A 54,944-nucleotide genomic window follows, 5' to 3' on the forward strand; every position below is an offset into this window, starting at 1 on the left:
CGCTCACGGTCGAGAACGAGGGCACGTGGGCCGTCCAGGGCGGCTCGGTCGAGTTGGAAGAGGCGAACACCCAGCGCGACGCGACGTTGGCGGTGGCTGAGGGCGCGCGGCTGCAGTTCAACCGCCCGCTCACCGTCGAGGGCACGCTCAGCGCTGCGCCGACGGGCCGCCTGGCGCTCAACGCGGCGCTGACGGCGGGGCCGGGCGCCACGCTCGCGGTGGCGGGCACGGGCTTCGAGTGGCTGAGTGGCTATCTGGAGGAGGGGCGGCTCGTCAACCGGGAGTTGATCCGGTTCACGGGCGCGAACGCCAGCCGGGGGGCGCGGGGCGAGACCGCCGTGCTGCGCAACACGGGCACCGTCAACTGGGAAGGCTCCGGCATCCTGTATGTGTACGACGGCGCCCGCTTCGAGAACGCGAGCGCCTTCGACGTGAGCGGGACGGGCAGCCTGCGGGGTTTCTCCGGCATCGGCACCTTCTCGACCGAGCCCACCGCCACGCTCACCAAGACCGGCGATGCCCTCTGGGAGCTCTACGGCCCGCTCACGGTCGAGAACGAGGGCACGTGGGCCGTCCAGGGCGGCTCGGTCGAGTTGGAAGAGGCGAACACCCAGCGCAACGCGCGCCTCGACGTGGCGTCGGACGCCACGCTGCAGTTCAACCGACCGATGACGGTTCTGGGCACCCTCACCAGCGCGCCAGCCGGACGCCTGGTGCTCAACAGCCACCTGCTCACCGACCGCACCGCGGAACTCGCCGTGGCGGGGGCAGGCCTCGACTGGCGCTCGGGCTATATCACCGAGGGCACCATCGTCAACCGCAACCTGATCCGACTCACCGGCACCGCTAACAACCGTGGCGTGCGTGGTGCCGATGCGCGCCTCCGCAACGCGGGCACGATGACGTGGCGCGGCGATGGCCTTTTCTACGTCTACGACGGCGCACGCTTCGAGAACGAGGCTACTCTCGACATCGTTGGGAATGGCGGCCTGCGCGGCTTCTCCGGCTTGGGCACCTTCGTCAACACTCCAACCGGGACCTTCACCCGCCAAGGCGATGGTGTCTTCTTCTTCGGGTCCGACGTGGAGCGCAACCGCGGCTTCGAACCATTCGACGCGACGCTGGACGGTGCGGTGGAACTCGGCGGTGAGATCGACGCCATCGGCCTAGCCCTCACCAGCCGGGCAGCCATTGACATCACAGGCCCTGGCGGCGAGGTCGGGGCGCTCACCTGGACGGGCGACTTCACGTTGGACGACGGCGCCAGGCTTCGCTTCGACCTCGTCAACGCAATGGCGAGCGACGACCTCTTCGTGCTGCCCAACACCCGCGGGCAGGCCCTCGGCACGGCCCAACTCGACGGCACACTGGAAGTCGTGCTGCGCGATGGCTACATCCCCGATGTCGGCACGTCGTTCGACCTCATCACGGCGGAGGCCATCACAGGCGGCTTCACCGACCTCTCGTCGCTGACGATCGAGAGCGCCGATTTGTCGCTCTATCCATCGATCACCGACGAGGTGTTTAGCGTCACGGCTGCGCGAGGCATCCCAACAATCTCGGGGAGCCTAGCCGCATCGCCTTCGCAGGTACGCGGGGGAACCCTCGTCCCGATCACGCTCTCCGGTGCGGGCTTCGCTCCCGACCTGAGCGTCGCTCTCACGTGCGTCGAGTGCGCGGACCCAGACACCTACGGTACGCTTCCGGGGCAGATCGACACCATCACCCCAACCGCGATCGGCTTGGGCCTGGACCTGACGCCAGGCGACATCTACGGCACTTACGAGATCCGCGTATCCGACCCGCGCGGCGGCGAAGCCACGACGACGCTGGTCATTCTCCCGCCCGACCTCACGCTCTCCGTCGAGGTTCGGCGTGCCGACGCCAGCGAGCTCGGCAACCGCGCCGGCACGTTCGTCGTCCGGTCGAACCGGCAGACGCTCGCGCCGGTCACCGTCCCGTTCGCGCTGGGTGGCTCTGCGCAACGGCTGGCTGACTACGTGACGACCGAGCTGGGCGACGCCCTCACACTGCCGCTCGGCGTGACCGAGTTGCAAGTCGGCATCATCCCCGTCAACGACGACCTCGCCGAGCCGAGCGAGACCGTCACATTCACGCTCCTCGACACGCCCGACTATGCCCTCGGCAGTCCGGCGACCGGCACTGTGACCATCGAAGACGGCCCGCCCCGCGGTGACTTCGCGGCCTTCTCCGTGAACCCCCGCCGTGGAGGCGACGCGGGCCTGCTGACGCTGACAGTGGTAGGCCAGAACTTCACGGACGGGGCGACGGTGTCCCTCAGCGGCAACGGCCCCACGCTGGAGAGCCTGGAAACGCAAGTGGGCGAGGACGCCACGACCCTACAGGCGGTGTTCGACCTCAGCGATGCCCCCATCGGCGCGCGTGATGTGGTCGTGGTCAACGGCGATGGCGGCGCGGAGACCCTGCCACGCGCCTTCAACGTGGAGCAGAGCGTGGGGGCCGACGTCTGGGTGACGCTGGTCGGTCCCGAGGCCGTCCGGCGCGGGCGCCCAGGCACCTTCTCGCTCGTCTACGGCAACGACGGCAACGTAGACGCCGTCGGAGGCATCTTTACTGTGATGGGCATCCCGCTGGGAGCGGACGTCACGTTCGATGACTCGTTCGCGCTTCCGCCTCTCCCTGGTCAAGACGAGACGGAGCAAACGCCCGTCGTCCAAGACGAGAACGAGCAGTACATCGTGCTCGGGGCCGTCGGCCTTGCGCCAGGTGAGGCGCGTACGTCGACCTTTACCATCACCACCTCGGCCGACTATACCCTCCAGCTCTTCGCCTTCTCCGACGCGGACGCCCGCGCAGGTGCCACCGGCCGCACGCCGCTCCGCTCATCCGAGCGAGCCCAGCGGACCGCCTCGCCAGCGTCTCGCAGCAACGACATACCAGGGCTGGTCGCCGCTGAGGCCTACCTCGCCTCGACGGCAGCCTCCAACAACTTCGTGACCCGGGCGGCGGAGTTTGTCTTCACCGGGGGCCGCGACGGCGCGTGCGTCGGGGCGGCTGTCGACAACTTCGAGAACCTCTCCGCCCTCACGTTCGGCACCGACTCGCCGCTCTTCGGCTGGGGCGTGGAGGTGGTGACCAAGAACGGCACGGGCGTCGGGCATACGACGGTGCTCCTCACCTCGCCCGACGGCAACTACTACGTCGCCGACAACTACACCGGCATTCCGACGATCCTCCCCATGGAGCGGTCCGGGGACAACTACTTCCCGGCCCCAGAGAACGCCCTCGTCCCGGTCAACGCCCCCTATCTGATCGCTGACGGTGTGGTGAACATATCGAGCGCGTTCGGCGGCGACCAGTTCTACACGCTCTTCGACGAGCGCTACCAGACGAGCCTGCGCCCGAAGCCCGATGAGCAGCAGCCCGTCACCACGGTCAACTCGTTCGACCCCAACGACAAGATCGGGCCCGGCGGCGCAGGCGAGGCACGCTACATCGCCAGCACCGAGCCGATGCCCTACCTCGTCCGGTTTGAGAACCTGGACACGGCCACGGCTCCCGCTGCCGAGGTCATCGTGGTGGACACGCTCGACCTCGAGGTGTTCGACCCCGCATCGCTGACGCTCGGCCCGGTCACCTTCGGCGAGCGCATCGTGCCGGTCCCGCCCGGTTTGCAGGACTACGCGACCACCGTCGACCTGCGCCCAGAGCAGGACCTCCTCGTGCTCATCGCGCTCACCCTCGAACCGATGTCGGGCATCCTCACGGCTCGCTTCACCTCGCTCGACCCTGATACGGGCGAATTGCCCGAGGATCCCTTCGCGGGCTTCCTGCCCCCCAACGTGACGCCGCCGGAGGGCGAGGGCAGCATTTCCTTCGTCGTCGCGCCCCGCGATGGGACCGGGAGTGGCACCGTCCTCCGCAACGAGGCACGCATCTTCTTCGACCTCAACGAGCCCATCGACACCCCGCCGTGGATCAACACCGTGGACCTCACCGCGCCTACGAGCGGCGTCGTAGCCTTGCAAGAAACCCTGAGCGACTCGGTGTTCACGGTCACGTGGGCCGGCAGCGACGCCAATGCTGGGGTCAGCGGCTTCGACGTGTACGTTTCCCAGGAGGAAGGTCCCTTCGAGCCCTGGCTCCTCAACTACGCGGAGACCTCCGCTACGTTTGTGGGACGCAACGGTGGAAGCTATGCGTTCTACAGCATTGCGTCGGACTTCGCGGGCAACGTCGAGCCGCCGAAGACGGACGCCGAGGCGACGACCACGGTCGTTGTCAGCACCGAGGACGATGCGGGCCTCCCGGAGCGCGTCACGCTGACGCAGCCCTACCCCAACCCAGCCTCCTCAGCCATGACGGTGCCCTTTGGGCTGCCGACCGCTGGCGCGGCGGAGATCGAGGTGTTTGACCTGCTGGGGCGCCGCGTCGCGCAGCTTGCCACGGGCGACCAAGCCGCCGGCTGGCACACGCTGCGGTGGGACGTGAGCCGTCTCGCGTCGGGCGTCTACGTGCTCCGCCTCCGCGCCGATGGCGTGGCTGAGACGCGCCGGGTGACCGTCGTGAGATAGCGTCGGTTCAGTCCAGCTGCAGGCGTCGATTCGTGTGACAAATCGGGCAGGTGAATGCTATAGACGGTGGTGCTGGCAACATTCCTGGACAGGGGCGATAGACCAAACCGCTCGCTCTCTTCACGCTCTCTCCACCGACCATGCTCCACCGCCCCACACGCGCGGCGGCGGGCTGGGTGCTCCTCGTAGCGCTCGCCCTCCTCGTCTGCGTCCCGGCCTCCGAGGCCCAAACCCGCACGCTCAACCTCCGCCTCGAAGGCGGCGTCCCCCTCGGGGACTTCCAGGACAGCGTCGAAGATATCGGCTTCGGCCTCGCCGGGCAGTTGCTCTTTCAGCCCGCAGGCGTCCCGCTTGCGCTCGGCTTTGAGGGCAGCTTCCTCACCTACGGCCGCCAGATCAACCCCGTGCCGGTCGACTTCGGCGGCAGCGGCGTCTCGGTGGCCGACCAGATCACGCACAACAACATCGCGAGCCTCGGCCTCGTGCTGCGCATCCAGCCCAACGGCGGCGCGGTGCAGCCCTACATCGAAGGCTTCGGCGGCTTCAACTACCTCCACACCCGCGTCTCGCTCGACCAGGCGGTGGTTGCCAACAACAACAACGGATTCGGCGGCGACCCGGTGGTCGTGACGCGCAATTCCGGCAACACGGTCGTGGACGACTTCGCGTTCACCTACGGCGGCGGCGGCGGCCTCCTGCTCCGCGTCTTCAACGGCCTCGACAACGGTCAGCACGTCACGGCCTACGTCGACTTCGGCGCGCGCTACCTCCTCGGCGAGGAGGCCGACTACCTCGTGGAGGTGGACGACGCCGACGCGACCAACACACCGCAGAACCCGGTCCGCACGACGGTGGACGTGATCCGACCCTACTTCGGCCTCTCGTTCCGCTTCTAGCTGCTTCGGGCTTGGTTGCTCGGTTCGGCTCTGACCCTCCCGCCGAACCGACCTCAGTGCGGGGGCTGCTCACACCGGGCGGCCCCCGCATGTCTTCGTTGGACTCACCGCGTACCGCCGCTTCCCGAGACAGCCCGCGTCCACGCAGGCGTCACGAGCGAGCCCGACGACTTCGTCACCAAGGGCACCGGCCTGTTTTGGGCGTTGATGCTGTTGCCGCTGGCCAGCGTGTTCGTCTGCGGCATGATGGGGCTAGTCTCGCTCACCGACCCGAAGCGGTAGCTCGACGCCCGAAGCGAACCCCTTCTGCTCATCCGGTTTGTGCGCGCGTTCGTATTCATGGTCCTCCACGAGGCGACCCCCAGCGGCCGACAACGCTACAACGTGCTGAGGTCTGGCGACGCCTGCACCAGTTCGCGGGACGCATCTGGGTGGACGTGCTGCTCGCCGCGCTAGTGCTGCTGTTTCGGCAGTTTCACCCGTCAGGGCTGAGCCCAGCGGGCGGCTTGACTTTGCGGAGGTATGGGGGCTATTGTCGGCGCTCCTCACTCACCCGCTTCACAACCTCGCATGTATCGCCCCGTTCTTGTCCTTGGCCTCATTGCGCTCGTCTCCCTCCCTGCTGCTGCGCAGGGGAACCGCGTAGGCATCGGCGTGAGCATCGAGCCGCTCACACGCTTTGCCGTGATTGATCAAAACGGGTTTTCGAGCTTAGGTTTTTTTACACCGTCACTCTATGTCCCCATCACGCTAGGCCAATTTCGCCTAGAGCCTGAAATCAGCTATGTCCGCGATGCCGTCTCGCTCAACGATGAAACAACGGCCAACTCAAGGCTGCGTTTTGTTACCGGCTTGTTCTACTATAACCAGCGGAGTGAAGCCAATGCCTTGTACGTTGGCACCCGCATTGGCTTCGCGCGCACAGCTGTTTCGAACGCGTTCTCGGACGACACCGCATCGCAGATCGACTTCATCTTTGCACCCACGCTGGGAGGCGAGCACTACTTCGGCGACCTATCACTCGGCGTGGAGAGTCAGGTTCAGTACACTCGCATTGGCAACGTCGACGAGGACAGCGAGGTGACCCGGTCGCAGTTCTTGATCCGCGCGCTCTTCTTCGCCCGGTTCCACTTCTAGCGGTCCACCTTCGCCGAGCCTGTGCCCGGCGTTTACACGTTCGTGATCGGCTTGCGGTACTTCAGCGCCTAGCGGTACTCGGGGTTCGGGTGGTCGAAGCGCGCCCCGGCATCCCAGGCGGAGCGCTGGTTGCCGTAGGCGGGCACGCCGCCCGCGTCCTTGAGCAGCCGGGCCAGGTGGAGCAGGTTCCACGTCATGAACGTGGTATTGCGCTGCGTGAAGTCGTTGTCGAAGCCGACGCGGGTGCCGTCGTCACGGAGGTCGCCGTAGCTCGGTCCGGGGCCGGCCTCGCCGATCCAGCCCGCGTCGGCCTGCGGCGGGATGGTGTAACCGAGGTGCTGGAGCGCGTAGAGCGTGCCCATCGCGACGTGCTTGATGCCGTCCTCGTTGCCAGTCACGAGGATGCCCCCGACCTTGCCGTAGAAGGCGTACTGCCCCGCGTCGTTGAGTTGCCCCGACTGCGCGTAGAGCCGCTCGATGACCTGGGTGCAGACCGAGGAGCGCTCGCCGAGCCAGATCGGCGTGCCGAGCACGAGGATATCGGCCGCCTTGACCCGCTCGTAAAGCGCAGGCCAGTCGTCGTGCTCCGCACCGTGCTCGGTCATGTCGGGGTAGACCCCCGGCGCGAGGTGGAAGTCGACGGCGCGGAACGCATCGACGGTCACGCCCTGCTTCTCCATGATCGCGCGGGACACGTCGAGGAGCGTGTCGGTGTGCGACTCTGCAGGCGAGGGCTTGAGCGTGCAGTTGACGAAGAGCGCTCGGAGGTCGCCGTAGCGGGCAGGAGGCGTGTCAGGCATAGAAGGGGAGGCTGTTCAAGGGGAGCGTAGCATCGGTGTCATTCACCACCGCTGTTCTTACATCAAGCTGGCTAGATCGCTGCCCAAATCGTTGCATGACGGTGCCTACTAGGCCAATCGGGCGAACGCCAGCGCCATGACGCCTGCCACCATCGCCGCTTTCAGGAGCGCGCTGGCCTGGCCTGCGGTCGTGGTGGGATCAGGCGCAAGCAGGTGCCACGCCGCAGCCAATAGGAGGCCCGCCGCGGGCAGCCCGAACGCCAAGAACGGAAGCCCAAGTGCCGGGATAAACGCGGGCACCGGGAGCACGGCGAGCGTAGCTGCCAGCACCGCTAGGCACACCCACGCCGCCGTGCGCGGACTCGTCACGAGCGGGAGCGTTTGCGCCCCGTCGGCCGCGTCGCCCACCACGTCTTCGAGGTCTTTGGCCCCCTCACGCGCCCACGTCGTCAGAAACGCGAACGCGGCCCCCACCAGCACTGCGTCCGAGAGCCCGACGGCAAGGCCCCCGTAGACGAGCGCCAGCCCCAGAACCATCGACACCGCGAGGTTGCCCACTACGGGCAGCCGCTTCAGCGAAGCACTGTAGAGCCACAGCAGGCCACCCGTTGACGCGGCGAGCAGGACATGCGTGCGCGACACGCCGGCTGCCAGCACCACACTCAGCACCGCCAGCGCGATGGCCACCGACGTCGCGGTGCGCACCGTCACCGCGCCCGACGGCAGCGGGCGACCCGGTCGGTTCACCCGGTCGATGGCGAGGTCGTACACGTCGTTGATCGCGTTGGCCGCGCCGCCCAGGCACGCCGCCGACGCCATTGCCCACATCAGGGCCCGGCCCGACGCACCCTCGAAGGCCTCGGCCCCTGCGCCCAGCACGCCGCCGAGCGCGACCCCCGCTAGAAACAGCACGAAATTGAGCGGACGCAGCAATTGCACGATGCCGAGCAGGGCATCCGAGCGCGACGGCGAGGCCATAGGGTGAATAGGCGCGACGTGGAGATGGAGAGCCGCCAAGATCGGCACCGCGCCGGGCAAAAACACCGATGCCCCGACGCTAGGCCGAGGCATCGAAACGTGTGACCGGGCACGGGGATGAGTCGCGTCGTCGCGTCTCCCCTTCCAGCACGCTGTCCTTACTCGTGGCCGTTGCGGCCGACGTAGTGGCCTGGCGTTCCGTTCTTCCGGATGATGCCGTGCTTGAGCCCGATGCGGCGGAAGGCGTCGAGAATGAGGTCCAGCTCCTCGTTCGTGTGCGTCGCCATGTAGCTCGTGCGCATGAGTGCCTGGCCACGTGGGACGGCCGGCGGCACCACGGGGTTCACGAACACGCCCGCTTCCAGCAGGTCTTTCCAGAACGCGAAGCAGGTGAACATGTCGCCGATCACGACCGGGATGATAGGCGACTCACTCGTCCACACGTTGAAGCCAAGATGGCTGAAGCCGTCGCGCATGTAGGTCGAGATCTCCTCCAGACGAGCAAGACGCTCGGGCTCGGCCTGCAGGATCTCCAGGCACTTCAGCACCGTCGCCACGTTGGCAGGCGGCATGGAGGCGCTGAAGATGTGGGCACTGGCCTTGTGGCGGATGTACTCGATCACCTCGCGGTCCCCGACGACGAAGCCGCCGAGCGAGGCGAAGCTCTTCGAGAAGGTGCCGGTAACGAGGTCTACGTCGTCGAGCCGCCCGAACGTCGAGGCTGAACCGCGGCCCCCGTCGCCCACCACGCCGACGGCGTGCGCGTCGTCGAGCATCAGCGCGGCGTTGTATTCGCGGGCTAGATCGACCAGGTCGGGCACCTTGGCGATGGTACCACTCATCGAGAAGACGCCGTCCGTGACGATGAACTTGCCCGCGTCGGGGTGCTGCGCGCTGTAGCGCTCCAATTGGAGGCGCAGGTGGTCCATGTCGTCGTGACGGTAGCGGACCGTCTCGGCAAAGCTGACCTGGGTCCCTGCGACGATGCAGGCGTGGTTGTCCTTGTCGCTGAAGACGAAGTCGCCCTTGCTCGCCAGGCTCTGCACCACGCCTAGGTTGGTCATGTAGCCCGTCGAGAAGAGCACACACGCCTCCTTGCCCATGAAGGCTGCCAGCTGCTCTTCGAGTTCCAGATGCAGGTCGAGGGTGCCGTTGAGGAAGCGAGAGCCGGTGCAGCCCGTCCCGTAGTTGGCAATGGCGTCCTGGGCGGCCTGGACCACGCGCGGATCGTTGGTGAGACCGAGGTAGTTGTTCGACCCGGCCATGATGAGGTTCTTTCCATTCATCACGGCCCGCGTCCCCTCCGCCACCTCAATCGGCCGGAAGTAGGGGTAGAGGCCCGCTTCTTGGACCCGTGCATAGTCACCGCCGGGAGCAAAGAACTGGGCGGCCTTGTCGAAGAGCGCGGGGCGATCTGCGACCTGCGAGCCGTGGGCGTCGGGGTTGGGCATGGGGAGCGTGGGTGGGTGCCTCAGGCTAGCGCGCGGGGCGGCCGTGTGGTGGAAAGCGAAGGTCGGGACGAGCCCAGCCGCGTCGCTTAGCGCTCAAGGTGGGTGAGACGCTAGTGGACGCCCCTATGCGAGGAGCGCCCTACAGTTCCCCTACGGAGGTACCTGCACGGGCGGTTTCGCAGGCCTTTCGAACGCGACACGGCCTGACCGACAGGACAAGGGCCAGGCTCACACGGCGAGACGACAGATACAGATGGATGGCGGAGGGTGCACAGAAATAGGCACGAACCCCGAGCGGATGCAAGCGCTTACCCCGGATTCACGATCCCGCGCCCGCCCGCCGGTCGCAAATCGACCAGAACGACCAGCATTACCACACCCACCGGAGCGCGAGCCGCCCTCCAACCGTTCCGTGCGGTGTGAGGGCAGGCAACGCGCGCAGCGAGAGATCTTCGCTCACATCGAAGTCGAGCAGGTGGCCAGAGACATAGGCGTCGAGCGCCTGCAGGCCATAGACGAGGATGCCAATCAGGATGGCGAAGTCCCGGTTGCGGCGGAGCACGTCGCGGTTGTTGAGTGCCAGTTGCGTCGAGGGCTCGCCGAGCGACTGCCACGTGTCGATGAAGCCGGCGTTGGGGTTGACGCCGGGCTGGTCAGGGTCGCACACGAGGTCTTCGCAGGCGCTGAAGAGGTACGCCTCGCGCCACTGCCGGTAGTCGAGGTGGTTGACCACCACCAGCACCGTCACGCCTGCCACGGCGCCGAACGCGATGGGCGCCTTGCCCCACTGCCCGTTGTAGACCTGCCCCCACCCCGGCACCGCAAGGCTCCGCAAGAGCGCCCCCCGCGGCGTCCTCGGATCGTCGGGTATGGTCACGACCTCCACCCCGACGGGGCTCAGCACCACAGCGGCGTCGGCGCCCCCCTCTTCCGCTGCGACTTCGCCCGCAGTACCTGTCGAGTCCGCCACGACCTGCGCATGCACCGTACAGCACAGCAGCGCTATCGCCAGACACCACGCGACCCGCAGTACACCGCTGTATGGGACGTTGTATGTCATCCTGAACGTGTTTCAGGATCTCTACCGACTGAGATGGCTTGCGGCATCGCTGAGATGCTGAACCGAGTTCAGCATGACAAAAGGCGGAGTTCGCCTTATTTCTTACCGAGGACTACTTCTTACCAAGGACGAGGTCGAGCACGCGTTCCAGGTCCTCCTGCGAGTAGTAGGCGATCTCGATCTTGCCGCTGTGGTCGGCGCGGTGCTGGAGGCGGACCTGCGTGGCGAGATGCTCGCGCAGCTTCGCCTCGAAGTCGGCGATCTGGAGGCGGTTGCGCTCGTCGAGGGTCGGCACGGCCGTGACGGCTGGCTCGACCTTGTTCTCAGGCTCGGGCGTCGGGTTCTTGTAGGCGCGGACGCGCTCCTCCACGTCGCGGACCGAGAGGCCCTCGTCCAGGATCGCCTGGTGGAGCGTCATCTGGATCTCGTCGTCGCCGAGGCTGACGAGCATGCGTGCGTGGCCGGGCGTGAGCAGGCCGTCGCGGATCGAGGCTTGCACGCGCGGCGGGAGGCGGAGCAGCCGCAGCAGGTTGGTCACGCCCGAGCGGCTCTTGCCCACCTTGTCGGCCACCTGCTCCTGCGTCAGCCCGATCTCGTCGATGAGGCGCTGGTAGCCGAGGGCGATCTCGATGGGGTTGAGGTCCTCGCGCTGGACGTTCTCTACGATGGCCATCTCCAGCATGGCCTCCGTGTCGGCCTCGCGGACAAAGGCAGGCACGCGCCTGAGCCCGGCCTTGCGGGCGGCGCGGAGACGGCGCTCGCCCGAGATCAGCTCGAACTGGCCGCCGCCGAGGGAGCGCACGGTGAGCGGCTGGATGATGCCCAACTGCTCGATGGAGGCCGCGAGTTCTCGCAGTGCGCGCTCGTTGAACTCGGTGCGCGGCTGGTAGGGGTTGGGACGGATGGCGTCCACCTCCAACTCAGCCACGCGCCCGGCGGTGCGGAAGCGCTCCTCGAAGTTGTAGAGGCGGGCCTGGGGGCCGCGGGCTTGGGCAAGCGTGCCGTCCTCGCTCGCCCCGTCGCCCTGGTCGGCGTCCTGGGCTTCCTCCATTTGAGGGAGGAGCGAGCCGAGGCCCTTACCGAGAGCTGCTTTGCGCGTCGCCATGCGATCAGCGGTGTGTCGTGGAGAAAAGCGGGGAAGAGAGCGGGAACGCCAGGCGGAGCCCGAGTTGGGGCAGAGCCGAGGCCGGTCAGCGCCGTGCTAGTCGTCTGAGGACGAGTCGCGGGTCGTGGCCGAGGGCAGGCGGATGCGCTGCGGCGCGGCAAGCGTATCGTCGGAGGCGCCATCGCCGTTGGAGACGGCGCGGCCGGAGCGGTCCATCAGGTCCGCGAGTGGCACGCGGCCCTCCTCCTGCACTGGGGCGGCGAGGAGCGCGGCGTTGTTCTGGATGATCTCGCGGGCGAGCGCGATGTAGTTGCGCGCGCCCACCGACGTGGCGTCGTAGAGCAGGACCGGCTTGCCGAAGCTCGGTGCCTCTGAGATGCGGACGTTGCGCTGGATGATGGCCTGGAAGACCTTCGCGCCGAAGTAGCGCCGGACTTCGGAGGCCACCTGGTTGGAGAGCCGCAGCCGGCCGTCGAACATGGTCAGGAGCACCCCCTCGATCTCGAGTTCGGGGTTGAGATGCTGCCGGACGATCTTGATCGTGTTGAGGAGCTGGCCGAGCCCTTCGAGCGCGAAGTACTCCGCCTGCACGGGGATCAGCACCGAGTCGGCGGCCGTGAGCGCGTTGAGCGTCAGCAGGCCGAGGCTCGGCGGGCAGTCGATGACCACGAAGTCGTAGGCGCGGCGGACGTGCGTGAGCGCGTTCTTGAGCACCTGCTCGCGGTTCATGAGGTCGATCATCTCGATCTCGGCGCCCACCAGGTTGATGTGGCTCGGGACGAGGTCGAGGTAGGGCATCTCGGTCGAGAGGACGGAGTCTTCGACCGGCACGTCGCCCGCGAGGATCTCGTAGCTCGACGAGGCCACGGTGCGGGCGTCCACGCCGATGCCCGAGGTCCCGTTGGCCTGCGGGTCCATGTCGATGAGCAGCGTGGGGTGCTCCGTCGCTGCGAGCGACGCGGCGAGGTTGACCGCCGTGGTCGTCTTGCCGACGCCGCCTTTCTGGTTTGCGACCGCGATGACCTTGCCCATGGAGCCGGTGCTGCCTGTTGCGTCCAGGGCCTCCCATGGCCCTGCCTGTTGCGTACGAGAATAGGGAGAGTGCGCGCTCGCGGCCGGTGGGTGGGAATGCGACACCGCGAGGCGCCTGAATATAGCCCCGCTCCCGATGGGCCTTCAATGCCAGGGACAGCATGTGGATAAGTGAAGCCACACGCACCACCCGTTCCCCTCTCCTGTTGCTCTCGACGATCCGCGCGAACGGTCACCCGCGGCCCCCGAACGGCCCCGTTGCCCTGAACATCCGGCGACGCTCGCGGGTATTCTCAGCGTCCTCATTCTCATGTGCTCGCCGACGCCTGCTCGTGCCCCGTTTCGCCTCTCGCCTGCTCGCCCTCTCGCTCACACTGCTGGCCGCGCGCTCCGCGGCTCAGCCGGTGCCCGCCTTCGCGCCCGAGGCCGCGCCGTTCCCCATCGAAGTGGAGGGCGAGGCTCTCGCCTATCCATTCCTAGGCGGCTTCGTCGGCCCGCGCCCGCAGCTTGTCGACGCTGACCTCGACGGCGACCCGGACCTCGTGGTGCTCGGCGAGGGCGGGCGGCGCCTCCTCTACCTCGAAAACACGGCGCCCGCGGGCCAACCCGCCACCTTTGTCTGGCGCCCCGACGCCTATGCCGATGCGGACCTCCTCTCGTGGGTGCAGCTTGGCGACCTCGACGGCGACGGCGACCTCGACCTGCTCACTGGCAGCGCCTCCGGGCCGAACCGCGCTCGCTACCTCCGCAACGACGGTAGCGCACAGGCCCCGCGCTTCACGGAGGCGGCAGACCCCCTCACGGACACCAACGGCAACCCGCTCCGCGCCGAGAACACCAACGTCCCCGGCCTCGGCGACGTCGACGGCGACGGCGACCTTGACTACTTCGCCGGCACAGCCGACCTCGGCACGACCTATCACTACCGCCACGACGGCGTCAGCTCCGACGGCGTCCCACGCTTCGTGTTCGAGACGGACCGCTTCCAGGACCTTGTCATCTTCGAGAGCAACCCCAACTGCCCCAGCACGCCCCTGGTGGACGACCCGAGCGCGCTCGGAGGACCCGCTTCGGGCGACGTGCGTGGTCCCCATGCGGCGGCGCCACGTGCGCTCGCCTCGGCGAACCGCCACGGGCAGAACGCGGTCGCCTTTGCCGACGTCGACAGCGACGGCGACCTCGACTACTTCTGGGGCGACATCAACTCGGCGAGCCTGCTCTTCTTCGAAAACCAGGGAACGCCGACCGATCCCACCCTCGTTCTCGCCGCCGACGTCTACCCCGACGACGAGCCACTCACGTCCGGCGGCTACGCCATCGCGGCATTTGGCGACACCGACGCCGACGGCGACCTCGACCTCGTGGTGGGCATCGCGGGCGGCTTCTGCTCCCAGCCGAAGAACCTCATCGACAACTTTTTCCTGTACGAGAACATCGGCACTGCGACGGCGCCGGTCTTCACGGAGCGCACGAGCCGGCTGCTGCCGAACTACGATGTCGGGCGCAGCACCCGGCTGGCCATTGCCGACCTCGACGGCGACGGCGACCTCGACGCGCTCGTCAGCGTCGACCGCCCGCCCAGCCTGGACCCAATCCGGTCGGCCCTGCGGCTCCTCGAAAACGTGGGCAGTGCCGCCGCACCACGCTGGCGCGAGACCGACCCCGACTTCCTCAGCCTCGACCTCGGCGTGAGCGCGTCGTCCTACACGCCAGCACTGGTCGACCTCACCGGCGATGGGCTGAGGGACCTCGTCGTTGGCGAGTTTGGGCGCGACCTGTTCTTCTTCCGCCGCACGGCGGCCCCGCTCGACAGCCCCGACGCCTTTGTCGAGGTCGTGCCCAGCCCGCTCGCCGACCTCGCGCTCGGCCAGCGCCCCACCCCGACACTCGGCGACCTCGACGGCGACGGCGACGCGGACCTTGTCGCGGGTGACTTCACGGGGCGGCTGCGCTTCTTCCGCAACACGGGCTCGCCGACCGCCGCGGCGTTCACGCTGGAGGCGGACCGCTTCCTGGACGCCGACGTGGGCACCAACAGCACCCCGCACCTCGGCGACCTCGACGGCGACGGCGACCTCGACCTCCTCGTCGGCAGCGACGACGGCCCCGTCCAGGTGTACCGCAACGAGGGCACTCCGCAGGCCTTCTCGTTTGTCGACGCCGGCACCATCCCGATGCCCCGCAGTGGCACGGCGCCCGCGCTCGGCGACCTCGACGGCGACGGCGACCCAGACCTCATGAGCGGCACGCTTGGCGGCGGCCTGATCTTCCTACGCAACCCCACGACGACCGACGTGGAGCCACCCGCACCGCCCCAGACGCTACAGTTTGAGGCTTTCCCGAACCCAGCGCGCGGCGCCGTGCGGTTCCGGACTGCCCTTCCGCCTGACCTCGGCCCTACTACGCTGGCTGTCTATGACGTACTCGGACGCGTCGTCTTCGAAGCCGCGCTGCCCGAGGCGGGTGCCACGCTGGTGTGGGAAGGTCCAGGGACGGACCGCGGTACGCTCAGCGGAGGCCTCTACGTGGCCGTCCTGCGCAGCGGTGGCGAGCGCCTCGCCACGCGCCGGATCACCGTGCTCCCCCGCTAGACTGGTACGCTCTGCCGAGGACGAGCCATTGGGCGAGGACTACGCCTGCTTGCCCGTCGCCTGCTGCGTGCGCTGGGCCACCTCCTCGGCCAGGCGCTGCGTCTCCGAGGCGTCGGTGGCGGCGTCGGCGGCAGGCGGCATCGCCGTCGGGTCGGCCGGTACCACCTTCGGGGCTGTGGGCTGGGCGGGTGTCGCCGGCGCCTGCAGCGACGACCGCAACGAGGCGAGTTCGCGCTCGGCCTTCTTGGCCCGCTGCCCCGCCCGGAAGCGCGCCGGCACGCTCGCGAGCAGCCCGACAAGCACGCCTGCGCTGAGCGTCACGATGAGCACAACGGCGAGCGAGGCTGTGATGGTGTAGGGGCCGACGTTGACCTCAGTAGAGGCCGTGTTTTGCAGCGTGAAGACGATGGCGACCGCGGCGATCACGAGCGAGAGGATGAGCGCGAAACGCATGGCTTGGGGGGTGGTTAAGAGAGATCCCTTCGTGTCCAATCGAGAACCTACGGCATAAGGTTCCGAGGTGGACGCCGTGTAACGCAGCCGGTGCCCGGTCGGCCCTGCCCCCTCGCCTCCATGCCCGATACTCACGAGTGCCCCTCGTGCGCCCTCCCCGCTCCTGCTGACGCTGAGGTCTGCCCGTACTGCGATTACGAGTTCCCATCGCGCCCTCGCAGCCTTGGCGTCGGCGTCGCGCTGATGGTAGTGGTGCTGCTGCTGTGGCTAGTCGGTTCGCTGTTCCTCTAGACGTGCGATCGATCACATGAGCCGCACGAGGTAGGCCGCGCCGACAATCTCGCTCGCCGCCTCGCCGACGAGGGCTTCCGCCCCGACGAGCGCCACGGCGGCCCCGAAGGCATAGCGCCCGAGGTCGAAGACCTGGCGCTGCGCCCAGTCGCCGGTCGTCGGGTTGAGGGCGAAGCTGTAGACGACGCGGTCCACGTTGGTGTTTTGGCCGAGCTGTTCGTCGTAGCCCACCACGAGTGCACGGCCGCCGCTGAGCGCCACGTCGGTCCCGAAGCCGCCCCGGTCATAGCCGCGTTGCGGTTGGAGCGTGGCCGCCCGGTACCATGTCCCGTCGGCGGCGGCGAGGTAGAGACTGGCTCGCCCGTCCTCGCGGTCGGCGGCAGGCTCACCGACGAGCAGCCTGCGCCCGTCGAGCGCGACGGGGAGGCGCGGCCCGCGCAGGCCGTCGAAGCGGTGGCGTTGCACCCACGGCTCGTCTGCATCGGCGGGAGCCTGCTCGAAGACATAGAGCGCGCCGCCCTTGCGGCGGTCGTCGGAGGGCGCAGACACGGCAAACGTCGTCCCGTCGAAGGCGCAGGCGGCACCGAAGCGGCGGCGGTCGGCCGGCACGGCGATGCGCTGGTCGAGCTTCCAGCCGCGCCCCACGAGGCGGTAGAGGTAGGCCGACCCCTCGGCGCCCTGCGTCGGGTCGGCCTCGGCTGTCACAAGCGCCCAGACCTCGCCCTCGGCGTCGGTGCCGAGCGCCACGCACGCTGCATACGCGCCCTCGTCGGGCTCGATCAGCCCCGAGAGCCGCGCGGTCTGCTCCCAGGTCCCGTCGTCCTGCCGCTCGAAGACGTAGGCCGTGTTGGGCCGGAGCGGGTTGAAGAACTGCGCCGCCGCCGACACCAGCACCCGGTCCCCGTCGAGCGCCACCGAGCGCCCGAAGAACTGCTCGGCTTGGCAGTCCTTGGGCACGAGCCGCGCCACGAGCACAAACGTGTCGTCCGCGGCCCGCTCGTAGACGTAGGCCGCTCCCGCGTTCACGTCGCACGAGGTCTCGCCGCTCGCGCCGACCACGACGCGGTCGCCGTCGAAGGCCACGGCCGCGCCGTACTGCGTGGCGCGTACCGAGTCCGGACGAGGCAGGCGCTCGATTTGGGCGTAGGTGGCGGGCCCCAGGAGGCACGCGAGGAGGACGAGGAGAGAGAGGCGCATGGGAGTGGATCGGCTTGGCTGCTCACACAACGCCGCGCACGGTGCGCTTCGCGTCACGACCCGAGGCGAAGCGAGGCGGGCCGTCCCAGGGCGTCCCGGAACGGCCCGCAGGCACCGATGAACGGTACGGTCGGGTGCTACTGTTGCGCGAGGTAGTTGCGGTAGCGTCGGTCGGCCTCGTCCCAGTTGATGAGGTTGAAGAAGTGGTCCACGTAGTCGCCGCGGCGGTTCTGATAGTGGAGGTAGTAGGCGTGCTCCCAGACGTCGAGGCCGAGGATCGGGAAGTCGCCGTGCATGACCGGGTTGTCCTGATTGGGCAGCCCGTGAATGTGGAGGCCGTTGGCGCCGACGGCGAGCCAGCCCCAGCCAGAGCCGAACTGGCCGGTGGCGGCCTTCTTGAACGCCTCCTTGAAGGCGTCGTAGGAGCCGAAGGTCTCGGTGATGGCCGCGCCGAGGTCGCCTGTCGGTTCGCCGCCGCCGTTGGGCGAGAGGATGGTCCAGAAGATGGCGTGGTTGTAGAAGCCGCCGCCGTTGTTGCGGACCGCTGTCTGCTTGTCGGCGGGCAGCGCGTCGAGGTTCGAGAGGAGGTCCTCGATGGACTTGCCGGCCCAGTCGGTGCCGTCGAGGGCCGCGTTGAGCTTATTGGTGTAGCCCTGGTGGTGTTTGGTGTGGTGGATCTCCATGGTGCGCGCGTCGAAGTGCGGCTCCAGGGCGTCGTAGGCGTAGGGAAGAGGGGGCAGTTCGAAGGCCATGCCAGGTCGGGGATTCAGTCTTGAGAGATGAGTGGACGGCTCGTACGAAGACCGAAGCCTCGCGTTTCCCACGGTCATGCGTCCTCCGCGCATGGGGCGCACGACGCGCCCTGCGATGGTGTGGCGTGGTTTGCGCCACCTTCGACAAGGTACCCGACGTGCCTCCTCGTCGTACGTCCCTTTCACCTCAAGCCACGACTGGCGCATAGGGAAGGCTAGAGAGATTAGACCTCCCCGGCCTTCCCTGTTGACAATGTCACCTGGGCTGTGTTAACTCATCGTTCTCACTCTACCACCGCTCTCACTCCACCTCTATCGTGATGAGACTTCTCGCTACCATTCTACTCACCTTCGCATGCGGCCTCGCCCCGGCGCTTGCCCAGCATGCCAAAACAGTACCGAGCGCGGTCTCCGCGATAGCTTTAGACGACGGTATCGACTCGCCGACGGACGCCTTCCGAAGCGTTGCCGATGTCTCGACAGACTTTGAGGCTAGCGAAGGGTTCGCTCCAGGCTATTGCGCCCAAAACGGCTGGACAGCGTTTGCCGCGTCGACAACGCAGGGGACGGTAAACGCCGCTAATCCCTACAGCGGCAGCCAGCACCTCCGCATCGCAGACGATCCCACCCAGGCCGATGGCACCAGCACGGGCTGCTTTAGCCCTGACGAAGGCGCCCAGCCTGCTGGCACCTATGCGGTGCAGTTTAAGATTGCTATCTCAGCAACCCTTGGAGCTGACTATGACATCATTGCCCAGTCTCCAGCGCAGGCCGCGCTCACTGCTCGTATGAAGTTCAACTTCGAGGGCAACATCTTTGTCATTGACGATCCGGGGACCGGCCTAGCCTTCGTAGACACGGGCGTAGCGTGGAGCGTCGGCCCCTACGTGGAGGGCCGCATTGTGGTCGACGGGGTCACAGGCATCCAGCAGTATTTCTACAACGATGTCCTGATCTACACGACGAACCCGCTCCCCACGCTTGCCACGAGCATTGACCAGGTCATTTTCCTCTCCGACAACTTCCATATCGGAGATGTGGGCGACCTTGACGATCTCTACTACGGGCTGCTCGCCAACATCCCCGTTGAGTTGACCAGCTTCAATGCCGTCATGGACGGTGAGTCTGTGGTGCTCGACTGGCAGACGGCCTCGGAGACCATCAACGCGGGCTTCGAAGTGCAAATGCGCGACGGGAATAGCGGGGAGTTCCAGACCCTAGACTTCGTTGAGGGCGCCGGCACGACGACAGAAGCCCAGACCTACAGCTTCCGCGTGGCCGACCTCAGGGCCGGGACCTACACGTTCCGACTCAAGCAGGTAGACTTCGACGGCGCGTTCGAGTACAGCCCAGAGGTCGAGGCGTCCGTGGCTGTCCTCCAGACGCATGACCTCTCGGAGGTCTACCCCAACCCGTTCGCACGCCGGGCCACGCTGGACCTCGCCGTGCGGGAGGCGCAGGACGTACGCGTGGAGGTCTTCAACCTGATGGGCCAGCGCGTTGCCACGCTCCTCGACGGCGCGATGGAGGCCAACGTCAGCACCGAGGTCGCACTCGATGCGTCTGACCTCCCAGGCGGCCTCTACCTCGTACGCGTGACAGGCGAGACCTTCCAGACCACGCGCAAGGTCACTGTGACCAACTAGGTCGCACCTTCGTGCTTCCTCTCGCGGGGCGGGCCTACGATGGCTCGCCCCGCTCTTTTTTGTGCAGGACTCCGATCTGTAGGCCTGCTGAACGTGTGGTCGGGAGGCTTACGCCCTCCTGCAACAAACGGCTACCTCATGCCGGGGCGACGTGCGTGCCTACCCTTTCCGGCCTGGGACCTCGCTTCACTCCCTGCCCGTTGAAGTACGTTGAGCATTCCCTCTTGAACTATTCCCCGTTGCCTCCTTCATGCCCCAAGCGACTCCCGACTCTACCTCCACCTCTGATGTCCTGACGACTGTCGAGCCCCTCAGCGTCAGCGACCTTGTCGGCACGCTCGTCGACAAGCTCGCAGGCTGGGTCGAAGGCTTCGTGCTGCTGCTGCCCAACCTGGTCGCCGCGCTCCTCATCGTGCTTGCGTTTGTGCTCCTCGCACGCAGCGCGCGGTCGCTCGTGACCACGCTGATGAATAAGATCAGCGGCCGGGCCAGCGGCGCGTCCACGAGTGTCGTCTCGCTACTGGGCACACTCGCCTATAGCGCCGTCCTCGCCGCGGGGATCTTCATCGCGCTCGGCTTGATCGGGCTGGACCGTGCCGTGACCACGCTCCTCGCCGGTGCTGGTGTTCTCGGCCTTGCCCTCGGCTTCGCGTTCCAGGACATCGCTGCCAACTTCATCGCCGGCGTCCTCATCGCCGTGCGCTCGCCGTTCGACATCGGCGACCTCGTGGAGACGAACGGCCACATGGGCACCATCTCAGACATCAACCTCCGCGCGACACACGTCCGCACGTTCCAGGGCCAAGAGGTCATCATCCCCAACAGCCAGGTCTACCAGAACCCGCTCGTCAACTACACCGAGATCGGATCGCGGCGCATCGACCTCGGCTGCGGCGTCGGCTACGGCGACGACCTTCAGCACGCCGAGGACGTAGCAACGGCCGCCCTCTCGGACGTCTCCAGCCGTGACACCGCGCGCGACGTGACGCTCTTCTGGACCGAGTTCGGCGACTCGTCCGTCAACTTCGTGGCGAGCTACTGGGTCACCTTCCAGGGCCAGGCCGACTTCCTCGCCGCGCAGAGCGAGGGCATCAAGCGGCTCAAGACGGCCTTCGACGCCAGCGGCGTGACGATCCCGTTCCCGATCCGCACGCTCGACTTCGGCCCCAACGGCGGCGTCGAACTTCGCGAGATGCTCGACGACAAGGTGTGACGGGTGCGAACGTATGCACGTGTGAAGATGTCGACATAGTCTCCTAACGCCACATCGACGCGCTTGCCTGCGTTCACACCCCCGTACGTTCACACCGTGCTACCTGAAAGCGGCTGCACCAAAGCCGCCGGTCTAATCCACGAATCGCGCCCGTTTCCCCCGGTGGGAGGCGGGCGCGATTTATCGATTTGAGACGGCTCCGATATCAGTGGGGATCGCCAGAGCGGCGTCGCTGCCGCTCCCTCACTGCCCCGCCGGGCAGCCCCGTGCGCTTGCGCGGCAGCCCCGGTATCGCCCCACACCCGATGACCTATCGCTTCTTCGTCGTCGACGACGACCGTCACTACGCCCGCCTCCTCTCCTACCGCCTCGACAAGGACAAGCAGCACGATGTGCGCGTCTTCCACTCGGGCGAAGAGGCCCTCGACGCCCTCGACGAGCGCCCCGACCTGATCCTGCTCGACATCATGATGCCCGGCATCGGCGGCATCGAGACGCTCAAGCGGCTGCGCCAGCGCGACCCCGACCTCCCCGTTGTGATGATCTCGGCGCAGGGCACCGTGGAGGTAGCTGTGCAAGCCATGAAGGGCGGCGCGCTCGACTACATCACGAAGGGGCAGGACGATTTGGTCAAGCTCGACATCGTCGTCAAGAACGTGAAGGAGAAGGTGGCCCTCCAGCGCGAGGTCGAGAACCTGCGCGGCGAGGTCGCCGAGAAGTACGGCCTCGACGAGATCGTGGGCGACAGCACGGCGATGGAGGACCTCTACCGCACGATCCGCAAGACGCTGCGCGGCAACCTGACCGTCGCCATCCAGGGCGAGAGTGGCACAGGGAAGGAGCTCGTCGCCCGCGCGATCCACTTCAACTCGGACCGCGCCCAGGGGCCATTCGTGGTCGTCAACTGCGCCGCGATCCCGTCGGAGCTGATGGAGAGCGAATTTTTCGGTCACGAGAAGGGCTCGTTCACCGGCGCGCACGCCCGCAAGATTGGCAAGTTCGAGGAGGCCGACGGCGGCACCATCTTCCTCGACGAGATCGGCGAGCTCGACCTCGGCTTGCAGGCGAAGCTGCTGCGGGCGCTCCAGAACCGCGAGATCACCCGCGTCGGCGGCTCCGGCCTCATCAAGTTCGACGCCCGCGTCATCTCGGCGACCAACAAGGACATCCTCGCCATGATCCGGGAGAACACCTTCCGCGAGGACCTCTACTACCGCCTCTTCCAGTTCCCGGTCGTGCTGCCGCCGCTGCGCGAGCGCGAGCAGGACGTGCTCGTCCTCGCCCATCACTTCCTCACGGCGTACAAGGAGGACAACCAGCAATTCCGCGACAAGCTGCTCTCGTCCGAGGCCACGCGCGCCATCGCGGCCTACAACTGGCCCGGCAACGTACGCGAGCTCAAGAACGTAGTCGAGCGCGCCATCCTGATCTCGGACAGCGACCTCATCCAACCCGCCGACCTGATGCTGGACACGAACGCCGCACTAGTGCCGTGGAACGAGCGCGTGCACGCGGCAGCAGGCACGGAGGCCGGTGGTGACTCCAGCCCGCGCTTCGTGGCCCCGCCCATCCCGAAGGCGCCAGCCCTGAGCGCGCCGAGCGGCCCCGCGGCCCCGTCGGGCGGTGCCCCAGCGGGCAACCCCGCGCAACCCACGTCGGCCGGCGACGGTATAGACGCGCCGGAGCCCATCCTGGCCGCCGCCTCGACGCCCGACGAGATCGTGCCGCTCGAAGACCTCAAGCGCCGCGCCGTTGAGCAGGCCTACCATGCCTGCGAGGGCAACGTCGACCGCGCCGCCGTCGAACTCGGCATCGGCCGCGCGACCATGTACCGACTCCTCAAGAAGTACGAGATCAACACGGACTAGGTCGAGGGTCGTGTGTCCCGAGTCGAGGGTCTGGGGAGCGCGGTCGCACGGCCTGCGCTGCCCAGACCCTCCCTTTTTTCGTTTCTCCGTAGGTTCCGATGGGTTTTCCGACCTACGACCCTCAACCCACGACCTCCCCATGCGCCTCACCGATTACGAGAAAGCCGCTCAGCGCGAGATCGACGCCTGGCAGCGCGATGAATCGCCGCTCCAAAAGGCGATCAACGTGACCCTCAGCCCCGTCGACTGGCTCTTCAAGAAGGCCATCCCCGATGAGGTCGTCGATCAAATCTCGAACGCGCTCAACGAGGCGCTCGGTGCGCTCAACAACGCGTCTGAGTACACCTTCGAGGCGCAGGACATCCTCGACGCCGCCGAGCAGTTCGACCTGGAGGTGGACACCGTCGAGGCGCTCCGCGAGCAGCCGCTCGACCGGCTCGACGAGCTCGCGCGGTCGTTTTTCTCACAGAACACCATCCTGGCCGCGCTCTCGGGCGGCGGCACCGGCCTCGGCGGTCCGCTCCTCATCGCCGCCGACGTGCCGATCCTGTTCACGATCAACTTCCGGCTGATCCAGCAGATCGGCGCAAGCTATGGCTTCGAGTTGAAGGACGAGGCGTTCAAGCCGCTGCTGCTGGCCATCTTCAACGTCGCCGCGGCCGGCACCAAGGACGCGAAGTCGACAGCGATGCGCGAGCTGTCCGTCGCCGCGGCGGCGTTTGCGCACGGCGGGGGCTACCGCGGCCGCCGCGCCTCCTCGACGTTCCGCGACCAGATCGGCCACCTCCCGCGCGAGATCGCAAAGAACCTCGCTGGGCGCAAGCTGGGACAGCTCATCCCCATCGCTGGGGCGGCCGTCGGCGCAGGCGTGAACTACTGGTTCACCGAGCAGACGGCGAAGACGGCCTACATGCTCTTCCGCTCGCTCTACCTCGAGCGGAAGGACCGGATGTAGGGGAAGGCAGAATGCAAAAGGAGGAAGGCAGAAGTGTAGGAATCAACGCGGGACAACGCAGCATCTATGGACCTAGAAGAGTTCTCCCAACGACTCGGCTGGCGTGTGAGCAGCGAACTCCACCAATTCGGGGATAAGTCGTTTCACATTGGCCTAGACGACTTCTTCCCACCCAGCATCGTCAGAGAGGAGGGCCAAACCTATGCCGAAGGACGTGCCATCGAGTTTGATGGCACTGAGTACACCTATCGCGTCCTGCTTGGCGATTCGACCGTTTGTGTCGAGGAGATTGATTGGGCCGCCCTCCTCCCTACTCAGGAGGATACGGAGTGGCTCCGCGTAAACCTCAAAGAAGGCTGGTTCGAGATCGTACCGCCGGCTGGCGATCCGCGTCGCTCGCCCGGTCATCTCTTGCTGTTTGTGCACGAACGCGAGGATGGCACTCCGCAACAAGAGCCCGTTCATGTTGAGCGGCTGGAAGGTGGCCTGGTCCGGCTTCTTTACTCTCCTGGCTGGGTGGATAGTGTGGCGGCAGGCGACATTCTCCGCCTCCTCGATGACGATGGTCGTTTTGAGGTGGTCGAGCGCAGCGGAAACGTAGCGGTGGTCGTCTTCAGCGAGTATGCGATTGCGCCGCACCTAGACGCCATCGCGCAGGACGTTACCCGTCTGGGCGGACGTATCGACGGGGGGCTTGAGCGTAGCCTGGTCGCCACGATTCCAATCTCCGCGACCCTTGAGACTATCGAACGGGTCTTTGACAGATGGGTCGCAGAACAGCCTGACTTGGTCTGGTGGTACAACAACATCTACGACCCGGAGGACCCAGATCGCACGCTCGACTGGTGGCTGTGAGTCGGCATTGAAGCTGGGAAGGCTCAAAAACGCCGCTTATGCACGTGCTGGGGTAGGCGTTGGGGCCGTTCAGGCATCCTCGGCGTGTGCTCGCTGGGCACTGATCGACGCGAGCCGGATGGTGAAGTCTGAGGGCAGCATCCCGTATGTCTCGCGGAACTGCTTGGCGAAGTAGTCGGCGTCCCGGTAGCTCACCGCATGGGCGACCTCGGCGACGGTCCCGGCCTGCTGCGTCAGGAGTTGCGCGGCCCGCGTGAGCCGGAGTTGGCGCAGAAACACGCCAGGCGCGGTGTCAAGCACTACGGCAACCTCGTCACCTCCATGCGGATGAACGGGCTCGTGCCCTGTCCTGGCAGTCAGCCGTTGCCTCCTTGCTCTTCGTCCTGGCGCGGGTGCTGTCGGTTGCGGCGGCGCCTGCTCTGTTGAAGCCTCGTCTGCATGTTGGTTCGCGTGCCGTCTTCTGGAGCCCCGATGTGACACAGGCACAAGAGATGGAGACATCCAGACAACAGCGATATTGGTCGTCTGCCGGATACTAGGTAACGCTAAACCGGCCACGACTCTGCCGCCTGATTGAACCCACTTGCCCCGAAGCAGCCGAGCGCGCCATCGATGCCGAGACCCGGGACACACCATAATCTTCCGCCGCGTCCTCAACTACGTGCAGACTGCTTGAAGCCGAGCTAGACCGATGAACGACACGCCCACGCCGTCCGCACCGGACGCTCTGCCGTCTGAACCGTCGAACGCCCCCGTCATCACCGCGCCGCGCTGGGACTGGCGGCCGAAGCTGCGGTGGTTTGCCGCTGAGTACCTCATCGTGGTGCTCGGCGTGCTCACCGCCGTCGGCCTCAACGCGTGGTGGCAGGGCCGCACCGACCGCGCCCAGGAGCAGGTCTACCTCCGCCAACTCGACGCCGACCTCGATGAGAGCCTCCGTGTGTTCGCCCGCGCGGATTCGATCCAGGAGGCCGTTTCGACTCCAGCACTGCTCACGGTGCTCGGGTCCTGGGGCTCGGGGACGCCGCTCCCCGCCGACTCCATCGTCCACCACTCGCGGCGGATGTTTACGTGGCGAGCGGTCCAGCCCACGACAGGCACGGCGGAGGCTCTCGTAGCCACGGGAGACCTGACGCTCATTCGCAACGACTCGCTGCGCAATGCGATCACGGCCTATCTCGGCGCTACAGAGACGCTTGTTGGGTTCCAGGCCCGCGTTGCGGAGCAGTACAACGACGCCATTGCTAGGTACATCCCTGCAGTAGGCGCCAACAGGGTCGCCGCGGTGGACCTCGGAATGGACCTCGGAATGGACCTGCTTCAACGGTCCATCAGCGAGTCGAAACTGCTCACCGACGACGGGTGGGCTCCGCCGTTTCCTCTCGACAGCTTCTCGTTCTACGCCAGCCAGGAGGCGTACGACGCGCTCTCGGAGATCGCCCTCTATCGCCAGACCAGCTTCAACATCATGGCGGCCATGTCCCAGGAAACCCAAGACCTGCACGAGCGCGTCGAAGCCGAACTGAACCGATGAGCGATGCCCCGACTCCGCCAGAGGCCGCTGGCGACCCCGTTCCTGCACCCGAGCCGACGCCTAGGTCTGGGCCTCTGGCACCAGAAGCTCCGGCCCCGCGCCCGAGGCGGATCGGCTGGCAGCCGACGCTGCGCTGGTTCAGCGCGGAGTACCTCATCGTCGTGCTCGGCGTGCTTACCGCCGTCGGTCTCAACGCGTGGTGGGCCGACCGCGACGCGCGGACCCGAGAGTGGCTGGTCCTTGAAGACCTGCGTGAAGACTTCGTGTTCAACAAGGCCGAGGTCCAGCGTATCCGGGACCTCTCAGCCAGGTTTCTCACCCTGTACGAACACCTGGCGACGCTCTCGGATGACGCGATTACGGGCATGCCCCTAGACTCCGTCTACACCTACACCGAGTCGCTCTTCATCAGCCACACGTACGATCCGGTTACGGGGTCGTTAGAGGCGCTGATCGCTTCGGGAGACTTGGGCTTGCTACAAGATCGAGCGCTTCGCGAGCGCCTGACCTCGTTTCTGCAAGTGCTCCGAGATAGCGACGAGGAGAAACAGGCCGCGTTCGATCAGGTCGTCCAGATGCTAGAGAGGACGACTCGCCTCGGCGGTCCCTGGAATTCCCCGGGGGCCCCATTCCCCGTGGAGCCCGCTGACCTGATCCGCCTTCGGAGCGACGCCGACTACATGGCTCAGGCTCGCCTGCTCCGATGGGTAGCGTGGTACTACGCCGAGGTGGAGCTGCCGGAGGTCGAGGTCGCGATCGACTCGGTGTTGGTCAGCCTGGACGCCAACCTGGCGCGATAACGTCGCTGCGCAGCACCAGACTCCGGAGCGCCAGCGCGCCGGTCAGTCGAACCGCTCGGCCCAGGCGGCTTGCGCGTCCTCGATCTCGTCGTCGGTCGGCCCGCGATCGTCCAAGACAAAGACGCGGAGCGCGCACCGGGCGACGGCGAGCGCCCGCGTCGGGGCAACGTCGAGGCGCGTGAACTCCAGCGTGCCCATCGGCCCCATCGTCTCGGTCTGCGGCGTGTGGCCGAGGGCGAGCCAACCATCGCGGAAGGCCAGAAGCGAGAACCGTCCGCCGCGCCGGTCGCGAATCGCGTGGACGAGTGCCTCAGCGGCAAGCGGATCGGTCGAGTACGGCAGGACCACACGAGTTTCGCCGTCCGCTCCGGTGTAGGCATACGCGCCATCTTCGGCAAACGCCTTGTCGTTCCAGACGACGGCCAGCCCGAGCGCGTGCTGCGCCACGAGCGCGTCGAGGACCGGCCCCGCAGCCAGCGCTTCGATGTCGGCGAGGGTGTCGAACGGGAGGTCCATGGCGACGGGAGGAAGGCGGGCGGATGCCTCAAGGTAGGCGCTCAGTGGTCGTCGTCGTGCTCCCGGTGTGGAACGGCCTTCCGGGTCGCGTAGGCCGAGGGCAGCGTCCCATACGTCTTGCGGAACTGCTTGGCGAAATGGTCGGCATCCCGGTAGCCCACGGCATACGCGACTTCGGCGACGGTCCCGGCCTGCTGCGTCAGGAGTTGCGCGGCCCGCGCGAGCCGGAGTTGGCGCAAAAACACGCCGGGCGCGGTGTCGAGCGAAGCGCGCAGGCGCCGTCCGAGTTGCCGCCGGCTCAGCCCCACCTCCGCCGCCAGCGCATCGACGCCGAACGAGGGATCGCCCAGACCGGCCTCGGCGGCGTCCCGCACACGTTCGAGGAACGCAGCCTCGGCTGAAGGCACCACGATCTCGCTTGGCCCCACGACGACCTCATCGGAGTAGCGAGCACGGAGCCGATGGCGCGTCGCGACGAAGTTGCTGAGGCGGGCGCGGAGTTCGTCGGGCGAGAACGGCTTCGTGAGGTAGTCGTCGGCCCCGGCTTCCAACCCGGCGAGCGTGCTCTGCTCGTCGGCCCACGCGGAGAGCAAGACGATGGGCACGTCGGCGAGCGCCGGTTCAGCGCGAAGGGCACGTGTCAGGGCTACGCCGTCGAGCTCGGGCATCATCACGTCGGAGAGGACGAGGTCGGGCCGGCAGGCCCGGGCGGTCTCCAGACCGACGGCTCCGTTCTCGGCTTCGAGGACGCGGTAGCGCTCGGCGAGGTGGCTGCGGATGTAAGCGCGCAGTCCTGCGTGGTCCTCCACCACGAGCACGAGTGGGCGTCGGTCGTTGGAAGTCGCCACAGCCGGGGGATCGTCGCCTGGCGTCGCACTGACGGGTATGGGCAGGTCGAGCATCGCCGCCTCACCGTCGCCCGTCGCGAGGACCGTGGGCGCGGAGCGTTGCTCGGTGCGCGGCACGGTGGGTACGCCAGCCTGGGCAGCGGCCTCGGCGTCAACATCGACGGCGCCCAGTGGAAGCCGGACGGTGAACCGGGTCCCGAACCCGACCGTGCTCTCGACGCCGATGGTGCCGCCGTGCAGCTCCACGAGCTCCTTGGCCAGGGCCAGCCCGATGCCGGTACCTCCGTGCGTGCGCGTGGTGCTGCCGTCAGCCTGGCGAAAGCGGTCGAACACGTAGGGCAGCGCCGCTGCCGCGATGCCGGTCCCGGTATCCTCGACTGCCACGACCGCGTCGCCGTGTTCAGCACCAACGCTCACGCGGATCTTGCCCCCACGCTCAGTGAACGCCAGGGCGTTGGCGACGAGGTTGGTCAGCACCGTCTCGATCTGCTGCGCGTCGAGGGGCATCGAGAGCGCAGAAACCTGGGCGTCGAACAGCAGCCCGAGGCCTTTGCGCTCGGCCGGTCCGGCAAACGTCGCAGCGACACCTCGTGCGAGTACCACCACGTCGGTCTCCTCGCTGTTCAGGTCGAGCGCGCCTGCTTCGAGCTTGGCGAGGTCGAGGAGTTGATTGATGAGGTTGAGCAGCCGGCGAGCGCTCTGCTGCATGGACGGTAGCTGGCCGGCGAGCGGCTCCGGCATCGGCGTGTCGCTGGCAAGCGCGTCCTCGATGGGGCCGAGCAGGATCGTGAGCGGCGTGCGGAACTCGTGGCTGAGGTTGGCGAAGAGCCGCGTCTTGAGCCGGTCGAGTTCTTCGAGGCGCAGCGCCTGGGCTTCGACCTCAGCTTTGCTGGCGCGTAGCTCTTCCGTGCGTGCTGCAACGCGTACTTCGAGGTCGGTCGCGTAGGCACGCAGTTCTTCCTCAGCGTCCCGTAGCGAGGCGGTCATCGCGTTAAAGCCCTCGCTGAGCCGCCCTACTTCGTCGTGCACGCCGACGGGCACCGTCACGTCGCGTTCGCCCGCGTTGACCCGCCGGACGCCCTCAAGCAACCGTTCGACGGGGCGCACGAGGCTCCCCTTCAGCGCCCACGGGAAGACGACCAAAGCCAGAACGGTAGCGATTCCCATCAGCACGAGGAGCGGCAGCATCGCTTCATGGTACTCCGCCATCACCCCCGGCGCTGGGATGCCGTCGATGACATTGGGATTGCTTGGCGGAGCCGAGAGCACGGCGGTCATGCCGATCAGACCCAGCACCAGCGCGAGTGCCAGACCGGAGAGCTTCGTACGGATCGAGGTAGGTTCCGGCGCATGCTCTAGGTATATCGCGACCCGCGTGTAGTGAATCGCAAAGACGGCCGGGAGGATGACAAACACCCACATAGCATTGCTGACCACGACCGATGCATCGGCCAGGAACACGCCGATGATGGTTATCAGGAGGACGGCGTCGGCGAGACATACGGCTGCGAAGGCCGCAAAGGCCCGAGCCTCTCGGTCGCGCCCCAACGCGTGCGCCCGCCGCCGCTTGCGCAAGAGCACCGTCACCGCCCAAGCATCCGCCGCGAGCCACGTGAAGCTGTAGACCGACATCATCACGTCGCGGATGCTGCTCTCGGGGCTGCGCGTGACCGCCACGAGCACGAGCGAACCAACGACCGCGAGCGCAGCCACTACCAGGGCGGCTCGCGTTTCTCGCGGGTAGGGCACCTCCAAAAACCGGTACGCGAACTGGACGAGCGCGCCTAGGGCCGCCATCACAACCAGGAGTTCGACCGACTTGATTGCCCACATCGTCGCGTCCGACAGCGGATAGAACGACGCCTCGGCGGCACGGCAGAGGTAGAGGCCGACCGTTCCCGTCGTGAACCCTGCCAACCACCGCGAGGCACCCGCCCCACGCGGTACGCGCAGCAGGTACACCGTGAGCGCCACGTTGAGGATCACGAGGGCCGTGGCGCGGATCGATTCTGGGGAAAGAAACAGGCTCATCGGGCTAGTGGTGGCTAGAGGGTAGCACCGAACAGAACAAGGGCCAACTCCGTCCCCGCAGGTGCGGGGACGGAGCGTGCTCTTGCGTGCATGCTGGCTTATCGGCGGCTTGCGTTCGTCGTCGCGATGGCGACCCGCGGCGAGCCGTCGTCGGGCTTGGCGTCGGTGGTGACGGTGAAGCCATCGGCGTCGAGGCGGACGGTGTTGCGAAGGTGGCCCGTCTGCGCGGGGTTGTTCGGGTTCGACGAGGGCCAGGACATCACGAGCGCGTCACCATCGAAGCTGAGCGTACCACGGTGCGGGTCTGTTATGGAGGCGGCCCGGGTGGGCGAGTCGGCATCGCGGCTATCGAACCGATGGATCGCGTATCTCCCGGTTGAGGCGTCGTGGGAGACGACGAAGCGGAGATACACGGCTTCCTCCATGCTTTCGCCACGCATGGTCAGCGTCCAGTCCCACTGCTGGAAGTGGCCGCCGAGGATAGGCGAGACGTCGAGGGTGCCATCGAAGGTGCCCTCCTCGATCTGGGCGAAGCCGTCGAGGGTGTAGGTGCCTTCGTAGGGCGCGAGGCGTTCCATGGCGTCGGCAGGCTGCTGGGCGAACGCCGTGGAGCAGGTCAACAGCGTGACGAGGAGGAATGCGGATCGAGTGCGGGTCATGAGCTTGCACGTTGGGATGGAACGGAGGCGCGGCCCCAGCCGGAGCCTGTCCGCCGACGCCCTCAGCTTAGGCCGCGACGTTTGGGACATACCGGACGACCCGCCCGGTATATCCGCCGTGTCCCGTTTCTCGGGGGAGGTCGTCACGTTTCCCCGGTCGCCGAAGCCGGAACAGAGCGCTGTCCCTGTGTTTCATCGGCCTAGACCTGTTCCTCTCCCTTCATCTGGCTTCGCCCCAAGCGTTTCTTCGCCCGTGCTACATACCGGTCGCCTCGCCCTCCGTCCCGTCCAGCCTGCCGATGTCGTAGCCCTGCATGCGCACTGGACCAACCCTGTCGTGCGCCGCTATCTGTGGGACGGCGTCGCCATTCCCCAAGATCAGGTCGCAGCGCTCGCCCAGGAGAGTGCGGCCCGCTTCGAGGCCTACGGGCACGGCCTCTGGACGCTCGGCCTTCGTGACCTTGATTCTCCCGAAGCGGCGCCTCTGATCGGCTGCGGCGGGTTCTGGCCGTTCCACGACCCGCCGCGGCTCGAACTCATCCTCAGCGTCGGTCCAGCGTGGCACGGGCAGGGCTTGGCGACCGAAGCCGGACACGCCCTCCTGGCGTACGCCCGCGACGACCTCGGCATGACCGAGGCGCTCGCGAGCACCGACGTGCCCAACGCCGCGTCACAGCGACTGCTCGACCGGCTTGGCTTCGCGTGCACCCACCGCGGCGACGCGGACGGCCTCGACACGCTCTTCTACGCACGGGCGCTTTAGCCACGCGCCTGGATCGAAGGCGGCGCAGGCTGGTAGACGCGCTCGGTCTCCTCGTCTCCTACGCCCTTCGCTTCCCGCCCCCCTCCGTGCCCCAGGTCGGCTTCCTCGAACTGCTGCGGACCAACCGCAACGTCCGCTGGCTGTGGGCCGGGGCCGTGGTGTCGCTCTTCGGCGACTGGTTTAACACGCTCGCGCTCTACCGTGTCGTGCAGGACCTCTCCAGCGAGGGCTCCGTGCTCGGCGACGGCTACGTGGCGCTGGCGCTCGTCTTCGTGGTGAAGCTGCTGCCGCTCGCGCTCGCGGCCCCGCTGGCGGGCGTGTTGGTGGATCGCTTCAACCGCCGCACGGTGATGATCGTCTCGGACGTGCTCCGCGCGCTCATCGTACTCGGCTTCCTGCTCGTGCGCGAGCCCGGCGACCTGTGGCTGCTCTACGTCCTCGCGGCGGCACAGATCATGGTGAGCGCGCTCTTCCTGCCGGCCAAGACCGCAGCCCTGCCCAACATCACCACGGACCGCGAACTGCTGACCGCCAACGCGCTCCTCTCGGCGACGTGGAGCATCATGCTCGCGCTCGGAGCGGCCGTCGGCGGGGCGGCGGTGGAATTCCTGAGCACGGACACCGTGTTTCTGTTCGACGCCGCGACGTACCTCGTCTCGGCGGTGTTCATCGCGCGGACGGTAATCCCGCAGGACCGGGACGACGTGCCACCGGGCAACCCGATCAGGGTCGCCGTCGGGAAAGTTGCGGAGGGCTGGCGACACCTCTACCGGCACCCGCGGATCGGGCGGATCGCGCTGGCGAAGGCGACGTGGGGCGTGGGCGGCGGAGCGCTCATGCTAGCGCTCGTCTTGATTGGCGGACAACTGGTGCCGGGCAAACCCGACCTCGGCACGGGACTCGCCTACGCCGCGCGCGGCCTGGGGACCGGCATCGGGCCGATCCTGGCGCGCGCGCTCTTCCGCGATAGGAGCGTGTGGCCAGCCGTGCTGGGCGCCTGCGTGATCGTGTGCGGGCTGGGCTACACCGCCATCGGCCTGCTGGAGTGGACGCTCGTCGTGCTGGTATTCGTACTCGTCGCCCACGCGGCGAGTGGGGCCAACTGGGTGCTCGCAACGACGCTCTTGCAGGAACGCACCGAAGACCGCTTCCGCGGTCGCGTCTTCTCGACGGAGTGGATCTTCCTGGCGCTCGCTGAGACGATGTCGCTGCTGGTGGCGAGCGCGCTGCTGGAGGCGGAGGCGCTCACGCTGCGGACGGCCGTGCTGGGGCTGGCGGGCGTGCAGGTCGTCTGCGGCATAGCGTGGCTGCTGATCGTGGTGCCGCGCGAACGGGCGGATGCTGGTGAGGCGGTGAGGCGGTGAGGCGGTGAGGCGGTGAGGCGGTGAGCAAGGTGCCCGTGCCCCGCGCTACCGTCAAGTCCTGCTCCTGCACCGCAGCACCTTCCCACCGCGACACGTCCGCACTGCTCTTGGCTTGGCGCTCTTTTTGCCCTCGCATGGCTCCCCCTCCCAGGCAGCCACGGCTGCCGCGTTCCGCTACGATTTCACCCCAACTATGCCCTGCGCCGCGTTCGCTGAGCAGCTTCCCGTCCCGCTCCTTCGCTTTGCCCTCGACGGGAGCGTGAGCCACGCCAACGCCGAGGCGGTGGCGCTCGCCGGGGGACCGGCCCGTGCCCTCGACCCCGACGTGTGGCACGGTGCGATGCATCCCGACGACCGCGTAGGCTTCGAGCAGGCTTGGACCACCGCGACGACTGGTCAGACCGCGCGTGCGTTCGTTCGGCTCGCCCTCGGCGGCAGCGAGCGGCCCGTCGAGGTTCGCTTTGTCCCAGACGGCGACACCGGGTTCATCGACGCGGTGCTGGTGTCCGCAGCGGCCCCGTTGTGGACCGGCGAGGCGTTCCACCAGACGTTCCTGGAGCAGAGCCCGATCGGTGTGCTCCACCTCGACGCGGCGGGCGTTGTCACGTTCGCCAACCACCACTTTCTCCAGATGACTGGCGAGGCCGAAGACGAGGTGTGGCTCGGCCTCAACGTCTTCGATGTAGACGGCGTCGACGCTCAACTCATCGATCTCCTCACGGCGATGCTGGAGGAGGCCGTCGGCTTCGAGGAGCACGAGATCGTACTCAGGCGGCACGACGGCGAACGGCGGACCCTCTTCGTCTACGGCTCGCCCGTCCACCATCCGGACGAGGGGCTCGTCGGCGGCGTGGTGATGGCCCTCGACGTGACGGAGCAGCGCGAGCGCGAAGAGACGCTGCGGGTGCGCGCGCGCTACGACCAGGCCGAGCCAGCGCTCCGCCAGGCGGCCCTCTCGTCGCCCGAGCAGGCCGACTTCCTCGACGAGGCCGCCCGCATCCTCGGGCTCGCGACGCTAGCTGACCGGGCGCAGGTGCTTCTCCCCGTTGAGGCGGGCGAGTTGGTCACGAGCGCCGACTGGACTGCCCAGGCCAGCAAACCACGTCCCATCCGGCTTGCTGCCGTGGACTGGCCCCTCCTGACCGAGGGGGCGCTCCTACGCGTCACCCGCGACCAGGACAGCGAGGCGGCCCAGGCGCTGCTCACCGGGCTCGACGCTGAGCAGGCGATTCTCGTCCCCTTCCTCGACGACGAGGATCGGATCGGCGTGGTCCTCCTCGGGTGGGATGCCCTGGTTCCGCCGTGGCAGCGCGCCGAGCGCCTCGCGCTGAGCCAGCTTACCGGGCTGTTCGAGACCCTGTGGGCCTGGAGCCGAGCCGAGACGCGGTTTCGGCAAACCGTCGATGGCCTAGACGATGGCCTCTTCAGCTTCACCTACGCGCCAGTGCTGGATGCGGGCGGCGATGGCCAGCCGGGCGCGCCCATACGGCGCTACGAGTTCGTGACACACCAGATGGAGGCCCTCGTCGGATTGGCCGTCGAACAGCTCACCATCCCGCTCGGCGATGGCGGCGTCAATTGGACCCACGACCTCGTCCACGCCGACGACCGTGCGGTTTTTTCTGCTCATGAGGCGCAGCTCCGCGTTGGCCGCGAGAGCACCCTCGACTACCGCGTGCGCCGCGCCGACGGCGCTGTCCGCTGGATGCGCGAGCGCGCCACCCCCGCCTACGACGCGGCCGACCGCCTCGTGATCGGCGGCATCCTCGCCGACGTCACCGAGCAAAAGCAGGCCAACGCCTCGATCCTGCAAGCCAAGGTCGCCGCCGAGCGCGCCAGCCAGGCCAAGACCGCGTTCATGTCCACGATGAGCCACGAGGTCCGCACTCCGCTCGGCGCGATCAACGGCTTCTCCGAGCTGCTCCGCGAGGAGGTGCGCGAACTCGAAGGACACGGCAAGGTCGTGATCCCGCCTCCGGTCATCGAGTTTGTGGAGGTCATCCAGGAGAACGCCCGCCGCGCACTCCGGCTCGTCAACGACCTCTTCGACCTCTCGAAGCTGGAGACGGGCGCGCTCCGGCTCCAGCACTCGCCCGTGTTCTTCCACGACATCACCGAGCGCGTGGCGCACCGCGCCCGGATGGATCTTGACTCAAAGGGCGTCACCTTCCGCTGGGATCGGGACCCCGCCCAACCCGTCGTGCTCGGCGACCCCTACCGCATCGAGCAGGTCGTGGAGCAGCTCCTTTCGAACGCGGTCAAGTTCACCGACGCAGGCTACGTCGCGCTCACCACACGGCTCGACACGGACGCGGTCGTCTGCGTCGTGGAGGACACCGGCTGCGGCATCGCCGAAGAGTTTGTCAGCGGGCTCTTCGAGCCGTTCACGCAGGAGGACCACCGCCTCAACCGCAACTACGACGGCTCAGGCCTCGGCCTCGCGATCGTGAAGCGCCTCGTGGACGCGATGGACGGCTCGCTTGCCATCGAGAGCGAGAAGGACGCCGGGACGCGCGTGACGCTCAAGCTCCCCGTTGCCGTGGCAAGCGCCGACGTGCTCTGAAGACCTGCCCTGAAGCAGGCGTGCCCAGCGTTTGCCTACACTGCTTCGCGCCTGCAGCGACCAGTGCGCAGGCTTTCCAACCCCCCGCCGGCCTCGCATTGAGGGCCGGCGGAGATCGCCCGTCTCAGGCGCCTTGCTGACATCGTGCGTCGCGAGCGCTCGCCGCCAGACTTGCTGTGGCTGCGCGCGTGCCTAGTCGCGACTGAGGAAGAGGCTCAGGACGTACCAGAACATCAGCGCAACCGAGGCGAAGAGCTGCAGCGAGGCCGCCACGTGCTTGTCCTCGGGGTAGTGGTGCAGGATATTCGAGGTGTCGTAGAGGATGGCAGCGCCGGCGAGCCCGATCATGGCCACGGCGAAGAAGGTGCCGAGTTCGAAGCTGAAGAGGACGCCCGCCACGATCAGCACGATGGCGACGATGAAGCCCCAGCGGAGCAGCCCACCTAGGAACGAGAAGTCTTTGCGCGTAAGCACCGCGATCGCCGTGAGGCCCGTGAAGCCCATGAGCGTGACCCACGCTGCCTTGTTGATCATGCCAGGGTCGCCGGAGTAGTAGGCCGCCATGAACAGCAGCGGCACGAAGATGATCGCCTCGGCGAGGACAAAGCCGCCGAGCGCGGCATACTGCGCGAAGGAGCTGGACGCCGTTGCGGCCACGCGGCTCGCGATCCAGCTCACCACCACGAAGCCGCCGAGTACCACGAGCCAGCCCCCCGGCATGTTGAGGAGCGTTGTAGCGATGGGCTCAGCGAGGCCACTGGTGAAAATGTAGGCCTCGATGGCGACGAAGAGCAGGATCGCGCCGAAGAGGTGGATGTAGGTCCGCAGGACAAAGGACGCGCGGGCATCGGCGTCGATTGCGGAGACGGGAAGCTGCGAGACTGCCGTGTTCATTGGGGCTAGAGTTGGGTGAAGGAACGAGTGTCCGGAGGGACGCTCTCGTAAGCGTTAGCTCAGGCGGGGCGAATCTACGACGAGGCGTCTTGAAACACCAGCCCGACCGGATGAACAGGGCGCTATCGCCTTGGCCATGCTGTCGCGTTTTCGGACAGCATACCACGCCACTCCTGTTCCGCTGTTCACCCTCGCGACGCCGCCTGCAGTCATCGTGGCTGGACGTAGCGCTTCCTGTACCATCTGCTGCCTCTGGATTGCAGCGGCACGTTTTGTGTCTTTGTGCAAGCACTCGTCCTCCATCTTAACCACCGTGTCCAATGGGCAGCAACAACCTCATGCTGATCGTCTTCGGCGTGATCATCTCCATGATCGCCTTCGTGGTCGGAATGCAGATGTACCGCGCCCACGACCGGCAAAGCAGCTTTGACCGCATGACGGCCGAGTCGATGCGGGTTGCCAGCGACGTGCTGCTCTGGAAGGAGAAGGCCGACGCCATGGGAGGCGGGCGCGACACGCCCTACTTCTCGCGGCTCTCGCTCGACCAACTCGGCTACCCGAAATACGACGAGGTGCAGCAGCTCGGCGGCACCCGCTACGGCTTCTTCGGCTTCGACTCGGTGGCGACTGAGATCCCGCTGATGGACTACTACTCGACGGACTTTCCGGATCTGCGCATCCAGGTGCGCTTCAACGGCTCCGGCGGCAACTGCATCCAGATCCGCCGGGCCATCAACGCGCTGGGAGACGGCAGTGGCACCTGGGACTGGGTCGACCTCGTCGACACCCCCGACGTGTGTGAGGGCTGGTAGCAGTGGGGCGCTGAGCGAGGTAGCTTGGGCTGTGTCCCGTTGCCCTCGCATGTCCGATGGATCTCGTCGCCGATGCCCGCGCCCTATATGACGCCGCCGTGAGCGGGGTGCAAGCGCCCGCCGTTGTGGCCCGGTTCGACGCACAGGCCGTGCTCGGGCGGCCGCTCGACAGCTTCGGGACCGTCACCGTCATCGGTGCCGGGAAGGCGTCCATGGCGATGGCCGGCGCCCTCGAAGTGCAGCACCCGACCGTGCCCTTCGCTGGCAGTGTGGTGGTGCCGCACGGCTACCCCGAGACGTTTCCAGCCGCGCTCCCCGTACCACAGCAGATCCGCGTCCGCACCGCAGGCCACCCCGTCCCTGACGAAGCAAGCGCCGCAGCCGCACGCGATGCCCTTGCGGATATGGCTGCAACGGGCCGCGACCAGGTCGTCCTCGTGTTGCTCTCGGGCGGCGGCTCCGCGCTCTGGACCTGTCCTCCCGAAGGCGTCGCACTCTGCGACTTGCAGGTGCTCAACCGAAGCCTCCTCGCCAGCGGCCTGCCCATCCACATCATGAACGCCGTGCGCAAGCACGTCTCGCGCATCAGCGGAGGACGTCTAGCCGCAGCCGCCCACCCGACCCCTATCGTTGCGCTCGTCCTGTCCGACGTCATCGGCAACGATCTCGCGAGCATCGCCAGCGGCCCTACCGTGGGCGATGGGACGACACGCGCCGAGGTGCGCGCCCACCTGCACCAGGCCCACCTCTGGAACCGACTCCCTGCGTCCGTCGCGGCGCACCTCGACTCGGACCTGGGCGTGCCGCTGGCGCCGTTCGACGAGCGCCTCGACGAAGCGCACACCGTGCTCCTCGGCTCCAACCGCGACGCGCTCGACGCTGCGGCGACGGAAGCACGCGCCCGCGGCTACGCCGTCGTCGAGGTCACCGACAGCATGGCGGGCGAAGCTCGGGAGGTCGGCGCAGCGCATGCGCGGGCGGCACTCGGTCACACAGGCCCGACCGCGCTGCTCTGGAGCGGCGAGCCGACCGTCACGCTCACTGGGAGTGGTCGGGGCGGTCGGAACCAAGAAACCGCCCTAGCTGCCGCCTTGGCGCTCGACAAGGGCCGAGGTGACCTCGTTGTGCTATGCGGGGGCACGGACGGCATCGACGGGCCGACGGACGCCGCTGGAGCCTGGGCCACGCCGCACACAGTCTCGGCTGCCCAGCGCCACGGCCTCGACGCCCGAGCGCACCTCGCAGACAACGACGCGTATTCCTTTTTTGACCGGCTCGCTGGGCTCGACGACACCGCTGGCGGACTACTTCGCCCTAGCCCTACGCACACGAACGTGATGGACCTGCACGTGGCGCTCGTCGCGTAGCGAGGCCACGGCGTTTCGCGCGTCAAGTCCAGGCGAAACTGCGAGGCTCCGCCTTCGTCTCGGTCCAGTCTCGGCGCGCTCTTTGCGTATCCTGCCACGCTGCACGTCCGCAGCCCGCGACTGTCCTCCGCCACCCAGTCTTCTTGGTATGCGCCCCCTCTTCCGCTTTGCCGCGGGTTGCCTCGTTGCCCTCCTCGCGCTCGCGCCCGGGGCCTCGGCCCAGACCGAAGGCCTGCTCCAGATCAACGACGACGTGCACGAGTTTCTGCTTCGGCAGCACACACGCGGGCTGCTGCCGGGAGCGTTCGTGACCAACCAGCCGCTCTCGGCCTACCAGGCCCAGGAGTACCTCACGCGCCTCGCCGACTCAGAAGAAGCGCGGGCCGCCATGACAACCACGGACCGGCGCCTGCTGGCCGAGTATCGCGGCGAGACCCCGGGCGCGAGCGTCGGCTTCGTACGTGACTATGCGCCAGCGCTCTACCGCGACGGCCGCTCGTTTATCTCCGCGACGGGCGAAGACTACGCGTTCCAGGCCGAGCCACTCGCCTACCTCTCCCTCGGCAGCGCCCGGCAGACCGGCGCCGCGAGCGCGTTCGGCGACCAGGTCACGACGCTCCGCAACACACGCGGCTTCCGCGTCGCGGGGCACGTGGACCTGTCGGAGACCACCAAGATCTTCGTCGAGTCCCGGGTGATGGACAACCAGTACACGCTCCCGCTGGGGGCTGTCGCGGACGAGAGCCCCGACTACCGCCCCTTCGGCGAGCGGATCGGCGAGCGCGACTTCGACAACGGCGACACGTACGACTATTGGCTTGTCTCCGGCGTCGTAGGCTTCGACTCGAAGCACTTCGAGGCGCGCTTCGGGCGCGACCAGAACCGCTGGGGCCCCGGCTACGGGAGCCTGCTCCTCTCCAACTATGCCCCGACCTACGACTTCCTCCAGTTCCGCACCCGCTTCTGGCGCATCGAGTACGTGAACCTCTTCGCTGCATTCGTGGACGTGACGCGGGAGCGCGACGCCTTCAGCAAGCAGCGGCGCGCCAAGTATGGCTCGCTCCACCGGCTCGCCATCGACCTGCCCTATGGGTTGCAGTTTGCCGTGAGCGAAGCCGCCACGCTGGCCCCGACGGACGAGGACCGAGGCCCCGAGTTCTACCTCGCCTACCTCAACCCCGTCATCTTCTACCGCGCCCTCGACTTCGAGATGGGCAGCCCGGCCAACATGCTGCTCGCGTTCGACGGCTCCTGGACGCTGCCGTCGGCCTGGCTCGGCAACCGCGGCGCGACGCTCTACTACCAGTTCATGTTCGACGAATTCCGCGCCTCGGAGTTTTTCTCGAGCCGAGGCTGGCGCAACAACAAGTGGGGCGTGACGGTTGGAGCGCGCCTCGTCGATCTGCCCCTCCCCAACCTCGATCTGACGGTCGAGTATGCACGCATCCGCCCGTTCACCTACACAAGTGCGAACCCGGCGCGGGCCTACGTGCACCGCACGGGGCTGATCGGTCATCCCATCGGGCCCAATGCGCAGGACGTGTCCTTCCTCGCTACCTACCGCCCCGCTACCCGCCTGACACTAGGCTTAGGCGGAGCGGTCACAAGCACGGGGCGCAACGAGGGCGGCGTTCCCACCGCCGACGGTTTCTTCAACTTCGGCAGCGACCCGCTCGTCTCCTACAACGAATGCTTCCGGCGCGAAGACCTTTGCTTTGGCAATGGCAACGAGTTTGGCAACGAGGTGGGCCAAGGCATCGGCCAAACGCGGGTGCTGATGGAAGGGCGTGTGGGCTACGAGCTGCTGCCGAAGCTGACGTTCGAGGTGGCTGGGCGCCTCTCGAACCAGACCGACGACGGCGACGCGAGCCGAGACTTTGGGTTCGCAGACCTCTTTGCGACGCTCCGCTGGGGCCTCCCCTTCCAGAGCTTCCGCTTCTAGCGGCCTGGCTGTCCACGCACTGTCTTCCAGCTACGCGCGGCGCGGCGCTTCCTCGGCGATCACAAGAACCGGCTCGGCGGACCGATGGCCGTCGCCGCTGTGGCTCGGCAGACGCGCCGCTGGCACTTCCACCGGAGCCTCCACGCGCTGCGGGTGCCCGAGGAGTTCGAGATACTGCCCGACGATGCGACCCCAGGTGTAGCGCGCCTCGATGCGCGCCACAGCCTGCTCGGAGAGCGCCCGCTGTAGGGCCGTGCTCTCTTCGATGCGTTGGAGCAGCGCGGGTAGCTCGGCAGCCTCCCGGAAGTAGAGCACGGCGTCGCCGCCTACCTCGCGGTTGAACGGGTTGTCGTGCGCGACGACGACGTTGCCACACCCCAAGGCTTCGAGCAGCGACGGGTTGGTACCGCCGACCGAGTGGCCGTGGAGGTAGGAGACACTGTGGTAGCGCAAGGCCTGGAGGCGGTCACGCTCGTAGACGGTCCCGATGAGGCGGACGCGGGGGTCGCGCGCGGCGGCGGCCCGGATCCGCTGGACGTACTCGGTCGGCTGGGTGTGGTCGCCGAGCACGATGAGGGGCAGCGGACTCTCGGAGGCGCTGTAGCCCTCGATGATCTCAGTGACGTGGTTCTCCGGCTCGAAGCGGCACACCACGCTGTGGTAGCCCTTCGGCGTCAGGCCCCACTCGGCGAGGAGAGCCGGATCGGGGCGGTGGTGCAGCGCTGGCGCCCCGTAGGCAATCACGTCGCAGGGCGGCATGCTGCGGTGGCGGTCGGCCAGGTTGGTTTTCACCGCCGCGGCGTCCGCGATCAGCCGCGAGGGCGTCCGCATGGCGAAGCCTTCCATTGCGCGAAGGTAGGCCTTACCGATCCAGTTGTACTTCTCGCGTGCCCACTCGATGCCGTCCATGTTGATCCACACCTCGCGCTTGTAGAGGCGCGGCAGCCAGCAGAAGGCGCTCGCGCCATAGCCGAGCATGTAGACCACGTCGAAGCGCTTGCGGGCTCGCCAGAGGCACCGGACGTCGTAGAGCACCGTGGTGAGACTTCCCAGGCGGGGGGTCTCCACGAATTCGAGGCGGACGCCTTTGTAGTTCTCAGGCGCGCGCGGGCCGTCGCTCTCGCAGAACACCGTCACGTCGATGCCTTGAGCGACCAAGCGCGTCGACAACTCGTCTGCAAAGGTTTCGAAACCACCGTAATGAGCTGGGATTCCGCGTGTACCTAAAATCGCAAGCGAGCGGACGGGAGTAGCACGTGGGGTCACAGCGGTGGAGCGGCGGGTGGGGTGGGTACGCACCGACGGAGGGCGAGAGAGGGAGGGGAGCACCGGAGAGGAGCGCCCGGGGTACGTTTCTGGCGCACGCTGGTAGGAAGCCAAGAATACATACCACGCAAGTAGGTAACAAGTGCGCGCTCACCCCTCCGCAGAAAATGAGCCAAACCGCTCGGCTCCCACCCAGAGGCGCCCGTACCTTTCCTGGTTTCTGCCCCCCTGCCCTTCTTGCCCATGTCCCACGCTCTTCTGCGGGACGCCCTCCTCGTCACCGGCTCGCTCAACGCCAAGGAAGACGACCGCACTCTAGATCGGTCCCAGATTCACCCAGTTCAGTTGGTGACGTCGGCGGGTGCACAGCCCCTCTCCTACTTTGACGCGATCGGCGACCTCGGCGTCTCCGCCCTCGCGCTGCGACCCGGCTCGTTGCGGCTCTTCTACACCGAGGGGACAGACCTCTTCGAACTCGATCTGGCGACCGGAACCCGCACCCCGCACCCCATCCCGCGCCTGCGCGACGTGCACGAGATCGAGTTCATCGGCGACACGCTCTGGTTGTCGAACACGGGCTACGACGAGGCCGTCGGCTACCACCCCGATACCGGTAGCACGCAGCGGGAGCAACTCCGCCGCACCGAGCCCCACGCAGACCCCGTCATCGAAGAACTGGCGGCCGGCCAGTCCGACGTGTCGACGATCGACCGCTTCCACTGCAACCAGGTCTTCGAGGGCTACGACAGCCACCGATACGCCCTCGTGCATCATGTGTCGGGCCTCCAGCTCGTCCGGCGCATCGCCCAGAAGCTCATCAAGTCGCAGGGCAACGGCGGCGTGATTAACCTCGACACCGGCGAGCCCCATAGCCTCCGCTTGAAGGCGCCGCACAGCGTTCGCCGCGTTGCGGGCGCCTATTGGGTCTTCAGCAGCGGGCACGCCAAGATCCACATCTACGACAACACCTGGACCCTGCAGCACCAGCTCGACGGGCGCGGGTGGGGGCGCGGGGCGTCGCTGTCGCTGGACACCACGCTGTTCTACGCAGGCGTCTCGGCGCCGCGCAAGCGCTACAAAGACCTCCTGGGGTGGGGCCAGGCCAGCGCCAACCTCGTGGAGGTGTTCGACGTGTCCACGCGCCGCTCGATCGGCGAGGTGCACCTCGACCACATCGAGCAGGTGAACAACGTCTACACGCTGACCCCGCAGCAAGCCGAGGCCGTGCGCCAGTTGACCTAGCCGGTGCCGCACGGCACTTGCCGTCTTCGCTAGGTCAGACGACGGCGCAGTGTCTCCCGCAGGTTTCGGATGCGGTGGAGGTTGGCCATAAGCGCCACGCCGAGTTGCACGGGCGCGAGCGCATAGGCCCCGGTGACCTTTAGCCAACTCGGCTGCACGGGATCCTCCTCGTAGCGGTATGCCTCGATGAAGTCGGCGTTGGTCGCTTGGGCGATGTAGCGCTCCGTGCTCGACAGGCCGCCCCGCTTCCACCGGAGGGCACGCGACGCATTGATGCCGAGGTCAGCGGTGTCGTCGCGGGCGTCGGAGGAGCCGACCTGCGGCACAGCCAGCATCGCCAGCTCGTAGTCGAGGCCGAGGAAGTCGCAGAGGTGCGCCACGGTCTCGTCGGGCGCATGCACGAGGTCCTCATAGCGCACCGTGCAAACCCGAGGGTGGTCCTCAAAGGCGCGCGCCGCGGCCACCGAAGCCCGCCACAGCTTGCTAACCGTGTATGGGTGGTAGTTGATGCGGGCGCGCACCGTCTCGGAGAGTGGCGTGTCCGGGTGCCCGAGGTACCGCCGGCGCCATTTCCCTTTCTGCGAGAGCAGCACGTCTCTCGGGTCGCGGACCATGTTGACGACCTGCGCCTCCGGGAAGTGATCCAGAATCTCTCGGAGGTAGAGCACGTTGCGCGGCGTCTGCTCGCAGGGCCGCTGAGCTCCGCGCCGAGCAGTCTCGTAGGCCAGGACGACGTGGTATACGCGCAGCGCATCCGGCAGCACTGAGTCGACGGACGTGGGCTGCGCGAGGAGATCGCGTGCTTCGCGGTCGTAGGCGCTCGCTGAGCCATGCGTCAGGTAGCCCTCGCGCTGCACACACAGCAGCCGCGCGGCGAGGCTGACCTGCTCGTCCTCGGCCAGCGGCCCGGCGTCTCCGGGTGTCCACAGCTGCTCGAAAAAGTGCAGTTCCTGAAAGGTGAAGACGCGGGCATTGCGCCCGAGCACGTCCCCCATCATGGTGGTCCCGCTGCGACTGCTACCGACGATAAAGATCATGAGGGTGCATACTCGGTAACCGACTGCGAAACGGGGGTGCCTGCCACCTCCTGGTAGATGCGGGCCGTCTGTACGCCGACTGCGCGCCAGTCGTGGTGCGTGGCCACGTGTGCATGACCCGCCGTGCCCATTGCTTGGGTGCGCGCCGAGTCTCCGAGGAGGTCGCAGAGGACGGCGGCGAGCGCCGAGGCGTCGCCTGCGGGAGCGAGGCGCCCGTGCTCTCCGTCGCGGAGGACCTCGCGCATCGCGGGCAGGTCGGACGCCACGACAGCGCGCTGGTAGCTCATCGCCATCAGGAGCACCCCGCTCTGGTAGATCCGGTGGTAGGGCAGCGCGACCACGTCGCAGGCCGCGTAGTAGGCCGGGACTTCGTCGTTGGGGATGTAGCCAGGACGAAACAGCACCGAGTCGCCGATCCCGAGCGCGTCGATCAGGGCGGTGTAGGTGCTGGGATCGTCGCGCCAAGGCCGACCGGCGACCACGAGCTGCGCGTTGGGGATCTGCCGCCTCACTTCGGGCCAGGCCTGCAGCAGCACGTCCAGACCTTTGACGGGCTTGATCTGACCGAAGAACAAGACCGTGGGCGCTTCGAGCGAGATGCCCAGCCGGTGCCGGGCCTGAACCTGCGTGGGTAGCTCGGAAGGCAGCGCGTCGAGGTAGTGCCCGTGCGGCACGACGCGCACGCGCTCGGCCGAGACCTGGAGCACGCGGACGACCTCGTCTTGGGCTACGGCATTGTGAGCGATCACGCGGTCTGCCAGCGCATAGATCCGAGGGGCCCAGCGCTCGCGGTCCCCGCTGAACGTCTCCACGTCGTGCGCGGTGACCACCGTCTGGAAACCCATGCGCCGCGTCAGCGACAGGGTCACCCACTGGAGCAGCGTGGCCTGAAAAAAGTGCAGGTGACACACCCGAGCGCCGCGCTGCCGCGCCCTACGCAGTGAGCGCAGCAGCGCACGCACCCAGCGCCCGGCCCGCCACAGCGCGGCCTGGTCCCCGAAAACGCCCTCGAACGTTGTCCAGACCTCGTAGCCCTCGACATCACGATCCCACTGGGACGTAGCGAGCGCCACGTTCAACCCGGCGTCGCGCAAGCCGCCGCAGAGTCCGGCATCGTAGAGGTCCATGCCTCCGTGCCCGCCCACGGGCTCGACCACAAGCACATCGAGCGCTCCGCCTCGCGCCGCGTGGGCTGCTTCTGGAGTCCTAGCCATAGAAACAGAATTAGCGACGTTCGACACGGGCCCCGAGCGAGCGGTCGAGGCCGTGGACGTGGGCATAGAGCAGCGTCAAGATGATCAGCGTGGTGCCGACGGAGAAGATGAACCGCGCCGTCGGGATCGACACGACGTAGAGGAAGACGAGGTAGTACTTGCAGGTGACCACGAACACGGGGGACTGCCGGTCGGAGACCTCGCGGCCGAGGCGTGCGGCGAGCAGCACCTGCGCGCTGAAGATGAGCACACCCACGATCCCGTACACGAAGACCATGCCCAACATACCGAGGTCGGAGGGGTGCAATTCGCCGAAGAGTCGGGCAAACCCCCCGTTCCATTGGTGGGAGAGTTGCCCCGCGCCCCACAGGGCGTACTCGGTGATGTAGGGCCACATGACCGCAAACTGGTAGATGCGAGCGTTGGCCGAGAGGTCGTCGCCAGCATCGCCAAAGAGGGTTGCCACAGCCGCCCCATAGAACCCGACGAGGCCTTGGAAGAAGGCGGAGGCTTCGGCGCTCTGCGCCACGTACAGCCCAACGAGCACGGCCAACGTCCCGCCCACGACAGCGAGCTTCGCCTTGCGCGTGCCGGACATCGTGCGCAGCGCCAGCCACCCCAAGGCGATCAGCACTGCGAGGTTGATGCTTCGGCCCTCCCGATAGAAGACGACCGTCCCCAGGATGGCAAGCGCCGCCAGCGCGTCGGCACCGCGTCCCTGGCGTGCATACCGCGCCGCGTAGTAGAGCCCCCCGAACACCAGCAGGATTACGTTGAAGTTGTCCTTGCCGAACCGCTTGTCCGTGCCCTCGATGATCGGCTCGGGGTTCCAGCCGCTCGCCCGGGCGAGGCCGACGAGGTAGATCGCGACGAGGCTCACCCAGCACATGGCGAGGACGACCCGCTCCACATCGCGGAGCCGAATGGCGCGCTTCCAGAACAGGTAGAGCAACAGCCACGCATAGAGCCCCTGGAGAAGATCGCGCTCCGAGAGCACGCCGAAGACGAGCGGCTGCCCGAAGACAGAGTAGGCGCGCCAGGCCGTGTAGAACGGCATGACCCCGGCGATCAGCAGCACGCAGACATCGAGGCCGCTCAGGTGCCAGCCGTGTCTCAGGAGCCGCGATGTGGCAAAGAGCACGGCGAAGAGGGCCAGCGCCGCCAGAATGATGAAGTCGAAGCGCCAGAAGTAGGGCCGCAGCGGCGAACTGGACAGCAGATCGAAGCTGTGAACAAAGGCGAACACCAGCCCTAGCTGCACGAGCCACGACGTGCGTGCCTCGGCTCGCACCCGCGCCCGCGGAAGCGAGCCCGACGCCGGGTTGTCGAACAGGGACAGCGCTCCATTCATGGCGTGTTCGACGTCACGGACCGATGCTCTTCCTGCCGGACGACTCGCTCATCGGCGAGGGCGCAGCCGTCGAACTGAGGCGGAGGATCAGTCGCCCCCCTCGCCGCTTTGAGAGCGCTCACGGCGCCGCGCGCCGCCGCTGCCGCCGCATCCAGACGTCCCTGGCTCGCATAGCGCACGAGCAGCGCTGTCCAGTAGACCGGGAAGCCTAGCCAAAACCGCAGCGCGTCCAGCCCACGTGCGTGCCTCAAGGCCGTCAGGATGCGGTTACGCGTTTGGTGATGTAGGTAGAACGCCAGCCGCGGGTTGCCCGCCCGCCGCCCGCGCTGACTCGTGCTGGCCTCGCTGGCCGTCGAACTGCCGCCGACCCGGTGGTAGAGAAACGACGTAGGCTCGTACCACAGCGACCACCCTGCTCTCTGCAGGCGGAGGCTCAACTCGACATCCTCCTCATACATGAAGTAGCGCGGGTCGAAGCCCCCGGCATCGCGCAGCGCTTCAGCGCGCAGCAACATCGCGCACCCACTGGCAAAGCCGACCGGGCGGGGCGTCATTGCCAGCGGCGCTTCGGCAGCCCCCCCGTAGCCCGGCGCGACGGCCGAACCTCGGAGCCAGCTCACCTCGCCCCCGCCATACCACAGTACGTCGGGCGCTTCGAGGTAGACCGTCCGGGGCGTTGCCAGGCCGCGCGTGGGCTCGGCGTCTAGGGCGGCTTCCAGACGAGCGAGCGTGTCCGCTTCCACGACCGTGTCGTTGTTGAGCACGAACACAAACGACGCGCCTCCCCTGAGAGCGTGCGCGATGCCCACGTTGTTGGCGCGCCCGAAGCCTACGTTTTCCCGCATACGCAGCAAGGCGCTCGCGCCTGGATAGCCCGCCAGAACGTCCTCAAACCCGATCTGCTCGGAGGCGTTGTCCACGATGACCACCGGAGGCGCACCAGCCGCTGCCAACGAAGCCAGGCAGCGACGCGTGTCGGCATCGCCGTTGTAGTTCACCAGCACCACCGTCGTGCGGGCCGTGCGGGTCGCAGAGGCAAGAGCAGCCACGTGACGCTAAATCCAGGGAGGGTGCCGTAGGGAGCGAAAGAGTGCGGGACAACGTGTCCCGGCCGAGGCGGCGGAAAATACTGACAGGACCGAGCCAAATCAGGGTGATGGCGAGCGCGTGCCCCTCGTTACCCACGTGCGACCTAGCTGCATTGCCGCCGGGCACAGAAACGCCGGTCCGTCTCAATCGACGACGGCAGGGGGCCTGGGGTCCAGCGCAGGATCAGTCTTGGGATCGGTCGACGAGGGTGGCGGCACGTCGGCCCCTGCGGCATCGCCGTGCGCAGGCAAAGCCGGGGGCATCGGCGCGAAGACGTGGACCCAGATGCCCAGCCGTCGGCGCACCATGACCGCACAGCCGATGTTGAACAGCACCCACCCGATTGCCGTGCCGCACGCGGCTCCGACCAGACCCAGGGTCGGCACGAGCGTAAGGGTCAGCACCACGTTGGTACCAACCGACACCATGGTGACGTTGCGCAGCAGCCGCTCCCGCCCGGTCATCGCCAGGAGGCTGCCCACCGACCCGGAGGCCACGTTGAAGAATTGCCCGGCCGCGATGATGACCAGGGCGATCCAACCCGCTTCGAACCCCTCGCCAAAGAGCCCCATCACCCACGTCGGTGCCAGGAAAAAGCCGAGGAGCAGCGGGGCCGCCACCGCGGTCATGAAGCGGCTCGACCCGACGGCCGTTCGCACCAGACTGCGCGTGTCGCCCGCCTCGTGCAGCGCCGCGAATTTCGGCGCAGCGATGCTGTTAACCGCGTTCAGGATGTAGCTCGTCAGCATGGCCATGCGCAGCGCCGCGTTGTAGATGCCGACTTCGCTCGGCGTCGCCCAGATGCCGAGGGCAAACGCCGCCGTCCACCCATCGGCCAGCATGAGCGTACTCACCCAGAAAAAGGGGCCTGCCGTTCGGCGCAGGGTGGTCCACTCGAACGATGCCGGGCCAGGCTTTCGATACCGACGCCACACCAAGAGGCCCACGACCGCTGCGATCGTCTGGGCTGTGACATAGCCTGCGACCGCATCCAGCGGCGAAGCCTCGCCCGTTGACGCGAGCAGGAGAAACACGGGCAGCGTGATCAGGTGCAGCATCGCCACCTGGACGAACGTGGCCGCCCGCACGGCTTTCAACCCAAAGAGCGCGCCGGCCGTGACCCATACCACCGTCACAGGGAGGATGGCGAGCGCCATCCACTGCACTGCGCGCGCGACCTCGGGCTGCATCCAACCCAGTTCGCGTGCCCCAGTCGCCCCAGCGATCACCAGCGGCGTCAGCGTGACCGCTGCCACGACCGACACCAGGAGCGCTTTGCGGTACACGCCGCGCACCCGGTCCCACCGCCCCGCCTGCGACTCCGCCGCCACGAACCGCGTCAGCACCCCCGGCATCCCGAGCCGAGAGAGCACCGTCGCCACTGTCGCCACGGCCAGGGCGAGGACATAGACCCCGGTCCCGTTGGGCCCGAGCGTCCTGCCCAGCACCACGACAAACAGAAAGCCGAGGAGGCCGGCCCCCAGCCGCAGCCCGAAGTTGAACACCCCGTGGGCCAGCAACTCCCGGAGGTGCGTATCGGACAGGAGGGCCGCAATTCGTCGCTTCATGGGGCGCAGGGCTTCAGCGGTGCGACGCGTAGGACTGCCGCCAGGCCGTCGTATCGAACCCGTAGCGGTCTGCGAGGAGCACGGCCTCTCGCTCTGCCTCGTCCCACACCCAGCCGGACACCTCGGCTTTCCAGGCAGCGCCCTTCGAGCGAGCGGGGCGGCTGTTGAGCCGGTCGAGCCATCTCATGACGGTCTTCTTCGCCCGGATACCTGGGATCAGCTTTCCGCCCCAGCGTCTCAGGCGACCGCGCCGGTAGATGATGTCACGCACGGCCGTGCTGCGCGGCTCGCTCGCCACGTTGCTTCGTTGCGAACGGTCCGCCACGGCCGGGTCCGACCTGAGACCGATGTGGGCACAGATCGAGGCGTAGGTGCGGTCGCCATGCTCTCCACTCACGAGGTCTTCGAAGCGGACGAGGTGCAGCGCGTCTCGCCCGAAGGCGTCGACGTAGCGGTCGAGTTGCTCGGCATAGCGCCCCCGGGCCAGGTAGGAAAAGTGCATGTGGCCGAGCCGAGCGTCTGCCTCGCTCAGGCGCTCTGCCTCCAGCGCGAGCGCCTCCGGGAACGACACCGTCTCCAACCCGCGCGCGACGCTCATGCGATACTGCGAGTAGGCGCGCGCCACCGGCTCACGGAGCACCGCCACCAGCTTTGGCGTGCCCAGCGCCTCCCGGATACGACGTGCCGCGGCGGGGTGGTAGAGGTATTCCGGATCGACCTCGCCTACCAGCTTCGACGGCGCCGCGCACGGAAACTGGTCGCGGTACCACGCCCAGCCGTTCCCGAAGCGCTTCTCGAAGTAGTGCGTTTCCTTGTGGAGCGGCAGGCACACCTCAGGATGCTGGATGAGCCAGTCGTGTAGCGAGGTCGTGCCGGCCTTCTGCGCACCGATCACGAAGAAGGTGGGCCCCCATGATGCGTCGGACGCATCAGGCGCGCGGTGCTCTTCAACGCTGCTGGATTGGACCATCTCACTCATGTCCACGGGCGCTGGCTCATTTCCACAGCCGCGCTTTGAGAGCCCGCAGCGCGACCCGGTCTCGCGGGGGCGGCGCGACCCTGGTGCCGTCTACCCACTGGTAGTGAACGCGGGACGCCCCGAGCCGGAACAACTCGTTCCGCATCGCGCGGCGCTGGGCAGCGGTGACCTCGATGCGGCGGTGGGGCGACTTGATTGCCAGCAGCCCGAAGCTGATCGCGCGCGTGGTGTTGAACAGGTGCGCCCGGCACCACCCGCTGAGCGGCGGCGGCACAAAGCGAAAGCCCCCCTGCGGGTGAAACACGTGGAACACCTTCTCAAAGAGCACCGGGTTTTCCTCCACGGCCGACCCCTTCAGCTTGTCGACATGGAAGAAGTCGAACGAGAATTCGTTGAAGTGGTGCTTGTGATAGGGGTTGACGAGGTTGTACTTCGTCAGCGTGACGTAGGGAACTTCGAGGAAGAACTGCCCGCCGTGCCGCAGCACGCGGTGTATCTCGGAGAGCGCGAACAGGTAGTCGTCGACGTGCTCCAGGGTGTGCGCCGAATAGACCACGTCCACGGAACTGGTCTCGAACGGGAGCGGGTCGGTGCTCAGGTTCAGGGAGATCTCCGCGTGGTCGGCGATGTCCACGTTGGCGAAGCCAGGGAGATAGCTCGCCCCTGCTCCGATGTTGACGTGCGTGGGGCCAGTCGCGGCGGCGTCGCCAGAAAGCGGTGCCTCTTGGGGAGGCTCTAGGGTCGTCAGCGCAAGCATGCGGGTGGCGTCGATGGAAGGCGAACAGGCCGATCGGCGAACAGGACCGTCTGCGGACGGGACCGGGCCGCTACAAGTCCCGAAAGTAGCACCGCCCTGCGGGAGCGTCGGGAGCCGCCTCGATCTCTGGGAAAAACTCTTGGTCGCAGGACGAGGCCGCGCACAGACCTCGACCTCGGGCAGGTCAGCCAGGTGCCTCGTCCGATGCGGGAGGCTGCAACGCGGCTATGACCTCAGCCAGCACCGCGCGCCAGTCGGCAGGCGCAATGCCGAACGTGTGCGCGAGGCGCGCCGCCTCCATCCGCGAGTTGGCCGGCCGCGCCGCCGGCGTCGGGTAGGCCGACGCTGGAATCGGAGCCACGTCGCGAACAGCGAGCGGCTCGTGACGACGCGCTTCGGCGAAGATGGCCTCCGCGAAGCCGTGCCAGGTCGTGAACGGCGCCCCGCAGAAGTGGTAGGTGCCCCAGTCGTCGTTCCGCTCGGAAGCCTGCCGGAGCGTCACCAGGGCCGCGTCGGCGATAGCGGAGGCCGGCGTCGGACCGCCGTGCTGGTCGGCGACGATGCGCAGGGCCTCACGCTCGCGCCCCAGCCGCAGCATCGTCTTGACGAAGTTGCCGCCGTGCCGCGAGAAGACCCAACTCACCCGGAGGATAAGGTGCCGGTCGAGCGCCGCGCGGACGGCCTCCTCCCCCTCCCACTTGCTCTGGCCGTAGACGCCGAGCGGTGCCGCCGGATCGCCTTCGACATACGGCTCCGGCTTCGCCCCGTCGAACACGTAGTCCGTCGAAAAGTGAACGAGGGGGATGCCGAGGTCGGCGCACGCTGCGGCCAGTGCCGCAGGGCCGTCTCGGTTGACGGCGAAGGCGAGGTCTGGCTCCGACTCGGCGCGATCCACGGCCGTGTAGGCCGCCGCGTTGACGACGGCGTCGGGCTGGTGTGCCTGCACGACGGCGCGCACGGCCTTCGCGTCGTTGAGGTCGAGGTCGGCGCGCGTCAGACCCATGGCCTCGATGTCGTGCTGCGCCGCGCGGGCGACGAGTTCGCGGCCGACCTGGCCGTTAGCGCCGGGGATGAGGACACGCATCGGCCTAGCGGACGCCATCGCCAACGGACTCGGCGGGCAACTCGGCCAGCGTCAGTTGCGCGAGCGGCTTGAGCGCCTGGTCCTTCTTTGAGAGCGTCGGCTCTGCGAACGGCCAGTCGATGCCAAGCGCGGGGTCGTCCCAGAGCACACCGCCCTCGTCCTCGGGGTGGTAGTAGTCCGTGCACTTGTACTGGAAGTCGGCGACCTCGCTGAGCACGCAGAAGCCGTGCGCGAAGCCCGGCGGGACCCACAGCTGCCGGTGGTTGTCTTCCGACAACTCGGTGCCCGTCCAGTGGCCGAACGTGGGCGAGCCGGGGCGCACGTCCACCGCCACATCATACACGGCGCCGCGGGACACGGAGACGAGCTTGCCCTGGGGATGCTGTTTCTGGAAGTGCAGCCCGCGGAGCACGCCGCGCCGCGAGCGCGAGTGGTTGTCCTGCACGAAGCGATACGGGATGCCCGCCTCCTCGTACCGCTCGGCGTTGAACGTCTCCAGGAAGAACCCGCGGGCGTCGCCGAACACGCGCGGCTCGACGATCAACACGCCGGGGAGGTTGGTCTCGATCCTGTTCATGTATGATGTTCGATTGATGATGTTCGATCTTCGACACAGAGCTAGGAGGCGCTTCCCCATCGAAAATCGAACCGCCTACATCGTCAAATCTGCTGGGTGGCGTTGGGTCGCCACTTGGTCGAGGAGCGTGAGTAGGTACTGCCCGTAGGTGCTCTTCGCAAGTGGCGTGGCAAGCGCTCGGAGCGCGTCGGCGTCGATGTAGCCCATGCGGAAGGCGACCTCCTCGGGGCAGGCGATCTTGAGCCCCTGCCGCGCCTCGACGACCTCGACGAAGTTGGCGGCTTCCAGAAGCGACTGGTGCGTGCCGGTGTCGAGCCAAGCCGTCCCGCGCCCGAGCACTTCCACGTCGAGCATGCCGCGCTGGAGATAGGTCCTGTTCACGTCGGTGATCTCGAGTTCGCCCCGCGCCGACGGCGCCAAGTTGCGCGCGATGTCGGTCACGGCCCCGTCGTAGAAGTAGAGCCCGACGACAGCATAGTTGGACTTGGGCTCAGTGGGCTTCTCCTCGATGTCGAGCGCGCGGCCGTCGGCGTCGAAGTGGACGACGCCGTAGCGCTCGGGGTCGCTGACGTAGTAGCCGAAGACCGTCGCCCCGCCCTGCTCTTCCACGCGCGTGCGAGCGCGGCGGAGTGTGTTGGTCAGACCTTGACCGTAGAAGATGTTGTCGCCCAGGATGAGGCTCGCCGGCTCGCCGCCGAGGAACTCCTCGCCGATCACAAACGCCTCCGCGATGCCGTTGGGCGCGTCTTGCACAGCGTACTGTAGGTCGAGGCCCCACGCGTGGCCGTCGCCGAGGAGCCGCTGGAAGTGCGGCAGGTCGTGCGGCGTCGAGATGATCAGGATCTCCCGGATGCCCGCCAGCATGAGCGTGGTGAGCGGGTAGTAGATCATCGGCTTGTCGTAGACCGGCATGAGCTGCTTGCTGAACGCGAGCGTCAGCGGGTGCAGCCGGGTGCCCGAGCCACCGGCGAGGATGATGCCTTTCATGGGTCGTTTGGTGCGTGCGGAGTGGCGGAAAAGGTACGAGGGCGCGGCTTGCAAGGATGGTGCCTTGCGCCGCGCCCTCGTGGGACTTTATCCGTCTAGGATAGGTTGCCGCCGCTTACGCGGGGAGCAGCCCCTCGTTCTGCAGGTAGGCGATGATCGTGTCGACCGCCTCCTGGACCGGCATCGTGTGCGACGGGATGTCGATCTCGGCGTTCTCGGGGGCCTCGTAGGGGTCCGAGATGCCCGTGAACTCCTTGATCTTGCCTTCGCGGGCCATCTTGTAGAGGCCCTTCACGTCGCGGGCCTCACAGACCTCGAGCGGCGTCGAGATGAAGACCTCGATGTAGTTGCCGACGGACGAGATCAGGTCACGGTTGGCCTTGCGGTCGGCGAAGTACGGCGCGATGGGCGCGCAGACGGCGATGCCGCCGTGCTTGGTGACTTCGCTGGCCACATAGCCGATGCGCTGCACGTTGGTCGAGCGGTCCTCGCGCGAGAAGCCGAGGCCCTTCGAGAGGTGCGTGCGCACGACGTCGCCGTCGAGGAGGGTCACGGCGCGCTCGCCGAACTCCAGCAGGCGCACGACGAGAGCGTTGGCGACGGTGCTCTTGCCCGAGCCCGAGAGGCCGGTGAAGAAGACCGTGAAGCCCTGCTTCTCCTTCGGCGGGTAGCTCTTGCGCAGTTCCGCGACGATCTCGTCGTACGAGAACCAGTTCGGGATCTCAGCGCCCGTGCGGAGCTTCTCGCGGAGCTGCGTGCCGGAGATCATGCTGAACTCCTTGCCAGCGGCCTGCACCCACCTCGTCGTGGGCCGCGACCACGCCGGACCGGGCAACGGCTCCGACGGCGAGCCGATCTACGGCC

General features: G+C 67.3%; 45 protein-coding genes. 18 read left to right on the top strand and 27 right to left on the bottom strand.

Annotated elements, in window-relative coordinates; translation table 11 throughout:
• Both AAFU51_16630 and AAFU51_16635 read left to right on the top strand, forming a co-directional pair.
• Window positions 1-4,556, top strand: a 4,556-nt coding sequence (locus tag AAFU51_16630) for a T9SS type A sorting domain-containing protein (GenBank protein MEO1572884.1), incomplete at its 5' end; no start/stop codon positions are given.
• Window positions 4,557-4,696: 140 nt separating this feature from the next.
• Complete coding sequence (locus AAFU51_16635; protein MEO1572885.1) at window positions 4,697-5,452, top strand: hypothetical protein; 756 nt, start codon at window positions 4,697-4,699, stop codon at window positions 5,450-5,452.
• Between the two features lie 104 nt (window positions 5,453-5,556).
• Here AAFU51_16635 and AAFU51_16640 read toward each other — a convergent pair whose 3' ends face one another.
• Entirely contained in the window at window positions 5,557-5,697 is a 141-nt protein-coding gene (locus AAFU51_16640; protein MEO1572886.1) for a hypothetical protein, read from the bottom strand.
• A gap of 325 nt (window positions 5,698-6,022) precedes the next feature.
• On the opposite strand from AAFU51_16640, the gene AAFU51_16645 reads away from it, so the two are divergent.
• Window positions 6,023-6,589 carry a hypothetical protein gene (locus AAFU51_16645; GenBank protein ID MEO1572887.1) on the top strand — a complete coding sequence of 189 codons (567 nt, stop codon included), beginning with the start codon at window positions 6,023-6,025 and terminating at the stop codon, window positions 6,587-6,589.
• Between the two features lie 68 nt (window positions 6,590-6,657).
• Here the strand turns inward: AAFU51_16645 and AAFU51_16650 are convergent, their stop codons facing one another.
• The 6 genes from AAFU51_16650 to AAFU51_16675 all read right to left on the bottom strand — a co-directional run bounded on the left by AAFU51_16650 (window position 6,658) and on the right by AAFU51_16675 (window position 13,015).
• Window positions 6,658-7,389, bottom strand: a complete 732-nt coding sequence (locus tag AAFU51_16650; protein MEO1572888.1) for a flavodoxin family protein — start codon at window positions 7,387-7,389, stop codon at window positions 6,658-6,660.
• A gap of 108 nt (window positions 7,390-7,497) precedes the next feature.
• Window positions 7,498-8,367 carry a geranylgeranylglycerol-phosphate geranylgeranyltransferase gene (locus AAFU51_16655; protein ID MEO1572889.1) on the bottom strand — a complete coding sequence of 290 codons (870 nt, stop codon included), beginning with the start codon at window positions 8,365-8,367 and terminating at the stop codon, window positions 7,498-7,500.
• A 158-nt stretch (window positions 8,368-8,525) separates the two neighbouring features.
• Window positions 8,526-9,818, bottom strand: a complete 1,293-nt coding sequence (locus tag AAFU51_16660; protein ID MEO1572890.1) for an aminotransferase class I/II-fold pyridoxal phosphate-dependent enzyme — start codon at window positions 9,816-9,818, stop codon at window positions 8,526-8,528.
• A gap of 370 nt (window positions 9,819-10,188) precedes the next feature.
• Window positions 10,189-10,878 carry a DUF5683 domain-containing protein gene (locus tag AAFU51_16665; protein MEO1572891.1) on the bottom strand — a complete coding sequence of 230 codons (690 nt, stop codon included), beginning with the start codon at window positions 10,876-10,878 and terminating at the stop codon, window positions 10,189-10,191.
• A 112-nt stretch (window positions 10,879-10,990) separates the two neighbouring features.
• Window positions 10,991-11,983 carry a ParB/RepB/Spo0J family partition protein gene (locus AAFU51_16670; GenBank protein ID MEO1572892.1) on the bottom strand — a complete coding sequence of 331 codons (993 nt, stop codon included), beginning with the start codon at window positions 11,981-11,983 and terminating at the stop codon, window positions 10,991-10,993.
• Window positions 11,984-12,079: 96 nt separating this feature from the next.
• Window positions 12,080-13,015, bottom strand: a complete 936-nt coding sequence (locus AAFU51_16675; protein MEO1572893.1) for an AAA family ATPase — start codon at window positions 13,013-13,015, stop codon at window positions 12,080-12,082.
• A gap of 332 nt (window positions 13,016-13,347) precedes the next feature.
• Between AAFU51_16675 and AAFU51_16680 the strand changes: the two genes are divergently transcribed.
• Window positions 13,348-15,606 carry a T9SS type A sorting domain-containing protein gene (locus AAFU51_16680; protein ID MEO1572894.1) on the top strand — a complete coding sequence of 753 codons (2,259 nt, stop codon included), beginning with the start codon at window positions 13,348-13,350 and terminating at the stop codon, window positions 15,604-15,606.
• 39 nt (window positions 15,607-15,645) lie between these two features.
• On the opposite strand, the gene AAFU51_16685 is transcribed toward AAFU51_16680, so the two are convergent.
• The 3 genes from AAFU51_16685 to AAFU51_16695 all read right to left on the bottom strand — a co-directional run bounded on the left by AAFU51_16685 (window position 15,646) and on the right by AAFU51_16695 (window position 18,299).
• Entirely contained in the window at window positions 15,646-16,059 is a 414-nt protein-coding gene (locus AAFU51_16685) for a LapA family protein (GenBank protein MEO1572895.1), read from the bottom strand.
• Window positions 16,060-16,362: 303 nt separating this feature from the next.
• Entirely contained in the window at window positions 16,363-17,547 is a 1,185-nt protein-coding gene (locus tag AAFU51_16690; GenBank protein MEO1572896.1) for a hypothetical protein, read from the bottom strand.
• Between the two features lie 137 nt (window positions 17,548-17,684).
• Window positions 17,685-18,299: a superoxide dismutase gene (locus AAFU51_16695; protein MEO1572897.1), complete on the bottom strand. Its 615-nt coding sequence runs from the start codon at window positions 18,297-18,299 to the stop codon at window positions 17,685-17,687.
• 320 nt (window positions 18,300-18,619) lie between these two features.
• Between AAFU51_16695 and AAFU51_16700 the strand changes: the two genes are divergently transcribed.
• The 5 genes from AAFU51_16700 to AAFU51_16720 all read left to right on the top strand — a co-directional run bounded on the left by AAFU51_16700 (window position 18,620) and on the right by AAFU51_16720 (window position 24,836).
• The gene (locus AAFU51_16700) at window positions 18,620-19,945 is read left to right on the top strand and encodes a T9SS type A sorting domain-containing protein (GenBank protein ID MEO1572898.1); all 1,326 of its coding nucleotides are present in this window, start codon (window positions 18,620-18,622) and stop codon (window positions 19,943-19,945) included.
• 250 nt (window positions 19,946-20,195) lie between these two features.
• The gene (locus AAFU51_16705; GenBank protein ID MEO1572899.1) at window positions 20,196-21,158 is read left to right on the top strand and encodes a mechanosensitive ion channel family protein; all 963 of its coding nucleotides are present in this window, start codon (window positions 20,196-20,198) and stop codon (window positions 21,156-21,158) included.
• 305 nt (window positions 21,159-21,463) lie between these two features.
• Complete coding sequence (locus AAFU51_16710; GenBank protein MEO1572900.1) at window positions 21,464-23,026, top strand: sigma-54 dependent transcriptional regulator; 1,563 nt, start codon at window positions 21,464-21,466, stop codon at window positions 23,024-23,026.
• 139 nt (window positions 23,027-23,165) lie between these two features.
• Entirely contained in the window at window positions 23,166-23,981 is an 816-nt protein-coding gene (locus tag AAFU51_16715; protein ID MEO1572901.1) for an EcsC family protein, read from the top strand.
• 66 nt (window positions 23,982-24,047) lie between these two features.
• Window positions 24,048-24,836: a DUF4265 domain-containing protein gene (locus tag AAFU51_16720; GenBank protein MEO1572902.1), complete on the top strand. Its 789-nt coding sequence runs from the start codon at window positions 24,048-24,050 to the stop codon at window positions 24,834-24,836.
• A 69-nt stretch (window positions 24,837-24,905) separates the two neighbouring features.
• Here the strand turns inward: AAFU51_16720 and AAFU51_16725 are convergent, their stop codons facing one another.
• Window positions 24,906-25,472, bottom strand: a complete 567-nt coding sequence (locus AAFU51_16725; protein MEO1572903.1) for a helix-turn-helix domain-containing protein — start codon at window positions 25,470-25,472, stop codon at window positions 24,906-24,908.
• A 55-nt stretch (window positions 25,473-25,527) separates the two neighbouring features.
• Here AAFU51_16725 and AAFU51_16730 point away from each other — a divergent pair, with 55 nt between their 5' ends.
• Both AAFU51_16730 and AAFU51_16735 read left to right on the top strand, forming a co-directional pair.
• Window positions 25,528-26,370 (top strand): hypothetical protein, encoded by an 843-nt coding sequence (locus tag AAFU51_16730; GenBank protein MEO1572904.1) that lies wholly within the window; start codon window positions 25,528-25,530, stop codon window positions 26,368-26,370.
• Window positions 26,367-27,170 carry a hypothetical protein gene (locus AAFU51_16735; GenBank protein ID MEO1572905.1) on the top strand — a complete coding sequence of 268 codons (804 nt, stop codon included), beginning with the start codon at window positions 26,367-26,369 and terminating at the stop codon, window positions 27,168-27,170. Before AAFU51_16730 ends, AAFU51_16735 begins: the two co-directional genes overlap by 4 nt.
• Window positions 27,171-27,212: 42 nt before the next feature.
• Here the strand turns inward: AAFU51_16735 and AAFU51_16740 are convergent, their stop codons facing one another.
• From AAFU51_16740 to AAFU51_16750, 3 genes are all read right to left on the bottom strand, one after another.
• Complete coding sequence (locus AAFU51_16740) at window positions 27,213-27,686, bottom strand: hypothetical protein (GenBank protein MEO1572906.1); 474 nt, start codon at window positions 27,684-27,686, stop codon at window positions 27,213-27,215.
• A gap of 41 nt (window positions 27,687-27,727) precedes the next feature.
• Window positions 27,728-30,565, bottom strand: a complete 2,838-nt coding sequence (locus AAFU51_16745; GenBank protein MEO1572907.1) for an ATP-binding protein — start codon at window positions 30,563-30,565, stop codon at window positions 27,728-27,730.
• A gap of 98 nt (window positions 30,566-30,663) precedes the next feature.
• Window positions 30,664-31,224, bottom strand: a complete 561-nt coding sequence (locus AAFU51_16750) for a hypothetical protein (protein ID MEO1572908.1) — start codon at window positions 31,222-31,224, stop codon at window positions 30,664-30,666.
• Between the two features lie 253 nt (window positions 31,225-31,477).
• On the opposite strand from AAFU51_16750, the gene AAFU51_16755 reads away from it, so the two are divergent.
• The 3 genes from AAFU51_16755 (at window position 31,478) to AAFU51_16765 (ending at window position 35,914) form a co-directional block, all read left to right on the top strand.
• The gene (locus AAFU51_16755; GenBank protein MEO1572909.1) at window positions 31,478-31,987 is read left to right on the top strand and encodes a GNAT family N-acetyltransferase; all 510 of its coding nucleotides are present in this window, start codon (window positions 31,478-31,480) and stop codon (window positions 31,985-31,987) included.
• A gap of 86 nt (window positions 31,988-32,073) precedes the next feature.
• Window positions 32,074-33,351: an MFS transporter gene (locus tag AAFU51_16760; GenBank protein ID MEO1572910.1), complete on the top strand. Its 1,278-nt coding sequence runs from the start codon at window positions 32,074-32,076 to the stop codon at window positions 33,349-33,351.
• A gap of 193 nt (window positions 33,352-33,544) precedes the next feature.
• Entirely contained in the window at window positions 33,545-35,914 is a 2,370-nt protein-coding gene (locus AAFU51_16765) for an ATP-binding protein (protein ID MEO1572911.1), read from the top strand.
• 192 nt (window positions 35,915-36,106) lie between these two features.
• On the opposite strand, the gene AAFU51_16770 is transcribed toward AAFU51_16765, so the two are convergent.
• Window positions 36,107-36,808: a Bax inhibitor-1 family protein gene (locus tag AAFU51_16770; GenBank protein ID MEO1572912.1), complete on the bottom strand. Its 702-nt coding sequence runs from the start codon at window positions 36,806-36,808 to the stop codon at window positions 36,107-36,109.
• Window positions 36,809-37,146: 338 nt separating this feature from the next.
• Between AAFU51_16770 and AAFU51_16775 the strand changes: the two genes are divergently transcribed.
• The 3 genes from AAFU51_16775 to AAFU51_16785 all read left to right on the top strand — a co-directional run bounded on the left by AAFU51_16775 (window position 37,147) and on the right by AAFU51_16785 (window position 40,929).
• Window positions 37,147-37,620 (top strand): hypothetical protein, encoded by a 474-nt coding sequence (locus AAFU51_16775; protein MEO1572913.1) that lies wholly within the window; start codon window positions 37,147-37,149, stop codon window positions 37,618-37,620.
• A gap of 56 nt (window positions 37,621-37,676) precedes the next feature.
• Entirely contained in the window at window positions 37,677-38,987 is a 1,311-nt protein-coding gene (locus AAFU51_16780; protein ID MEO1572914.1) for a DUF4147 domain-containing protein, read from the top strand.
• Between the two features lie 148 nt (window positions 38,988-39,135).
• Window positions 39,136-40,929, top strand: a complete 1,794-nt coding sequence (locus AAFU51_16785) for a capsule assembly Wzi family protein (protein ID MEO1572915.1) — start codon at window positions 39,136-39,138, stop codon at window positions 40,927-40,929.
• Between the two features lie 30 nt (window positions 40,930-40,959).
• On the opposite strand, the gene AAFU51_16790 is transcribed toward AAFU51_16785, so the two are convergent.
• Window positions 40,960-42,195 (bottom strand): DUF1972 domain-containing protein, encoded by a 1,236-nt coding sequence (locus AAFU51_16790; GenBank protein MEO1572916.1) that lies wholly within the window; start codon window positions 42,193-42,195, stop codon window positions 40,960-40,962.
• A gap of 243 nt (window positions 42,196-42,438) precedes the next feature.
• Between AAFU51_16790 and AAFU51_16795 the strand changes: the two genes are divergently transcribed.
• Window positions 42,439-43,437 (top strand): hypothetical protein, encoded by a 999-nt coding sequence (locus AAFU51_16795; GenBank protein MEO1572917.1) that lies wholly within the window; start codon window positions 42,439-42,441, stop codon window positions 43,435-43,437.
• A gap of 29 nt (window positions 43,438-43,466) precedes the next feature.
• On the opposite strand, the gene AAFU51_16800 is transcribed toward AAFU51_16795, so the two are convergent.
• The 11 genes from AAFU51_16800 to cysC all read right to left on the bottom strand — a co-directional run bounded on the left by AAFU51_16800 (window position 43,467) and on the right by cysC (window position 54,915).
• The gene (locus AAFU51_16800) at window positions 43,467-44,474 is read right to left on the bottom strand and encodes a sulfotransferase (protein ID MEO1572918.1); all 1,008 of its coding nucleotides are present in this window, start codon (window positions 44,472-44,474) and stop codon (window positions 43,467-43,469) included.
• On the bottom strand, window positions 44,471-45,688 hold the full coding sequence (locus tag AAFU51_16805; protein MEO1572919.1) for a glycosyltransferase family 4 protein: 1,218 nt from the start codon (window positions 45,686-45,688) through the stop codon (window positions 44,471-44,473). Before AAFU51_16805 ends, AAFU51_16800 begins: the two co-directional genes overlap by 4 nt.
• A gap of 10 nt (window positions 45,689-45,698) precedes the next feature.
• Complete coding sequence (locus tag AAFU51_16810; protein MEO1572920.1) at window positions 45,699-47,039, bottom strand: hypothetical protein; 1,341 nt, start codon at window positions 47,037-47,039, stop codon at window positions 45,699-45,701.
• Window positions 47,036-48,088: a glycosyltransferase family 2 protein gene (locus AAFU51_16815; GenBank protein MEO1572921.1), complete on the bottom strand. Its 1,053-nt coding sequence runs from the start codon at window positions 48,086-48,088 to the stop codon at window positions 47,036-47,038. Before AAFU51_16815 ends, AAFU51_16810 begins: the two co-directional genes overlap by 4 nt.
• Window positions 48,089-48,271: 183 nt before the next feature.
• On the bottom strand, window positions 48,272-49,696 hold the full coding sequence (locus tag AAFU51_16820) for a flippase (GenBank protein MEO1572922.1): 1,425 nt from the start codon (window positions 49,694-49,696) through the stop codon (window positions 48,272-48,274).
• A gap of 13 nt (window positions 49,697-49,709) precedes the next feature.
• A complete protein-coding gene (locus tag AAFU51_16825) occupies window positions 49,710-50,675 on the bottom strand; it encodes a sulfotransferase (protein MEO1572923.1) in 966 nt (321 codons plus the stop codon).
• A gap of 16 nt (window positions 50,676-50,691) precedes the next feature.
• The gene (locus AAFU51_16830; protein ID MEO1572924.1) at window positions 50,692-51,432 is read right to left on the bottom strand and encodes a class I SAM-dependent methyltransferase; all 741 of its coding nucleotides are present in this window, start codon (window positions 51,430-51,432) and stop codon (window positions 50,692-50,694) included.
• A 184-nt stretch (window positions 51,433-51,616) separates the two neighbouring features.
• Complete coding sequence (gene rfbD, locus AAFU51_16835; GenBank protein ID MEO1572925.1) at window positions 51,617-52,516, bottom strand: dTDP-4-dehydrorhamnose reductase; 900 nt, start codon at window positions 52,514-52,516, stop codon at window positions 51,617-51,619.
• Between the two features lie 4 nt (window positions 52,517-52,520).
• A complete protein-coding gene (rfbC, locus tag AAFU51_16840; GenBank protein ID MEO1572926.1) occupies window positions 52,521-53,093 on the bottom strand; it encodes a dTDP-4-dehydrorhamnose 3,5-epimerase in 573 nt (190 codons plus the stop codon).
• A gap of 75 nt (window positions 53,094-53,168) precedes the next feature.
• Entirely contained in the window at window positions 53,169-54,080 is a 912-nt protein-coding gene (rfbA, locus tag AAFU51_16845; protein ID MEO1572927.1) for a glucose-1-phosphate thymidylyltransferase RfbA, read from the bottom strand.
• Window positions 54,081-54,195: 115 nt separating this feature from the next.
• Complete coding sequence (cysC, locus tag AAFU51_16850) at window positions 54,196-54,915, bottom strand: adenylyl-sulfate kinase (GenBank protein ID MEO1572928.1); 720 nt, start codon at window positions 54,913-54,915, stop codon at window positions 54,196-54,198.
• Between the last annotated feature and the right edge of the window lie 29 nt (window positions 54,916-54,944).

Source organism: Bacteroidota bacterium (assembly GCA_039821555.1).
Lineage (GTDB): Bacteria > Bacteroidota > Rhodothermia > Rhodothermales > Rubricoccaceae > JBCBEX01.

Coding starts and splice junctions, on each gene's coding strand:
- AAFU51_16750 (MEO1572908.1), bottom strand. CDS start 31,224: ATGACCCGCACTCGATCCGCATTCCTCCTCGTCACGCTGTTGACCTGC.
- AAFU51_16660 (MEO1572890.1), bottom strand. CDS start 9,818: ATGCCCAACCCCGACGCCCACGGCTCGCAGGTCGCAGATCGCCCCGCG.
- AAFU51_16685 (MEO1572895.1), bottom strand. CDS start 16,059: ATGCGTTTCGCGCTCATCCTCTCGCTCGTGATCGCCGCGGTCGCCATC.
- AAFU51_16690 (MEO1572896.1), bottom strand. CDS start 17,547: ATGCGCCTCTCTCTCCTCGTCCTCCTCGCGTGCCTCCTGGGGCCCGCC.
- AAFU51_16795 (MEO1572917.1), top strand. CDS start 42,439: ATGTCCCACGCTCTTCTGCGGGACGCCCTCCTCGTCACCGGCTCGCTC.
- AAFU51_16670 (MEO1572892.1), bottom strand. CDS start 11,983: ATGGCGACGCGCAAAGCAGCTCTCGGTAAGGGCCTCGGCTCGCTCCTC.
- AAFU51_16735 (MEO1572905.1), top strand. CDS start 26,367: ATGAGCGATGCCCCGACTCCGCCAGAGGCCGCTGGCGACCCCGTTCCT.
- rfbD (MEO1572925.1), bottom strand. CDS start 52,516: ATGCGTGTCCTCATCCCCGGCGCTAACGGCCAGGTCGGCCGCGAACTC.
- AAFU51_16695 (MEO1572897.1), bottom strand. CDS start 18,299: ATGGCCTTCGAACTGCCCCCTCTTCCCTACGCCTACGACGCCCTGGAG.
- AAFU51_16655 (MEO1572889.1), bottom strand. CDS start 8,367: ATGGCCTCGCCGTCGCGCTCGGATGCCCTGCTCGGCATCGTGCAATTG.
- AAFU51_16700 (MEO1572898.1), top strand. CDS start 18,620: ATGAGACTTCTCGCTACCATTCTACTCACCTTCGCATGCGGCCTCGCC.
- AAFU51_16725 (MEO1572903.1), bottom strand. CDS start 25,472: ATGGTGTGTCCCGGGTCTCGGCATCGATGGCGCGCTCGGCTGCTTCGG.
- AAFU51_16650 (MEO1572888.1), bottom strand. CDS start 7,389: ATGCCTGACACGCCTCCTGCCCGCTACGGCGACCTCCGAGCGCTCTTC.
- AAFU51_16740 (MEO1572906.1), bottom strand. CDS start 27,686: ATGGACCTCCCGTTCGACACCCTCGCCGACATCGAAGCGCTGGCTGCG.
- AAFU51_16820 (MEO1572922.1), bottom strand. CDS start 49,696: ATGAAGCGACGAATTGCGGCCCTCCTGTCCGATACGCACCTCCGGGAG.
- AAFU51_16775 (MEO1572913.1), top strand. CDS start 37,147: ATGCTGATCGTCTTCGGCGTGATCATCTCCATGATCGCCTTCGTGGTC.
- AAFU51_16830 (MEO1572924.1), bottom strand. CDS start 51,432: ATGCTTGCGCTGACGACCCTAGAGCCTCCCCAAGAGGCACCGCTTTCT.
- AAFU51_16645 (MEO1572887.1), top strand. CDS start 6,023: ATGTATCGCCCCGTTCTTGTCCTTGGCCTCATTGCGCTCGTCTCCCTC.
- AAFU51_16675 (MEO1572893.1), bottom strand. CDS start 13,015: ATGGGCAAGGTCATCGCGGTCGCAAACCAGAAAGGCGGCGTCGGCAAG.
- AAFU51_16730 (MEO1572904.1), top strand. CDS start 25,528: ATGAACGACACGCCCACGCCGTCCGCACCGGACGCTCTGCCGTCTGAA.
- AAFU51_16805 (MEO1572919.1), bottom strand. CDS start 45,688: ATGGCTAGGACTCCAGAAGCAGCCCACGCGGCGCGAGGCGGAGCGCTC.
- AAFU51_16770 (MEO1572912.1), bottom strand. CDS start 36,808: ATGAACACGGCAGTCTCGCAGCTTCCCGTCTCCGCAATCGACGCCGAT.
- AAFU51_16635 (MEO1572885.1), top strand. CDS start 4,697: ATGCTCCACCGCCCCACACGCGCGGCGGCGGGCTGGGTGCTCCTCGTA.
- AAFU51_16780 (MEO1572914.1), top strand. CDS start 37,677: ATGGATCTCGTCGCCGATGCCCGCGCCCTATATGACGCCGCCGTGAGC.
- AAFU51_16720 (MEO1572902.1), top strand. CDS start 24,048: ATGGACCTAGAAGAGTTCTCCCAACGACTCGGCTGGCGTGTGAGCAGC.
- rfbA (MEO1572927.1), bottom strand. CDS start 54,080: ATGAAAGGCATCATCCTCGCCGGTGGCTCGGGCACCCGGCTGCACCCG.
- AAFU51_16800 (MEO1572918.1), bottom strand. CDS start 44,474: ATGATCTTTATCGTCGGTAGCAGTCGCAGCGGGACCACCATGATGGGG.
- AAFU51_16825 (MEO1572923.1), bottom strand. CDS start 50,675: ATGAGTGAGATGGTCCAATCCAGCAGCGTTGAAGAGCACCGCGCGCCT.
- AAFU51_16705 (MEO1572899.1), top strand. CDS start 20,196: ATGCCCCAAGCGACTCCCGACTCTACCTCCACCTCTGATGTCCTGACG.
- AAFU51_16665 (MEO1572891.1), bottom strand. CDS start 10,878: ATGACATACAACGTCCCATACAGCGGTGTACTGCGGGTCGCGTGGTGT.
- AAFU51_16745 (MEO1572907.1), bottom strand. CDS start 30,565: ATGAGCCTGTTTCTTTCCCCAGAATCGATCCGCGCCACGGCCCTCGTG.
- AAFU51_16810 (MEO1572920.1), bottom strand. CDS start 47,039: ATGAATGGAGCGCTGTCCCTGTTCGACAACCCGGCGTCGGGCTCGCTT.
- AAFU51_16710 (MEO1572900.1), top strand. CDS start 21,464: ATGACCTATCGCTTCTTCGTCGTCGACGACGACCGTCACTACGCCCGC.
- rfbC (MEO1572926.1), bottom strand. CDS start 53,093: ATGAACAGGATCGAGACCAACCTCCCCGGCGTGTTGATCGTCGAGCCG.
- AAFU51_16640 (MEO1572886.1), bottom strand. CDS start 5,697: ATGCCGCAGACGAACACGCTGGCCAGCGGCAACAGCATCAACGCCCAA.
- AAFU51_16715 (MEO1572901.1), top strand. CDS start 23,166: ATGCGCCTCACCGATTACGAGAAAGCCGCTCAGCGCGAGATCGACGCC.
- AAFU51_16785 (MEO1572915.1), top strand. CDS start 39,136: ATGCGCCCCCTCTTCCGCTTTGCCGCGGGTTGCCTCGTTGCCCTCCTC.
- AAFU51_16765 (MEO1572911.1), top strand. CDS start 33,545: ATGCCCTGCGCCGCGTTCGCTGAGCAGCTTCCCGTCCCGCTCCTTCGC.